Genomic DNA, 41,094 nt, shown 5'->3' with positions numbered 1-41,094 from the left:
GGGTTGGCTCGAGGTGGGGGTGGGGCGGGTCGGTGTTCGCGCTTTGCCTGCTCCCCCCCCCCCGCCTCCCCCCCCCCCCCCCCCCCCCCCCCCCCGCGCCCCCCCCCCCCCCCCCCCCCCCCCCCCCCCGCCGGGGAGGACCGCCCTCAGGCCTTCTTGGTCTCCCAGAAGATCTTGTCGATCTGGGCGATGTAGTCCAGCGCCTTCTGGCCCGTCGCCGGGTCCGTGGACGCCTTGGCGGCCGAGAGGGCCTTCAGGGTGTCGTTGACCAGCTGGTGCAGCTCCGGGTACTTCTCGAAGTGCGGGGCCTTGAAGTAGTCGCTCCACAGGACGGAGACGTGGTGCTTCGCCAGCTCGGCGCGCTGCTCCTTGATGACGGTGGCGCGCGCCTGGAAGTGCGGGTCGTCGTTGCCGGCCATCTTCTCCTGGACGGCCTTCACCGACTCCGCCTCGATGCGGGCCTGGGCCGGGTCGTACACACCGCAGGGCAGGTCGCAGTGCGCGCTGACCTTGACCTTGGGGGCAAACAGGCGGGAAAGCATGGAGCATTCCTTCCTCGTGATCGTCTTCTCAGGTGCGACATTACTCCTTGAGGGACCCGTTTTCCTGAGTGCCCCCCAGGGCTTAGGACAAAAGTCCAGGGTCAGACTGAGACTGGTGGAGGAACGGACCGGGGAGGTGCCGGTGATGCCGGAGCTGTCGCAGGAGACCGAGCGGGGGAGGGCCGGGGCGCCGTTCGGGCTGGCCGAGGTGACGGGCCCGTCCATGGTGCCCACCCTGCATCACGGGGACCGGCTGCTGCTGCAGTACGGCACCGCGATCAGGGCCGGGGACATCGTCGTCCTGCGTCATCCCTTCCAGCAGGACCTGCTGGTCGTCAAGCGTGCCGTGGAACGGCGCGAGGGCGGCTGGTGGGTGCTCGGGGACAATCCGTACGCGGGCGGGGACAGCACCGACTACGGGGTCGTGCCCGAGGAGCTGATCCTGGGCCGGGCGTGGTTCCGCTACCGGCCGCCCAGGGGCGGTCAGCGCTCGCCGCTGGCGCTCGCGCGCTGGGCGTTCTCGGCAGCCAGGCCGCTGCTGCCGGACCGGTCGGCCTCCAGGCGCTTGCGGGCCCGGTAGGCGGCCACGTTGGCGCGGGTCGCGCAGCGGTCCGAGCAGTACCGCCGGGAGCGGTTGGTGGACGTGTCGAGGTAGGCGTTGCGGCACGGAGCCGCCTGGCACAGGCCGAGCCGGTCGACGCCGTACTCGGTCAGGTGGAAGGCGAGGCCCATGGCCGCGATCGCCGCGTAGCCGGCGGTGGCGTTGGACGGGTGGTCGGCCAGGTGCATGTGCCACAGCGGGCGGCCGTCCTCGTCCCGGTGGTCGTGCCCGGAGATCTGGGGGCTGACGGGGAACTCCAGCAGCAGGGAGTTCAGCAGGTCCACGGCCAGTGTCTCGTCGCCCTTGTCGGCCGCCTCGAAGACCGAGCGCAGCCGGCCCCGGACCGAGCGGAAGCGGGTGACGTCGGCGTCGGTGGCCCGGCGGGCCGCGGACGCGTTGGCGCCGAAGAGGTCGCGGACGGCCTCGACCGAGGTCAGCGAGTCCTTGCCCCGGGCCGGTTCCTCGCTGTTGACGAGCCGTACGGCGTAATCCGAGTAATAGGCCAGTTCCACTTGTAGTCCTTACGGAGGCGCTCTATGGTCGTGTCTGCGGTCGGGGTAACAGCCGGTCGTGCTTCCAGGGTATTACGCGTACGTGAGGAGACGGGGCTTCCATGACGATCGGTACCGGGACCGACTGGGCCGCCTGGCAGGAGAGCTGGGACCGGCAGCAGGAGTGGTACATGCCGGACCGCGAGGAGCGGTTCCGGATCATGCTCGACATGGTCGAGGCGCTCGTGGGCCCGGCCCCGCGCGTGCTCGACCTCGCCTGCGGCACGGGCACCGTCACCGCCCGGCTGCTGGCGCGGTTCCCCGGGGCCACCAGCACCGGGGTCGACCTCGACCCGGCCCTGCTCGCCATAGCGCGCGGCACCTTCGAGGGCGACGACCGCGTCTCCTTGGTCACCGCCGACCTCAAGGACCCCGACTGGCCGGCGCGGCTGCCGTACGACTCCTACGACGCCGTCCTGACCGCCACGGCCCTGCACTGGCTGCACAGCGAACCACTCGCGGCCCTCTACGGTCGGGTCGCGGGGCTGGTCCGCGACGGTGGTGTCTTCATGAACGCGGACCACATGATCGACGAGAGCACGCCGCGGATCAATGCGGCCGAGCGCGCCCAGCGGCACGTCCGCATGGATCAGGCCAAGCGGGACGGGGCCCTGGACTGGGCCGAGTGGTGGCAGCTGGCGGCGCAGGACCCCGTCCTCGCCGAGCCCACCGCCCGCCGCTTCGAGATCTACGGCGAGCACGCCGACGGGGACATGCCGTCCGCGGCGTGGCACGCGCGCGTGCTGCGCGAGAGGGGGTTCGGCGAGGCCCGGGCGGTGTGGTGCTCGCCGTCGGACACGTTGCTCCTCGCCCTCAAGTAGGCCACGGCACCGGCACCGGAGGCGGTACGAGACATTCGTACCGCCTCTTCTGCGTCCCCGCGGGGGCCCCACCGCACTCATACGGGTGAGACGGTCCGTATCCGGTGGACCGGCGGAAAGGGGGAGGGATGACGCGGGGCGCGGAAGCGACTCTGCACGCCTTCGTCGAGGGCAGACGCACGGCGCTGTTCCGCAGCGCCTATCTGCTGTGCGGCAACCGCGACGAGGCCGAGGACCTCGTCCAGACGACCCTGGTGAAGGTCGTCCTCGGCGCGCGCAGGCACGGGCGGCTGGAGAACCTCGAGGCCTATGCGCGCAAGACGCTGGTCAACACCTTCATCTCGGCCCGCCGCCGGTTCTGGCGGCGCGAGCAGGCGTACGGCGAACTGCCGGACCTGGCCGGGCGGCAGGTGGACAACGACACCGGACTGATGGTGCGGGCCGCTCTCGCCCAGCTCGCGCCCGGACAGCGGGCGGTGCTGGTGCTGCGCTACTGGGAGGACCTCAGCGTGGCCGCCACCGCCGAGCTGCTCGGGATGCGGGAGAGCACGGTCAAGAGCCACACGGCGAGGGGACTGGCGGCGCTGAAGGCCGCTGTGCGGGAGGAATACGTATGAGCGAGAACGAAGTCGTGCGGGAGCTGCTCTGGAAGGCGGCCGCCGGCGTGCCGGTTCCGGAGGGCCGGGGCGGCGAGGCGGTGTTCGCCCGGGCCGCGCGGCTGCGCTGGCGCCGACGCGCGGCGGTGACGGGTGCGGTGGCGGCGGCGGTCGCGGCCGGGGTCGTCCTCGGGTCCGGCGTCCTGCCCGGCGGGGAAGGGCGGAGCATGGCCGCCTCGCCGACCGCCGGGGAGTTCGGCGGCGGTGCGGCGGGCTTCGCCGAGCTGCTGCCGCCGGGCGTGGGCAAGGTCCGGGAGGTGTCCCTGCTCCGGCTGATCAAGGGGGTGCCGAAGGCGCCGCTGCCCAAGGACGTGGGGCCGTACGACGGGGACTACGCGGTCGCCCGGGGCGGCGGGGTCGGCTACGTAACCGTTCGCGTGGTCTCCGCGAAGGCCGCGAGCGCCAAGGGCATGGAGAAGGACCCCTGCCACGTCGGCAACGTGACACCGCCGGTGCTGAAGTGCACCGACGAGAAGGTGCCCGGCGGCGGCCTGCTGTCCATCCGGCTGACACCCGCGCAGAAGGCCCAGCAGCCGTCGTACTACGGCACCGCGCTGGAAGCACGGCTGGTGCTGAAGGACGGCAGGATCCTGATCGTCCGGGACTGGACCGGCTTCCTGGGCAAGGGCTCGCAGGGCCCGGTGCTCAAGACGTTCCCGCTGACCCGGACGCAGCTGCGCGAACTGGCGCTGAAGCCGCAGCTGCTGCCGTAGCGGGGCACGCGAAAGGGGCGGTACGAGGATCCTCGTACCGCCCCTTCGGGCGTGTCCTAGAGCACCTTGGACAGGAAGGACTGCGTCCGCTCGTGCTGGGGGTTCGTCAGCACATCGCGGGGATGGCCGGATTCGACCACCACACCGCCGTCCATGAACACCAGGCTGTCGCCCACCTCGCGGGCGAAGCCCATCTCGTGGGTCACGACGACCATCGTCATGCCCGACTCGGCGAGGTCGCGCATGACGTCGAGGACGTCACCGACCAGCTCCGGGTCGAGGGCCGAGGTCGGCTCGTCGAAGAGCATCAGCTTCGGGTCCATCGCCAGGGCCCGGGCGATCGCCACGCGCTGCTGCTGGCCGCCGGAGAGCTGGGAGGGGTAGTTCCCGGCCTTGTCGGCCAGGCCCACCCGCTCCAGGAGCTGCATCGCGCGCTCCTTGGCCTGCGCCCTGCCCACTCCCTTGACCTGGACCGGCGCCTCGATGACGTTCTCGACGGCCGTCATGTGCGGGAACAGGTTGAAGCGCTGGAAGACCATGCCGATGTCCCGGCGCTTGAGCGCGACCTCGCTGTCCTTGAGCTCGTACAGCTTGTCGCCCTTCTGGCGGTAGCCGACCAGCTCGCCGTCGACGTACAGCCGGCCGGCGTTGACCTTCTCGAGGTGGTTGATGCACCTCAGGAAGGTGGACTTGCCGGAGCCGGAGGGGCCGATGAGGCAGAACACCTCGCCCGGCCGCACCTCGAGGTCGATGCCCTTGAGGACCTCGACGGGACCGAAGGACTTGTGCACGCCCTCGGCCTTGACCATCGGGACGGACGAGTGCTGGGGCACGGAGTCCGTCCTGCTCTCCTTGTCGGTCATGCCGTGACCTTCCTGCTCGAGAAGGTCGTCAGGTGCGCCTTGACCTTCTGCCACGGAGTGGGCGGCAGGCTGCGGCTGGAACCGCGGGCGTAGTACCGCTCGATGTAGTACTGGCCGACGCTGAGGATCGACGTCATGATCAGGTACCAGGCCGCGGCCAGGAAGTACATCTCCACCGGGGCGCCGGAGTTCTGGCCGATGTCCTGGGCGTAACGGAAGAGCTCCGGATACTGGACGGCCGCCACGAGCGAGGTCGTCTTCAGCATGTTGATCACTTCGTTGCCCGTCGGCGGCACGATCACCCGCATCGCCTGCGGGATGACGATCCGCCGCAGCGTCTTGCTGTGGCTCATGCCCAGCGCGTGCGAGGCCTCGGTCTGGCCCTCGTCGACCGCGAGCAGGCCGGCGCGGCAGATCTCCGCCATGTACGCGGCCTCGTTGAGGCCGAGGCCGAGCAGCGCCGTCAGCAGCGGCGTCATGAAGTCCGACCAGTAGTTCTTGTAGATCGGACCGAGGTTGATGTACTCGAAGACCAGGCCCAGGTTGAACCAGAGGAACAGCTGGACCAGGACCGGGGTGCCGCGGAAGAACCAGATGTAGAACCACGCGATCGACGAGGTCACCGGGTTCTTCGACAGGCGCATCACCGCGAGGCCGATGCCGCCGACGATGCCGATCAGCATCGACAGGACCGTCAGCAGGAGGGTCTTGCCGACGCCGGTCATGATCCGGTCGTCGAAGAAGTAGTCCGGAACCGCGTGCCAGTTGATCTTGCCCTGGCCGAACGCGTAGATGATCGCGACGAGGATCGCGATCGCGATGACGGCGGTGACGTACCGCCCGTAGTGCCGGACCGGGATGGCCCTGATGGCCTCGGGTCCGGCCGGGGGCGTGTCCCCCGGCCCGGCCGTCTTGTCGATGTCAGTCACGGGTGTTGCCTCTCAGTGGCCGCTCGGGTGCCGCGGGTCACTTGCCGCCGTTGATCGCGGACTCCTTGACGGCGCCGTCCTCGGCGCCCCACTTCTCGAGGATCTTCTGGTACTCGCCGCTCTTGACGATCGCGTTCATCGCGGCCTGGAGGGCGTCACGCAGCTGGGTGTCGCTCTTGGCCACGGCGATGCCGTACGGGGCCGCCTCGACCTGGTCGCCGACGATCTCGAAGTCCTTGCCGCCGCCGGAGGTCTTCACCGCGTACGCGGCGACCGGGAAGTCGGAGGAGGCCGCGTCCACGCCGCCCGAGCGCAGGCGGGTCTGGGACTGCTGGTCGTCGTCGAACGCCTCGATGGTGAGCTTCTTGCCGCTCGGGCACTTCTTGGCCTCCTGCTTGGCCAGGTCCTCCGAGACGGTGCCGCGCTCGACGGCGAGCTTCTTGCCGCACAGGTCCGACCAGGACGTGATGCCCGCGGTGTCGCCCTTGCGGGTGTAGATGGAGACACCGGCGGTCAGGTAGTCGACGAAGTCGACGCCCTCGCCGACCTTCTTGCCGGTGTCGGGGTCGACACCCTCCTGGCGGTTCTTGTTGTCCGTCATCGCCGACATCGCGATGTCGTAGCGGCCGGAGCGCAGGCCCGTGAGCAGGGCGTCGAAGGTGCCGTTCTCGAACGTGAGCTTCACGCCGAGCTGCTTGCCCATGGCCGCCGCGAGGTCGGGGTCGAGGCCGACGACCTTGCCGGAGGAGTCCTTGAACTCCACCGGGGCGTACGCGATGTCGGAACCGACCTTGATCTCGCCCTTGTCGCGGATGTCCTTGGGGAGCTTGTCGGCGAGCGGGGCCGTGCCGGCGGCCGTGCTGCCGGAGTCGTTGTTCTTGTCCTTGGTCTGGTCACCGCAGCCGGTGAGCAGCAGGGCTCCCGCGACCGCGATCGCACCGACCGCGGCCAGACGGGAGTGCGCGGCGGTCGTACGACGGGTGGAGCTTGCGGTCATCGTGGTTCCTCCGGCGGAAGGGAAGAGGTGCCGATGGGTCGACGGAAACACACACCATCGGGTGTCGCGACCTCGTGGGTTTACGGCATCTTGCCATTCGGACTACGCCATTCAGGGGCGTCACTATGTCAAAATCGGATAACGGGTGACCCCCGAACCGCGTCAGGTCCCGTCTGGACGGGACTTCAGGGCCGCAGATCTGCGGAAATCCATCACCGAGGCCGGAAAATCTTCAGGCCGTCTCATGATGCGGTCAGTCGTTGTGCGCGGTGCGCGAACAAGTTCGAGTTACCGCCCAGTCACATCGGTGTCGTGCTCGTGTCAGCCGCGTGTCATCCAGGTGTGGCGTTCTGGTCTCCAGATGTGACCTTGCACCTAATGGACTCGTCGTGAGCGCCGTCCGTCCGGTAAGAAGGTTCTTTACACCCCTCATCCGGGGCTCAGGGCGCGTGTGCGGCGCGCCCGTCGCGTATGTGCTCGTCGTATCAGCAATCGAGCCGTACGCGGTGCCCGCCCACCCCTCACCAGGAGTGGTCGACCCTCAAACCATGCATACCTAAGGGGTAAAACAAAGTGGCAGCGGAGATCGTCAATCCTCGCAGCGACAGCAGTACGGATCAGGAAGGGGCCGAGCCCCTCGATTCCTTCGATCCGGCGTTCGCGCTGCACCGCGGCGGCAAGATGGCCGTGCAGGCCACCGTGCCGGTCCGCGACAAGGACGACCTTTCCCTCGCGTACACGCCCGGCGTCGCGCGCGTGTGCACCGCGATCGCGGAGCAGCCGGAGCTGGTCAACGACTACACGTGGAAGTCCTCCGTGGTCGCCGTCGTGACCGACGGCACGGCCGTGCTCGGACTCGGGGACATCGGTCCCCAGGCCTCCCTCCCCGTGATGGAGGGCAAGGCGATCCTGTTCAAGCAGTTCGGCGGCGTCGACGCGGTGCCGATCGCGCTCGACTGCACCGGTGTGGACGAGATCGTGGAGACCGTGGTCCGGCTCGCTCCCTCCTTCGGCGGAGTGAACCTGGAGGACATCTCGGCACCCCGGTGCTTCGAGATCGAGAAGCAGCTCCAGGAGCGGCTCGACATCCCGGTCTTCCACGACGACCAGCACGGCACGGCCGTCGTGACCCTCGCGGCGCTGCGCAACGCGGCGCGGCTGAGCGGGCGTGAGATCGGGCAGCTGCGGGCCGTCATCTCGGGTGCCGGCGCGGCCGGTGTCGCCATCGCCAAGATGCTGGTCGAGGCCGGCATCGGGGACGTGGCGGTGGCGGACCGCAAGGGCGTCGTGTCGGCCGGCCGGGAGGACCTGACGCCGGTCAAGCGGGAGCTGGCCGGTTTCACCAACAAGGCCGGCATCACCGGCTCCCTCGAGGATGCCCTCGCCGGCGCCGACGTCTTCATCGGCGTCTCCGGCGGCACGGTCGCCGAGGAGGCCGTGGCCTCCATGGCGGAGGGTGCCTTCGTGTTCGCGATGGCCAACCCGAACCCGGAGGTGCACCCCGACGTGGCGCACAAGTACGCGGCGGTCGTCGCGACCGGGCGCTCGGACTTCCCGAACCAGATCAACAACGTGCTGGCCTTCCCCGGGATCTTCGCGGGCGCGCTGCAGGTGCGGGCCTCGCGGATCACCGAGGGCATGAAGATCGCCGCCGCGGAGGCGCTGGCCGCCGTCGTGGGCGACGACCTCGCCGCCGACTACGTCATTCCGTCGCCGTTCGACGAGCGGGTCGCTCCCGCGGTGACGGCGGCGGTCGCGGCTGCCGCTCGTGCCGAGGGTGTCGCCCGGCGCTGATGCCGGCTGAAATGGTCCCGCCCGTTGGGGCGGGGCCATTTTTTTTGCCCACCGCCCGCCCGGCCGGGCGATGACAAGGGCGCCTCGAGGGGCGTTGACGCCGCGCTGCGCCGCACGGGTGCCGTTGTGCAAGAGGGCATGTGTCACAGAGCCCGCTGGTTCCGCCGGCCGGGGCCGGAATCTATCGTCAAGGTCATGTTCGCTGCCTACGCCGCCCGAATCGACCGCGACCAGCCCCTCACCGGCCTGGAGTTGGGGGAGCGTCCGGCTCCCGAGGCCCGGCCCGGCTGGAGTACCGTCACCGTGCGGGCCGCCTCCCTCAACCACCACGATCTCTGGTCCCTGCGGGGCGTCGGACTCCCGGAGGAACGGCTGCCGATGATCCTCGGCTGTGACGCCGCCGGGATCGACGAGGACGGCAACGAGGTCGTCCTGCACTCCGTCATCGGCCAGACCGGCCACGGCGTCGGCCCGAACGAGCCGCGCTCCATCCTCACCGAGCGCTACCAGGGCACCTTCGCCGAGCAGGTCGCCGTGCCGACCTGGAACATCCTGCCCAAGCCGAAGGAGCTGTCCTTCGCGGAGGCCGCCTGCCTGCCGACGGCCTGGCTGACGGCGTACCGGATGCTGTTCACCAACGCCGGCGTACGACCCGGTGACTCCGTCCTCGTGCAGGGCGCCGGCGGCGGTGTCGCCACGGCCGCGATCGTGCTGGGCAAGGCGGCCGGGCTCCGGGTCTTCGCCACCAGCCGGGACGAGGCGAAGCGCAAGCGCGCCCTGGAGCTGGGGGCGGTCGAGGCGGTGGAGACGGGGGCCCGGCTGCCGCAGCGGGTGGACGCCGTCATCGAGACCGTCGGCGCCGCCACCTGGTCCCACTCGGTGAAGTCGCTGCGGCCCGGCGGCACGATCGTCATCTCCGGCGCCACCAGCGGTGACCGGCCCTCGCATGCCGAGCTGACCCGGATCTTCTTCCTGGAGCTGAAGGTCGTCGGCTCCACCATGGGCACCAAGGAGGAGCTGGAGGACCTGCTCTCCTTCTGCGCCGCCACCGGCGTACGGCCCGTCATCGACGAGGTGCTGCCGCTGGACCGGGCCCGTGAGGGCTTCGAACGGCTGGCGTCCGGCGAGCAGTTCGGGAAGATCGTGCTCACCAACTCCTGAACTCCCCGCGGAGGTTCACGGCTGGGCGGGTCCGGATGTCGGGCCCGCCTTTTCGTGCGCCCGCCATGTCAACCTTGGTTGACAACCGACGAGTGTCAACGTAGGTTGACATCATGACCGAGGCAACGGATCTCGCCCAGCGTGCCGGTGACCGCGATCCGCGGGTCGGGCTGCGGGCCGTGGCCGCGCTCCGCAGGCTGCTGGAGCAGCTGGAGGCGGTACAGGTGCGCAGTGCGCGCAATCAGGGCTGGTCGTGGCAGGAGATCGCCGCGGAGCTGGGCGTCAGCAGGCAGGCCGTGCACAAGAAGTACGGGAGGCATTGATGTTCGAACGCTTCACCAAGAACGCCCGAGACGTCGTGAGGGGCGCTGTCGAGCACTGCGAACGCGCCGGATCGCGGACCGTGGGCGCCGAGCATCTGCTGCTCGCCGTCCTCGACCGCGAAGCCACCCGCGCCTCCTTCGCGCTGGCCGCGCTCGGGCTCGCCGAGCGCAAGGCGTCCGTGGGGGAGGCGCTGGGCGAGGCGCGGCGGCGGGGAGGCATGTCCCGGGCCGAGGCGGACGCCCTCGCCGGACTCGGGATCGACGTCTCGGAGATCGTCGCCCGGGTCGAGGAGGTGCACGGCGCCGGGGCGCTGTCGGGCGACCGTGAGGACGGCGGCTGGTGGTCGGGTCGTCGCTCCTTCAGCCGGGGCGCCAAGGACGTCCTGGAAGGGGCGCTGCGCGTCGCCCTCGACCGCCGTGACCGCCACATCGGTGACGAGCACCTCCTCCTTGCCCTCACCTTGCGTCCGGGGGTGCCCGCCGAGGTCCTCGCCGACCACGGCGTGACCTTCGAGTCGCTGACGAGGGTGCTGTACGGCGACGGCGAGGCGAAGGCGGGCTGACGCCCGCCCCTGCCCCGTCCGGCGCTCAGACCTTCGGGCCGCGCAGCATCGCCCCGATGCGGGCCGCCGCCGTCGACAGGTCGCGGCGGGCGTCGCGGAGCTGGTCGGCGGTGACGCCGTGGTCGCGGGCCGTGTCACGGATGTCGTCGCGGAAGCGGTCGAGGAGCCGGTCGAGGTCGCGGGCCGGGTCGTCGGTGGCCTCCTCGTGCGCCCAGGCCGGCTCGTACTCGGCCGGGAAGTCCTCGGGGGTGGCCGAGTAGTCCGGACCCGGGGCGGGGGCGGACTTGCGGGGGCCGGTGCCAGGCTCGGCGGCGGTGCGGCCGAAGCCCCGGTCCTTGCCGAACTCCCTGCCGTACTCCTTGCCGAACTCGCCGAACTCCTTGGCGAGTTCGGTCAGACCCTCGCGCACGCCAGTCGGCCAGTCGCCGCGCGAGAAGTGGTCCTGCACGCGATCCTGGACCCGGCGGGCGATGCGCTGCATCTCCTCCTGGGCCTGGGCCCGCGCCCGCGCCTGGGCCTCCTGGGCCTGGTGGCGGGCCCGCTGAGCCTCCTCGCGGGCCCGGCGGCTCTCGTCCTTGGCGCGGCGGGCCTGCTCCTTCCACTCCTGCTTGACCCGGCGCATCTCCTCCTTGGCGGCCCGCCAGGCCTCCTTGTCGCCGAGGTCGCCGTGCTCCCCGAAGGGGCCCGCCTCGCCGCCGCCCGTCCCGCCACCGCGGCGGGCCTCGGAGGCGGCCGCGCGCACCTCGCGCCGCAGGTCCCCGGCGGCGCCCCGCACGTCGGCCCTTATCTCGGCGGCGAGTTCGGCGACCGACTCGCGGATCTCCAGCTCCAGGTCGGCCAGTTCGCCGCTGCGGTCGGCCAGTTCGGCGCGGCCGGCGTCCGTGATGGCGTACACCTTGCGGCCGCCCTCGGTGGTGTGCGTGACCAGGCCCTCGGCCTCCAGCTTGGACAGGCGGGGGTAGACCGTGCCCGCCGAGGGGGCGTACAGACCCTGGAAACGCTCTTCGAGGAGCCTGATCACCTCGTAGCCGTGGCGCGGGGCCTCGTCGAGCAGCTTGAGCAGGTAGAGGCGGAGGCGGCCGTGGGCGAAGACGGGAGGCATGTCAGAGCACCTTCTTGTCGGTCGTGCCGTCGGCCGGGGCACCGGTGGCGTCGGTGTCCTGGCCGGAGACGGAATTGTCCCCCGGGGCGGTTCCGGGTCCGGTCGCCGGGTGGGGTGCCGGGCCGGCGGGGGGCTCGGACTCCCAGGGGGCGGCGTCCTCCTCGTCCTCCCCCGGCGGGCGGCGCAGCAGGGCGATCGAGCCGGAGACGGTGGTGGCCCTGAGCTTGCCGTTGCCCGCGCCGAGGCGGCCGGTGATCTTGTGGGCGCCCCACTGGCCGTGCACCCGCAGGCCGTCGAAGGCGTTGGAGATCGTGCCGCTGGCGGTGTTGGCCTCCACCTCCGCGTCGGCCGGGTGCGGCAGCCGGATGGCGATCTCGCCGGAGACGCTGGTCAGCCGGACGTCGGTGGGGCCCTCCGGGTCAAGGTCGATGATCATGGAGCCGCTGACGGAGTCGGCGCGGACGGAGGGGCCCGAGCCCTCGACCACGGTCAGGTCGCCCGAGACCGAGTTGAACCGCAGGTCGCCCGTGACGGCCTGGGCCTCCAGGTTTCCCGAGACGGTGTCGGCGCGGACCGGGCCGGACAGGCCCACGAGGGTCGTGTCGCCGGTGACGCCCTTGACCACCGAGGGGCCGCTGATGCCGGAGACGACCGCGCCGGCGCCGACCACGCCGACCTCCACGCGGGTGTCGGCGGGGACCGCGAGGGAGACCACGGCGCTGCGCCGCCAGCCCTTGCGGTCGAGCCACTTCAAAAAGCCCTTCCAGGGCAGGTCGTCGTAGGCCACCGTGAGGGTGCCGCCCTCCTGCGTGACGATCAGGGGTGGGCCCTCGATGTCCGTGACCTCCAGGCGTGCGGAACCTTCGTCCGTGCCCACGACGTTCACCGTTCCGTTGACGAGGCGCACGTGCAGGTCGCTCACCGGAGTGTCGAACGTGAGCTTCCGGGGCTCGGCGACGGACCACTCGGACATGGGGAGCCTCCTCGGCATCGCAACACGCCATATCGCGTCTTCTGTCAAACACGATATATCGCGGCCCCGCAAAGTCAAGACACTTCCGCACTCCCGGCGCATGGGACGCCGCGACCCGTGTGCGAGCGGGTGCGCCGGCGTGGGTGGCTCGTGCGCGGGGCGGCGGAGCGGCATGTGCGCGAGGCGTGCGGGGAACCGCGCGGCCGGTGGTGTCCTCGGGAGGGCGCCCCGCGAAGCACCCCGCCCCGGCCGCATAGGCTGTCCCTGGACCATTCATCACCTGGGCGTACACGCAGGAGAGGCAGCCATGTACTTCACCGACCGCGGGATCGAGGAGTTGGAGAAGCGGCGCGGCGAGGAAGAGGTCACCTTCGAGTGGCTTGCCGAGCAGCTGCGCACGTTCGTGGATCTCAACCCGGACTTCGAGGTGCCCGTCGAGCGGCTCGCGACCTGGCTCGCCCGGCTCGACGACGAGGACGACGAGTAGTCCCGTCCACCCCCGGCCACAGGGGCGATCATCAGCCGTATCGTTCGTCCACCCCTCCCCCTCCCCTTTCTGCGGAGTTAGCCTTCTCCTCCCATTTCAGCGAACGGGGGCGTCATGGGTGCAGGAGTCGAACGCATACGGCTGGACGACGGAACCGTCGTCTGGGCCAGGATCGGCGCGGCCGACGAGGAGGCGCTGGACCAGAGCGGTTACTGGGACACCGGACTCGGTGACCGGGTCATCGACATGGCGGGCGGACTCGCCGGCACGGTCGGGGGCGTCGTGCGCTCCCTGCGCGCCGGTCTGGACACACCCGCCCCGGTCGAGGTGTCCGTCAGCTTCGGAATCGAACTGACGGCGCAGTCCGGCAAGATCGTGAGCGCCATCGCGGAGGGCGGCGGAACCTCCTCCCTGACGGTGTCCCTGACCTGGACCGAACCGGCGACCGCGGCGGACGGCACGGACCCCGCGGCGCCGGGCGCCACGGTCGTACCGCCCCGGTCCCCGGCCTCCGGCACCCTATGAGCGCCTTCGACGAGATGGTGCGCCCCTCCCTCGCACGCATCGGCGCATCGGGTGACGGGTATGCAACGGACCGTGACCCGTACTGGGGTTCGGGGTTCTTCATAGCCCCGGGCTGGCTGTTGACCTGCGCCCATGTCGTGGGGAAGGGGGGACCCGCGGTGTGCCGAGGGCAGAGCTCCATGGGCGTGACCTGGCAGGAGCGCACCGCCGCCGGCGCCTGGGAGGAACGCACGGGCACCGGGACCGCCGTACTGCTCGCACCGCGCCCCGAGTCCGCGCAGCCGTTCCGCGATCCCTGGCCGTTTCCCGACCTCGCGCTGGTCCGGGTCGCCGGTGCGGACGACGTGCGCTGCCTGTGGCTGAGCGACCGGGAGCCGGGTGCCCGCGCCCCGGTCGGTCTCTACGGCTGGTCCCTGCAGACCGGCGAGCTGGGCATCCGGCACGGCACCGGTGAACTCGCGGGCTCCGACGCGCGGGCGCTGCTGCTCGGCGGCAGCCTGCCCATCGGTGGGCTCTCCGGGGGGCCCGTGCTCGACCTGCGGCACGGTTCGGTCATCGGCGTGATCAAGGGGCGCCGGCGCGAGGAGGGCGTAGCGGTCCCGGTCACCGCGCTGCACGAGCTGCTGGACCCGCGCGACGGGGCGGACGTCCTGCGCGAGGTCCTGCGCGCGCACGACCTGCACCACCTCCGCCTCCTCGACGACCCGTCGCCGTACGCGAACTGGACCACGCTCCAGGCCGGGCTGCCCGCTCTCGCCGCTGCCGCCTCCGGGATCACCGCCGACCTCCGCGTCCGGCTCTACGGCCACCTCGCCGAGCTGCCGCCGCCCGCCGCGGCGGGCGAGATCGTGCACCTCGTGGAGGAGGTCAAGGAGCAGGTGCGCGGCGCACGGCTGCGCTCGCTCGTGCTGCAGAACGTGCGCACCTGGCGCGAGGGCGCCGGGCTGCTGTACGGGCTGCGCACGCTGGAACCGGGCGGTGGTGGCACGCTGGTCGACCTCGAGGCGGTCCTGCTGTACGCGGCCAAGGCGGTCCGCAGCGTCGTACGGGAGCACCCCGGGGAGGTGGATCCCGCGCGGCTGAGCGCGTTCACCGGCTGGCTCGCCGGACAGGCCGACGGCCACCGGAACTGGGCGGTGGGCGACGCGGTCCGGGCGCTGCTGGAGGGCGTCGACGTCCGGGGAGGCGACGGCGCCCGCCCCGGTGGCCCGCCGGCCGCCCCGTCCCCCGCACCGCCGCCCGGCGCCCGCACCGACGTGCTGGTCAAGGTCGGCGCGCCCATGTACGACGGGCGCTACCCGTGGAGCGTGCAGCTGATCTACGACGGCCTGGACGTGACCCCGGTCGACGCCGACGACCGGGGCGTGCGCGTGGAGGAACTCGCCGCGGTGCTGCGCGAACCGCTGGCCCGGGCGCTGAGCCAGGGCGACCACGGGGAGCATCTGGCCGCGATCGAGGTGTTCCTGCCCCGCAAGCTGTTCGACCTGCCGGTGGACGAGTGGCAGCTGCTGCCCGGCGCCTCCGTCCGGCCGGAAGCCCCGCGGGGCGACGGCTGGGAGGGCGACGAGGGCGACGAGGGCGACGAGGGCGACGAGGGCGACGAAGAGGACGACGACGACTTCGTGGACGAGCGCTCCATGCCGCTCGGGATGCGCCGAACCGTCGTCATCCGGGACGTGCGGCGCAACGGCCGGCCGCCCACCCCCGAGTGGCGCAGGCGCTGGCGCGGCGCGCTGCGCGGCCCCCTCGCGCACGAGCCGCTGCACGGCCGCCCCCCGGCCGACGGCCACCCCGCCGCGGCACGCGCGGTGGGCAGGTACCCGTACTACGGCGCCCTCACGGCCATGGACGACTCCTGTGTTCCGGTCTACTGCGGGCCGGTGGGCAGCGGGGAGGGGCAGGCGGCGATGAAGGACGCGCTCATGGCCGGCCACTCGGTGGTGCTGTGGCGCCGGGACCGGCACGACCACGACGAGTGCAAGGACTTCCACCAGCAGGCCGCCCACCTGCTGGGAACGGCCCGGCGGGCCGAAGGACTGCACGGGCCGGTGCGTGACCTGCGCATCCGTCTGTACGACCCGGAGTCGGCACGGGACCGGGGCCTGCGCGGGAAGCTCGCGGTGCTGTTCGACCCGCCGGACCGGCCGCCGTACGCAACCGAGACGATGCGACCGCCGCCGCTCGCCGCGCCCGGTGGCTGACCCGTCCGGTCCGCCCGCCGGACGCCCCGTCAACCCGCTTGCCCCGCAAGGCCGTTCGGCGGGCCGGAAGTGAACGCCGGACGCCGCGAACCTCGGCAGACACGGCCGCCTGACGGTAGCCTCGTACGTCGGACGGCCGGGTCCGCTGCATGATCACCAGAGCCGGGAGGAGCCCAAGGTGAACGACTGGCGGATCTACCGCGGAGTGGGCCAGCCGCACGACGGCATGCGGCGGTTGCCGGCGCCGCCGCCCTGGCGCGACTTCGCGGCCTTCCGGGAGGACACGGAGGACGGCCCGGAGGACCCCAGCAGCGCCCGCCGGCTCGGCGTCCGCCGCCGCATGGTCGAGAACTACGCGCCCCGCCCGGCCGAGGTCGACGCCGTCAACGCGGCCCTCTATCTGCGCCGGCCCCTGCTGGTGACCGGCAACCCGGGCACGGGCAAGTCGACCCTGGCCTACGCCCTCGCCCATGAACTCGGCCTGGGCAAGGTGCTGCGCTGGCCCATCGTCAGCCGTACCGCCCTCCAGGACGGCCTGTACCGGTACGACGCGATAGGCCGCCTCCAGGACGTCCAGCTGGAGCGTGCCCGCGGCGGCGAGGGCACGACGGCCGCCCCCGGCATCGGGTCGTACATCCGGCTCGGCCCGCTCGGCACCGCGCTGCTGCCCTCCCCGCAGCCCCGCGTGCTGCTCATCGACGAACTCGACAAGAGCGACCTCGATCTGCCCAACGACCTGCTCAACACGCTGGAGGAGGGCGAGTTCTCGATCCCCGAGCTGGAGCGGCTGGCCGACCGCGAACCCGTCGTCGAGGTGCTCACCCACGACGGCGACCGGGTCGCCGTGCACGGCGGACGGATCGCCTGCACCGCCTTCCCGGTGATCGTCCTGACCTCCAACGGCGAACGCGACTTCCCCGCACCGCTGCTCAGGCGCTGCGTCCAGCTGGAGCTGGACCCGCCCGGCGAGGAGCAGCTGACCGCCATGGTCGAGGCGCACCTCGGCGCCGACGGCGTGGCCGCCGGCGCGGATCTCATCCGCAGGTTCCTGGAGCGCGAACCCGGCGAGGTGCTCGCCGCCGACCAGCTCCTCAACGCCCTCTTCCTCACCCGGCACGACCCGCGCGCGCAGAGCCTCACCCGGGAGCGGATCGCCGAGATGCTCATGCAGCCGCTCGACCGTACGAGGTGAGGGACGGATGCCCGGGATGCGCCTGGACGAGCTGATCGGCAAGCTGCGCCAGGGCGGGCTCGACCTCACCGCCGAGGACGTGGCGGACGCGGTGTGGCTGGCCCGGCGGCTCGGCGCCGCCCCGCCGCGCGACGCGCCCGGACCGCCCGGCACCCCTCCCGCCGACCCGCTCGACGGCGGCTCGCAGGCGACAGGAGCCGCCTCCACCGCATCGCCAGTCCTCAACCCGCTCCGGCCCCGGACGGACGTCCCCGCCGCTCCGGTACCGCTGCTCACACCCGGCCCCACGATGCGCCCACCGGCCGACTCCGCGGCCCCGGCCGCCTTCCCGGTCCGCGCACCCGCCGCCGCTGCCCTGCCGGGACTGCTCGGCCTGGAGAAGGCGCTGCGCGCGCTCGGCCGCTACCGGGTCGCCCCGGTCCGCTCCGAGGACCAGCCGATCGACGAGGAGGCCACCGCCGACCGGGCCGCCGCCAGCGGCATCCTGCTCCCGGTCACCCGGCCCGGCCGCCGCCGGCGCTGCGACGTCCAGCTGCTCATGGACACCGGGCCCGCCATGGCCGTGTGGGGGCAACTGGTCGAGGAACTGCGCCAGGCCTGCCAGCAGTCCGGCGCGTTCGCGTCCGTCCGCGTCCACCACCTCTACGCCGACGACTCCGGCGCGCCCCTGATCGGTACGACCGCCGGCCCCGGCCGGCACACCCGGCTGCGCCCGGCCGACGAACTCCACGACCCCACCGGCCGCAGGGTCACCTTCGTCATCAGCGACTGCGTCGGCCCGCTGTGGCAGAACGGCAGCGCCCAGCGCCTGCTGCACCAGTGGCCGCGCACCGCCCCCCTGGCCGTCGTCCAGCCGCTGCCGCCCCGCCTGTGGGGCCGTACCGCCCTGCCCGCCGAGCCCGGCCTGCTGCTGCGCCCGGCCGAGGTGGGCGGCCGGCTCGGTTTCCTGCCCGACGACGAGCCCTGGGAGGAACCGGCGCCCGGAGCCCGGCCCGTTCCGGTGCTGCAGCCCACCCCGGAGGCCTTCGAGGCCTTCGCCCGGCTGCTCGGCGGCGCCGGACCCACCAGCGAACGCGCCTGGGCGGCCCTCACCGCCCCCGGTACGGCCCCGGCGCCCGCCCCCGCGGCCCCGGCGCCGGCACCGCGCAGCGACGACGACCTGCTGCGCGCCTTCCGCGCCGGAGCCTCACCCGGCGCCCTGCGCCTCGCCGTCTACCTCGCCGCGGCGCCCCTCACGCTGCCCGTGATGCAACTGGTCCAGCGGGCGATGCTGCCCGACACCGGCCCCATGGAACTGGCCGAGGTCCTGCTCGGCGGGCTGCTCAGGCAGCTCCCCGGCACGGAGGACCAGCCGTGCTTCGCCTACTCGGGCCGGGTGCAGGACCTGCTGCTGTCCTCCCTCGACCAGGACACGGCCGGGCTCGTGCTCAAACACTGCTCGGCCTACGTGGAACGGCACTTCGGCAGGGGCACCCGCAACTTCGCCGCTCTCGCCGCGGCCCGGCTCGCCGACCACGGCCCGGCGGCCGGCGCCGGGCCCCTGCCCGGGGACGCCGGCCCGCCGGAGGGCGGGAGCGTCGAGGCCGAGCTGTTCGCCCGTATCCCGGCCCGTGTCCTGCGCTTCTACCTCCCGGACCTCGTCACGCCCGACCCGCTGACCGAGGCCGAGCGCCTGCTCGACCAATGGCACCACCTGGCCGACCCGGAGGTGCTGCGCCGCGCCCGGGAACAGGCCCTCGCGGCGGCCGCGCCCGGCACCGGGACCGTCCCCGGCACCGGCCCACGGCCTCACCTGGTCCTCGGCCGGGTGCTGCGCGCCGAGGCCGGCACGGCGGCCGCGCGTACGACGGGCAGACGTGCCGAGCTGCTGCGCGAGGCCGCGACCGAACTCACCGCGGCCCACACGGCGGCCCCCGCCGACAGCCGGGAACGCGCTGAGGCGGCCCTCGAACTGGCCTCCTGCCGACGTGAGTTGTGGCAGCTGACGGCGGAGAGCGACCAGCTCACGCAGGCCCTGGGCGTCCTCGACCCCGGCCTGCCCCCCTGGCCCGTGCTGACCGAGCGGGCACGGGACTGGTCCCGCTCCCACCACCGGGACGACCGGGACGACCGGTACGACGCCGGCGAGCCCGGCGACGCCCGGGAGCGCGGGCGCGGGGAACCCGCCGCCCGGGCAGCCGAGCCGGAGGGCTCCGGGAGCGCCGCCCGCACCGGCTCGGCGCAGGAGACGTCCAGGCCGGTCCCGGAAGCCGTGTCCCCGCAGACCGGGAACGGCGCCCCCGCGGCGCCGGACGACACCCTGTGGGCCGTCACCACGCACCGCTCCCGGCTCCTGCTGCGCGGGCGGATCCTGCTCGATCTGCGGCACCCCGGCGCGGCCGTCGGCGAACTGCGGGAAGCCTGCGCGCTCCTGGACACCGAGCGGGCCGCCGACGCCGTACGCGGGCCCGCGCTGCTCGATCTGGCGCGGGCGCTGCGGGAGTCCGGCTCCGAGGACGGCGCCACGCGCCAGGTGCTGCTGCGGGCCCGGCAGGCCGCCGGGGACGACCCCGGTCTGCTGCTGCCCTGCCTGGCCGCGCTGGCCGCCTTCCACGACGCGGCGGGCGAGACCCGGGAGGCCGACGAGGCGTACGAGCGGGCCGCCCTGCTCGCGCCCGCCGACGGCGCCCTGCGCTGCCGGCTCCTCACCGCCTGGGGCGAGTCGCTGCTCAGGCGCGCCTCCGCGCGTGACGGCGCGGAAATCGTGGACCGGGCCGAGTACGTGCTGCGCGAGGCGCTGAAGTCGCTGCCCGCCCGGTCCGCGCAGCGCGGACGGCTCCAAGGGCTGGTCGGCAGCGCGCTCGCCCAGCGGTTCCGGCACCTCGGCTTCCTGCCCGACCTGTTCGAGAGCCGGCACCTGCTCGGCCAGGCGCTGCGCGCGGCCGCCGACGCGGCCGTACGGGCCGAGGTGTGGCTGCAGCTGGGGCGGGTGCGGCTGGAGGGCTGGTTCCACGCCGGTGCGCCGGTGCTGGTGGACGCGCTGCAGGCGTACGAGAACGCCGAGCGGGAGGCGGAGGCGGCACACGGGGCCGACCCCGGTTCGGTGACGGCCGCACGGGCCCGGCACGGCAGCGGGACGGTGCTCGCCCTGATGGGGCGGCCCGGGGCGGCCAGGGGTGCGTACCGGGCGGCCCGCGAGCAGTGGCAGCGGCTCGTCGGGGCGCTGCGGCAGGTGGACTGGGCGGATGTCGAGCTGGCCCGCAGGGCGCAGGAGGAGCCGGCCGCGGACGAGGGCCGGCGGATGCCGGAGGAACGGTGGCGCGAAGTGGCCCCGCCGTGGTGGCCTTGGACTCAGGAGTGGAACAACTCGACCGACCTTGACCGGAGTTGATCCCGGTCGGGTTTCTGCTTCCGGCCTGTCGGGAAGAACTGGGCAGCCGTCACGGCCGTGCGGGGCGGGCGTGGGGCAGGGAGGAGCCGAGGTGGGGGAGCAGAGGACACGGGCGGCCGGCCTCGGCCGGGACATCGGAGGGGGCCTGATCCCGCCCGACCTCACCGACGTCGACCTGCGGACCTTGCGCACCGCGGACGACCGGCAGCTCGTCGTGGCCGCCCTCCGGGTGCTGATGTCCGCACGTCGCCTCCGGGAGGTCTGGTACTCCGGCAGCGATCCCGACAACGCGGCCGGGCCGCCTGCCGGGCGTTCGTTTTCGGCCGCCTGCGCCGGGCCACGCGCGGGCGAGGAACGCCAGGGATGACCTCGGCCCCCCTGCCCGGGATCCTGACGGATCTCGCCGGCACCCGCCCGTCCGCCGACGGCACGGCGGCACTGCGTGCCGTGCTGCACGCCCGGCGGCTGCTGATGCTGAAGGCCCTCCTCCTGCGCTACGAGCGACAGCGCGGCGAGCTGCCCTCCGAAGCGTGCGCGCGCTTCGAGCGGGACTGGGCCCTGCTGGAGGAGGCCGAACGGACGGACGCCGAGGCCGTCCGCGAGGTGGTCGACTACCCCATGACCGGTGCGTGGCTGACCGAGGTACTGGCGGCACCGCCCGGCCCGCCCTTCGAACAGCACCTGGCACACCTCGGCGGACTGGCCGTCGTGGCGGCGGTCCGGGCCGGCCGCCCGTTCGCCGGGACCCGCACCGAGCCCTCCGGCACACTGCACCTGCCCGGCCTCGGCACTCTGAGCTGTCCCTCCGGGCGGCTCCGGCTCACCGCCCGCACCATGGCCGCGCACGTCACCGACCGCCCGGACGCGGGCGAGGCGGTCATGCCGGGCGGCCGTCCGCCGTCCGCCGACCCCGCCTGGGCGGCGCTGGTGCCGCTGGCGGGCGGCGCGGTCCTCGACGACCTGGACCCCTACCGGGTGCCGCCCGGCGGCATCGGCCCCGGCGCGCTGCGCGCCGCCGAGCGGTCCCGCGTCGACCACCACCACTGGAGCCGGCTCTGGCGCGAGGCGCACCTGCTGATCGCGGCCGCCCACCCGGAGCGGGCCGCCGAGACCGGGGCGACGGTGCGCGCCGTGATCCCGCTGGACCACCCCGGCCGCACCGGCGGCCCCCCGATCAGCGCGACACGCCGTGCCGCCCCGGGCGCGGTCCTCGCCGAGCGGCCCCACGACGCGGCGGGACTCGCCGACCTCCTGGTGCACGAGACGCACCACACCAAGCTGGCCGCACTGGGGGAGGCCGTACCCCTCCTGCGGCCGGGCGGGGACAGCCTGCACCGGGTGGGCTGGCGTCCCGACCCGCGGCCGGTGTCCGGGGTGCTCCAGGGCGCGTACGCGCATCTGGCGCTGCTGGACCTGTGGTGGCGGGCCCGGGCCGGACCGGCCGTACCCGGGCACTGGCGGCGGCACGCCCGAAGCCGGTTCGAGGCCCACCGGGACGAGGTCGCCGAGGCCTTGTCGATACTGCGTGAATCAAGTGAACTGACCTTTGCCGGAAGGGAGTTCGTCCGGGGCATGGACCGGCACCTGGCCCGGCTCGGCGCACTGACCCGGCATCCGGTATGACGCCGGGTACGGGGTCGGTTGCGTTACGTTATGCATGCGGTCGCCCAGCCCGGGACGGCGGCGGGAACAGGGAGCGGTCATGGCGGAACAGCGGCGGTCGGGCGGAGACGGCCCGGGGGCACCGGAGCACTTCCTGGTGGTCTTCCCGGGGTACCACCGTTCCTGGGCGGCATGGATCGCGCACTGCCTGGAACGCCAGGGCCACCGGACCACCCTGCAGCGCTGGGACCCGCCGCGCGAGGTTCCCCTGGAGGACTCCCTCGGCGATCTGCTGCTGTCCAGCGGACGCATCCTGCTCGTGCTCAACGACTGGTTCTTCGAACTGGGGCCCCGGCCCGCGGGCGAGTGGAACGACGCCCTGCGCGGCTTCGTCGCCGCCCATGCCGAACGCTTCGCCGCCGTCAACCTGACCAACCGGCCGCTGCTGCCGGCCACGGCGGTGCTCGAGCCCGCCAGCCTGTGGGGGCTGAGCGAGGAGGCCGCCGAGGAGCGGCTGCTCGGCCGGCTCGCCCTGGAGCGCCGGCGGGTCCCCAGGGCACTGCCCGGCCGGGTGCGCTACCCCGACAACCGCTGCGACATCTGGGGCGAGGTCCCGCGCCGCAACCCGCGCTTCACCGGGCGGGACGACCTGCTCAACGACATCCACCAGCGCCTCGCCGACGCCGAGCAGGGAGCCTCCTCCTGCACCCTGCTCGGCATGTCCGGCATCGGCAAGACCCAGCTGGCCGCCGAGTACGCGCACCGCTTCAGCACCGACTACGACCTGGTGTGGTGGGTCAACTCGGACGACCGCAACATCCAGCGCGACCGCCTCGGCGAACTCGCGGTGGAACTCGGCCTGCGCATCGGCGGTGAGCCCGGCGAACGCATCCGCGCCGTGCGGGACGCCCTGCGGCGCGGCGAGCCGTACGGCAACTGGCTGCTGGTCTTCGACGGCTGGGACGACACCGAAGGGGTCAACGCCCTGCTTCCGCAGGGCACCGGGCACGTGCTCGTCACCTCCCGCAACCGCGCCTGGAGCGAGCACACCGAAGTGGTGGAGGTGCCCACCTTCCTGCGCGCCGAGTCGACCGCCTACCTGATGCGCCGCGCCCCGCACATCACCGCCACGGAGGCCGACGAGGTCGCCGGCGAGTTCGGTGACGTACCGCTGCCCCTGGTGCAGGCCGCCTCCTGGCTCGGCGAGTCCGGCATGGAGGTGCCCGAGTACCTGCGCATGGTGCGCGAACGGCGGCTGTCCACCGTCGACGAACCGGCCACCGGCGAGGGCTTCCCGCAGTCCTCGATGACCTCCTGGTCGATACTGCTCAACCGGCTGCGCCGCGCCCAGCCGCAGGCCATCGACGTGCTCAGCCTGTGCACCTCGTTCGCGCCCGGGCGGATCCCGCTCGGCCTCATCCGGGCCTACCCGCGCGCCGAACTGCCCGAGGAACTGCGCTGGATGGCCACCGACCTGCCGGCCTGGACCCGGGCGCTGGACACCCTGGTCAACTACTCGGTGCTCACCCGGGAGACCCGCGGCCCGGCCGGCGCCGAGATGGGCCCGCACCAGGAGTCGGTGCACATGCACCGGCTCGTCCACGACATCGTCTCCAAGCTGACCAGCGAGGACAGCCGGATCCGGCACCGCCGGGCGGTGCGCACCCTGCTGGCCGAGGCCGATCCCGGCAACCCGGCGGACAGCCGGACGTGGCCCCGCTACGCCGAGCTGCTGCCGCACCTCGAACCCTCCGGTGCGCTCGACAGCAACCAGCCCCGGGTGCAGGAGCTGCTCCTGAACTGCCTGCGGTACTGCGTGCGCAGCGGCGAGTACAACAGCGGTCTGGAACTGGTCCGCAAGATCCGTGACGCCTGGTCGCAGTTCATGGAACCGCTGGCCCAGCCGATGCTGGACCTGACCACCCAGCAGGGCAACATGCTCCGGGCCAGCGGCAGATTCCGGGACGCCTACGACCTGGACCACGCCGTCCTGGAGAAACTCCGGGCGGCCGGACGCCCCAACACGCTCGGCGAACTGGTCACCAGGAGCGCCATGGCGGCCAGCCTGCGCCACCTGGGCCGCTACCGGGAGGCCTACGACCTCCAGCGGGAGGTCCTCGACGGCAACGAGCGGCTCCTCGGCGCGGACGAGCCCCCCACCCTGGTGGCCCGGCACAACCTGGGAGTCGGCCTGCGCCTGCTCGGCCGCTACGCGGAGGCGTACGAACTCGACCTGGAGACGCTCTCCCGGCGCGAGAGCGTCCTGCGCGCCCGGCACATCACCACCCTGAACTCGGGCAACGCCGTGACCCACGGCCTGCGCCTGCTGGGCCGCTACCGCGACGCGCTGGTCCGGCAGGAGCCCGTCGTCCGGCTCCATGTGCAGGTGCTCGGCCCGCAGCATCCGCAGACCCTGGAGGCCCGCGCCCAGCTGGCCATGTGCCGGCGCCGGGAGGGCAGCCAGGCGCAGGAGGTGGGGCCGTCGATGGCCACCCTGCTGGAACAGCTGGAGCAGCTGCACGGCCGCGAGCACTACCGCACCCTGTCCTTCATCACCAACTACGGCAACTTCCTGAGGGAGCACGGCGACCTCAGCCAGGCCCGGGACCTCATCGACGAGGCCGAGGCCGGCTACCGCTCCCTGCTCGGCCCCGCCCACCCGGTGGCCACCGGCATGCTCTCCAACACCGGTCTCGTGATGCAGGCCGCCGGCGAACGCGCCGAGGCGATGGCGATGTTCGAGTCGGCGCTGGCCGGGCTCAACGCCACGCTGGGCGCCGACCACCCCTGGGTGCTCGGCTGCGCGCTCAACGCGGCCAGCGCGCGGAACATCAACGGCCGGATCACCGACGCCGTCGAACTGAGCCGGGACACGCTGCGCAGGACCCGGCACACCCTGGGCGACCAGCACCCGCTCACCCTGTCCTGCCAGGTGGCGCTCGCCGCCGACCTGCGGGCGGCGCGCGAGCAGGAGGAGGCCGGAAAACTGGAGGAGGACGGCCTCCTCGGCCTCACCCGCACCCTCGGCGCCCAACACCCACACACCATCTCGGCCCGCCAACGCAACCGCCCCTACTGGGACTTCGAGGCCTACCTGGGCTGAATGCGCCCCCGAAGGGGCGCGGGGAACGGCGCGAACAACCACGACACCGCCGCAGCCGCGCACGCACAGAACCACCCCTGCGGCCAGGCGAAGGGCCCGGCACCGAGCGGAAACTCGGCACCGGGCCCTTGGCGAACAGCGGCCGAACCGCCGGAGGCCTACGCCTCGAACACCTCACGCACCAGCTGCTCCTGCTCGGCCTGGTGGCGCTTGGCGGAGCCCACCGCCGGGGACGAGCCGTGCGGACGCGAGATGCGCCGCAGCCGCTCGCCGGCCGGGATGTCCGCGCCGACCGCCAGGTCCAGGTGGTCGATCAGGTTGAGCGCGATGAACGGCCAGGCACCCTGGTTCGCCGGCTCCTCCTGCGCCCACAGGTACTTCTCGGCGTTCGGGTACTTGTTGACCTCCGCCTGGAGCTCGGCACCCGGCAGCGGGTACAGGCGCTCGATGCGGATGATCGCCGTGTCCGTGAGGCCGCGCTTGACCCGCTCGGCCTCCAGGTCGTAGTACAGCTTGCCGGCCACGAAGACGACCTTGCGGACCGCGGCCGGGTCAACGGTGGCGTCGCCGATGACGGGACGGAACTGACCCGACGTGAACTCCTCCGTCTTCGACGCGGCGGCCTTGAGGCGCAGCATCGACTTCGGGGTGAAGACCACCAGCGGCTTGTGGTGCGGGTTGTGCACCTGCCACCGCAGGAGGTGGAAGTAGTTCGACGGGAGGGTCGGCATGGCGACCGTCATGTTGTTCTGGGCGCAGAGCTGCAGGAAGCGCTCGACGCGGGCCGAGGAGTGGTCCGGGCCCTGGCCCTCGAAGCCGTGCGGGAGCAGGAGGGTGACGCCGGACGTCTGGCCCCACTTCTGCTCCGCCGCCGAGATGTACTCGTCGACCACCGTCTGCGCGCCGTTGACGAAGTCGCCGAACTGCGCCTCCCACATGACGAGCGCGTCGGGGCGGGCCAGCGAGTAGCCGTACTCGAAGCCCATGACCGCGTACTCGGACAGCAGGGAGTTGTAGACGTTGTACCGCGCCTGCTCCTCGGCGAGGTACATCAGCGGCGTGAACTCCTCACCCGTCTCGCGGTCGATGAGGACCGCGTGGCGCTGGCCGAAGGTGCCCCGCTGGGAGTCCTGGCCGGACAGCCGGACCGGGGTGCCCTCCAGCAGCAACGAGCCGACTGCCAGCGTCTCGCCCATGCCCCAGTCGATCGTGCCGTCCTCGACCATCGCCGCCCGGCGCTGCAGCTGCGGCAGCAGACGCGGGTGGACGTGGAAGGAGTCGGGGATGTTGACCTGGGACTCGGCGATCCGCTTCACGACCTCCGCGGAGATCGCGGTGTTCACGGCGACCGGGAAGTCCGCCTGGGGGTCCGACACCGGGCCCTCGGCCGGCTGGGAGGTGGCCTCGCGGACCTCCGTGAAGACCTTCTCCAGCTGGCCCTGGTAGTCCTGCAGGGCCTGCTCGGCCTCTTCCAGAGTGATGTCGCCGCGACCGATCAGGGACTCGGTGTAGAGCTTGCGCACCGAGCGCTTCTTGTCGATCAGGTCGTACATCAGCGGCTGGGTGAAGGCCGGGTTGTCCGACTCGTTGTGACCGCGGCGGCGGTAGCAGATGAGGTCGATCACCACGTCCTTGTTGAACGCCTGGCGGAACTCGAAGGCGAGCCGCGCCACGCGGACCACGGCCTCCGGGTCGTCGCCGTTCACGTGGAAGATCGGGGCCTCGATCATGCGGGCCACGTCCGTCGCGTACATGGAGGAACGCGAGGACTCGGGGGCCGCGGTGAAGCCGACCTGGTTGTTGATGACGATGTGGACCGTGCCGCCGGTGCGGTAGCCGCGCAGCTGCGACATGTTCAGGGTCTCGGCCACCACGCCCTGGCCCGCGAAGGCCGCGTCGCCGTGCAGCGCGACGGGCAGGACGGTGAAGTCCGTACCGCCCTTGTTGATGATGTCCTGCTTGGCGCGGGCGATGCCCTCGATGACCGGGTCGACCGTCTCCAGGTGGGACGGGTTGGCGGCCAGCGAGACCGTGATCTGCTCGCCGTCCAGGCCGGTGAAGGTGCCCTGGGCGCCCAGGTGGTACTTCACGTCGCCGGAGCCGTGCATCGACTTCGGGTCGAGGTTGCCCTCGAACTCGCGGAAGATCTGCGCGTACGACTTGCCGACGATGTTGGCGAGGACGTTCAGGCGGCCGCGGTGGGCCATGCCGATGACGACCTCGTCCAGGCGGGACTCGGCAGCGGAGTCGATCACCGCGTCGAGCAGCGGGATGACGGACTCGCCGCCCTCCAGCGAGAAGCGCTTCTGACCGACGTACTTCGTCTGCAGGAACGTCTCGAAGGCTTCCGCCGCGTTCAGCCGGCGCAGGATCCGCAGCTGCTCCTCGCGCTCCATCTTGGAGTGCGGGCGTTCCACGCGGTCCTGGATCCACTTGCGCTGCTTGGGGTCCTGGATGTGCATGAACTCGATGCCGGTGGTGCGGCAGTACGAGTCGCGCAGCACGCCGAGGATGTCGCGCAGCTTCATCATCGACTTGCCGGCGAAGCCGCCGACCGCGAAGTCGCGCTCCAGGTCCCACAGGGTGAGCCCGTGCTCGGTGATGTCCAGGTCGGGGTGCTTGCGCTGCTTGTACTCCAGCGGGTCGGTGTCGGCCATGACGTGGCCGCGCACCCGGTAGGAGTGGATCAGCTCGAAGACCCGGGCGGCCTTGGTGACGTCGTCGTCGTGCGAGGCGTCGATGTCCTTGAGCCAGCGGACCGGCTCGTAGGGGATGCGCAGCGCCTCGAAGATGCCGTCGTAGAAGCCGGTCTCGCCCAGCAGCAGGTTCGAGACCTGGCGCAGGAACTCGCCGGAGGCGGCGCCCTGGATCACCCGGTGGTCGTAGGTCGACGTGAGCGTCATGACCTTCGAGATGCCGAGCTTGTTCAGGGTGTCCTGGCTGGTGCCCTGGAACTCCGCCGGGTAGTCCATGGAGCCGACGCCCATGATCACGGACTGGCCGGGCATCAGACGCGGCACGGAGTGGACGGTGCCGAGGCCGCCGGGGTTGGTCAGGGAGACCGTGACGCCGGTGAAGTCGTCCATCGTCAGCTTGCCGTCGCGGGCGCGGCGGACGATGTCCTCGTAGGCCTGCCAGAACTCGAAGAAGTTCAGGGTCTCGGCCTTCTTGATGGCGGCCACGACGAGCTGGCGGTCGCCGTTCGGCTTGACCAGGTCGATGGCCAGGCCGAGGTTGACGTGCGCCGGCTTGACGAGGGTCGGCTTGCCGTCCTTCTCGCCGAACGACCAGTTCATCGACGGCATGGCCTTGATGGCCTGCACCATCGCGAAGCCGATCAGGTGCGTGAAGGAGATCTTCCCGCCCCGGGCGCGCTTCAGGTGGTTGTTGATGACGATCCGGTTGTCGAACAGCAGCTTCACCGGGACCGCGCGGACCGAGGTGGCGGTCGGCAGCTCCAGCGAGGCGTTCATGTTCTTCGCGACCGCGGCGGCCGGGCCGCGCAGCGTGATCAGCTCGGGGCCCTCGGGCGATCCGGCGGCGGGAGCGGCCTTGGCCTTCGGCTGAGCGGGCGCCTGTGCGGGCGTCGCCGGCTTGGCCGGGGCGGGGGCCGCGGCCTTCGCCGCGGGAGCGGGGGCCGGAGCCGGGGCCGCGGCGGGCTTCGGGGCGGCCACAGGGGCCGGCGCGGCCTGGGCCGGAGCCGCGGGCTGGGCCGGGGGAGCCGTGGTGGTGGTCTCTGCGGCCCCCGCGGCCGCAGTACCCGCCGGAGCCGAGGCGGCAGGCGCCCCCGGCTTGTAGTCGGCGAAGAAGTCCCACCAGGCGCGGTCTACCGAATTCGGGTCCTGGAGGTACTGCTGATAGATCTCGTCGACGAGCCACTCGTTGGGACCGAACGCAGCAGCGGGGTTCTTCCCGGCTTGGTCGTCGGTCGAGATGCTCGAGTTACTGGGGGACTGTGGCGACACGGCGGCAACCGCCCTCTTCCGCTTCACAAGGTGATGGACAGCGGGAAACAAGGCTACGCCTCCAAGACCGCTAAGGTCAGGTCGGGCCCGTTCATCGTCGCGTAAGTCACATCGAAAATCTTGTTTCAGGGCTTGATATGGCGGGAAACAAGCGTGGCTCCGCATGTGAGCGCGAGTGCGAGGGTGTGCCGACCCGGGGCCCGGGGCGCCAGCTGCGCGGGCCTGTGCCTGATCACACGTGTCCGGCTGAGCGGACGTCTGTGGATCTTGAGGTTCCGGTTCGGACTTTACGTCAACTTGGGGTGGAAGTCAGTCCCGGGAGAGTGACGATGATCCGGCACCCCCGGTCGGATTCGGCCACACCGATCCGGCCGCCGTGCAGATCCACCGCCCACCGGGCGATCGCCAGCCCGAGGCCCGTACCGCCGTCGCTGCCCGGGCCGTGCGGCCGGCTCACCGCGCCACGGTTGAAGCGCTCGAACACGCGGCGCCACTCCGACCTGGGGATACCGGGTCCCTCGTCCAGGACCTCCAGCTCCAGCGACTCCGGCTGCGGCCCGCGCCGCGCCTTCACGGTCACCCGGCCGTGCGCCGGGCTGTGCTTGACCGCGTTGTCGATCAGGTTGGCGACGACCTGGTGGATGCGCTCGGGGTCCGCGTGCGCGGTCAGCTCCGGCGGGGACACGTCCAGGTGCAGGTGCACGTCCGTGCGCGTGTGGCTGCCGGAGCCGGAGGCGATGCCCGCGCGCGCGGAGGCGACCATGTTGGCCTCCTTCAGTACGCCCGAGAGGTACGGCCACACCTCGAAGCGGCGCATCTTCAGCGGTACGACGCCGTTGTCGAGGCGGGACAGGTCCAGCAGGGTCTCCACGAGGCGGCCGAGACGCTCGGTCTGCTTCAGCGCCGTCCGCATGGTCTCCGGGTCGGCCTCGGTGACCCCGTCGACGATGTTCTCCAGCACCGCGCGCAGGCCCGCGATGGGGGTGCGCAGCTCGTGCGAGACGTTCGCCACCAGCTCCTTGCGCTGGCGGTCCTGGGCCTCCAGCTCGTCGGCCATGACGTTGATCGTCTGGGCCAGGTCGCCCAGCTCGTCACGGCGGTTCTCGCTCACCCGACGCGTGTAGTCGCCCTGCGAGATCGAGCGGGCCACTGTGTTCATCTCGTCCAGCGGCATGGTGAGTGAATGCGCCACGAACTGCGTTATCAGCAGTGTGGCGATCATCGAGAAGACCGTGATGAAGCGCAGCTCCGTCTTGGTGTGCACCGCGATCATCGACAGACCGGTGGTGATCAGCACCGAGATGACGACCAGAGCGCCCAGCTTGGTCTTGATCGAGAACGGGCGTACGCCGCCCCAGGGCTCCTCGGCCGAGGACCCGGGGCTCCTCCGTGCGGCCTCCCGCCCGCCGCTCATGGCGTCGGTGTCTCCAGCGCGTACCCGACACCGTGCACCGTGCGGATCCGCTCGGCGCCGATCTTCCGGCGCAGTGCCTTGATGTGGCTGTCCACCGTCCGGGTGCCGGAGGCGTCCGCCCAGTCCCACACCTCGGCCAGCAACTGCTCCCGGGAGAGCACCGCGCGCGGGGTGTTCGCCAGGCACACCAGCAGGTCGAACTCGGTCGGCGTGAGGTGGACGTCCTCGGACCTCACCCGCACGCGGCGCTGCGCGTGGTCGATCTCCAGCTCACCGAGCCGCAGGATGCCGCTGCGCGGGGTGCTGGCGGCCACCGCGGCCCGCTCCACCCGCCGCAGCAGGACGTGCACCCGCGCGGCAAGCTCCCGCATCGAGAACGGCTTGGTCATGTAGTCGTCGGCACCGACCCCGAGCCCGACCAGCATGTCGGTCTCGTCGTCCCGCGCGGTGAGCATCAGCACCGGCACCGGGCGCTGGGCCTGCACGCGCCGGCAGACCTCCAGGCCGTCGAAGCCGGGCAGCATGATGTCGAGGATCAGCAGATCGGGCTGCCAGGCCTCGGCCGTGTCGACCGCCGCCGGACCGTCGGACGCGGTCTGCACGAGGAATCCCTCGGCGCGGAGCCGGGCCGCGATGGCGTCGACGATCGTGGGGTCGTCCTCGACGACCAGCACCCGGCGCTGCGCGCCCGGGGTGGTCGTCGCCGCGCCGGTCTGGGAGGTGTGTGTCTGCTCCATCGCCCGCCCCTGTTGCTTTCCGGAATCCGTGGGGTGATCCCATGACTGCGATTGACGCTTGAATGATCGGCGTCAGGGCAGCACATTACGGGGACACACCGCGCCGTCGCTATCCAGGGCGGACGGCGAGGTGAACAGCGTCCGGAACGCCCCGGGCAACGGGCACCTCTTCGGTACGCACCTGACGGAACCCGGCATTCCACAAGGTTCCTTCAAATTCCGGAGAGGGTTCGGCCGACCATACAGCCAGCACCCCTCCAGGCTTCAACACCCTTGCACAGGCGACGAGTCCGGCCGGGGCGTACAGGCCGTCGTTGTCCTCGGTGACGGTCCAGCCAGGGCCGTTGTCGATGTCGAGACAAAGGGCGTCGAACGTGTCCGATGTCTCATTGACGTAGGTCACGAGGTCGGCTTCGACGATCTTGGTGCGCGGATCGGCGAGAGCGTCCGCGGAGAGCGTGGACAGCGGTCCCCCGCTGCGGTGCCAGGCGATGACGGCGGGCTCGCGCTCGACCACGTCGATCCGGCCCCAGCCGGGATTCGCCGCGGCATGTGCGAGCGAGAATCCCACACCCAGCCCGCCGATCAGCACGTCCGGCGCCGGGCGGCCGTCCAGCGCCTCGTAGGCGGCGTCGACCAGCAGACGCTCCGAGCGGCCGTCGGAGGTGTCCATCAGGAAGCAGCCGTTGGCGATGATCTGCAGCAGCTCGCCCTGTCTGCGCAGCACCACCTCGCCGTACGGGCCTTCGCGACGGTCCAGGACCACGGGGGAGTCGTGCATGGCTGTCATGCGCCCATCCTGCGCGAACGGGGCGTTGACTTCACGGGAATTGAAGGGGACGGGGCGGGGGCCGTGGACACGATGTACCCGTTCGTGCGACGCGCGGACGGGCTCGGTGGGCGCCGGGCCGGGGCGGACGCCCGCGAGCCCTCTGAGGTTGCTGTGAATCCGCTCTCGCGTGGCGTCGGTCATAGACAGCCGACTCGTGAGCACGAAGGGTGGGGCGCGACGGAAGGAGCGCCTCACCGTGGAACGGACCGTGACCGGCCCCGCGACGGCCGCGTCCCCGCCCCTGGGCGCGCCCCTTCCCGACGGGCCCGCGACCGTTCCGGACGTCGCCGGTCTCCTCGACGGGGTCCCACGGCAGCGGCCGGCGCCGACGGCCCCGGTCACCGGCCCGCGCCCGGCCGCGGCCCGCCCTCGCCTCCGGCCCTGGCGCCTGCTGCCCACTCCCACGGGCACGCCGTTCACGTTCGCCTACGCGGCCCTGCTCGCCCTCACCTCACTGCTGGCGGCCCGGTCCGACCCCGCGCTGGTGCACACGCTCCATCAGAACTCAAGCACCGACGTCGCCCACCTGATGCGGACTCCGGTCCTGGTGCTGCTGGCGAGCGCGCTGTGGATCGCGGGCGGGATCGTGTCGCCGTACGCGGCCGCCTTCGTGCTTGTGCTCGGCGCGCTGGAGCGGCGGATAGGCGGAGTCCGGGCGGCCTGCGTGTTCCTGGCCGGGCACGTCCTCGCCACCCTCGCCACGGAGGTCCCGGTGGGCCTCGCCGTGCTGGTGGGCCATCTGCCGGCCACCTCGCTGCACCGCCTCGACTACGGCATCAGCTTCGGCGTCGCGGCCAGCATCGGCGCCCTGACCGGCCTCCTCACCCCCTGGCTCCGCTGGCCGCTCCTCGCCCTGGTCGCGGGCACGCTCCTGGACGACCTGATCGCCTTCCAGGATCCGATGACCAACTGGGGCCATCTGATCGCCCTCACGATCGGCATAGCCGGCTGGCCACTGATCCGGCGCTGGCAGCACGCGCCGGAGCGTCACGTCCCGGAGGCCTCGGCAGCTTCCCTCTGACCGCCCGTGCGACGGAGGCGGCCAGGCTCGTGGCCGCGGCGCGGCGTGCGAGCCGCCCGTCCCGCCCTCCCGTGGGAGGAGCTGGACCGAGGCTGTGAAGACGCGGTGCCGGATCGGGGTGGACGGTTGCCGTCATGTGATCCGCATGGGTAGGAATGTTCGACTGCTTAATGGGCAGGCAAAGAAGGTTTAGCCATCGTAATCGCAAACGGGAGGGGCGTCAGGATGGCCTGGGAAGAGTGGGAGCAGCTCAAGTCCGAGGCTGTGCAGAAGCGATCGACGCAGATGCAGCTGAATCAGGTCCCGGCCGCGGGAGGCGGCGGCGGGAGCGCGGACCTCGTGGTCCATGACGACCAGCTGGGCAGGCTCGGCAACCTGGCATACGACCTGCACGAGAAGGTGCGGGTGGACGGTGACTTCGCGCGGCCGAGCACGTTCACGGCGTCCAACGACCTCTTCAACGACGGGCTGGACATGGGTTCCGCCCTGCTCGAGGTGCACGACGCGTGGAACACCCAGCTGCAGACGCTGAACGAGGCGTGCGCCCACATCTCCAACCACCTGGACTTCACGCGCGCCCAGCACGCGCAGGACGAGCACCACGTCGTGACCGGCATGCGCAACGCGTCCGGTGACCTCATGACCGTCTCGCGCATCAACGACTACTTCCGGTGATCTTCGCCCGCCACCGTACGACGGCCGGTGCGGCGACGGCGGGCGGCATCGACACGACCGGAAACGACGGGGACAACGGGAACAACGGGGATAACGGGGACTGATATCACGCATGACGGACAAGTTGACCGTGCAAGAGCTCACCGACCTGCGTCTGGGCACACTCAAAACCGCCGTGGACGACTGGAAGACCATGGCCGGCCGACTGGAGAAGCTCGCCACCGGCGGCGGTGGTGACCTCGCCGCGTCGGACCTGGAGAAGAAGGCGAACGCCGCGGACTGGAAGGGCGCCAACGCCACGGTGTCCCGTGAGTTCGTCACCAAGACGGCGCAGCAGTTCGCGGACGCCGCCGCCGAGGCGAAAAGCGTCATGGGCCTGCTGCGCGACGCGCACGCGGACTTCACCAAGCACAAGGAGCATCTGCGTACCGCCATCGACGACCTGGCGAAGCAGAACATCTACGTCAGCGGCAACGGTGCGGTTTCCTCCGCCGCCCCTCCCGGCGCGGCTGCCGGAAACAGCAAGGACATCCACTATCCGACGGACGATGAACTCGACGCGGCCCGGAGCCGGATCACCCGGATCCTGTGGGAGGCGACCGAGACCGACCGGGTCGTCGCGCGGGCCCTGCGCGGTCTGACGAAGAACAAGTACGACTTCACCGACCGCGGGCCGGACGGCGTCAAGGAAGCCGACCGCGAGCAGGGCAAGGCGGACGCCGCGTACTGGCAGAAGGAGATCGCCAAGGGCGACGTCAAGGAGTGGAGCAAGGCGAAGCTGGCCCGCTTCGACGAGATGCTGGAGAACCAGCGGGACAACCCGGGCTTCACCGAGACGTTCGCCACCGGCTTGGGCGCGGACGGCACGCTCCAGTTCTGGCGCGACCTGGCCGCTCCGCCCGGAGGCGCGGTGGAGGGCGACAGGGCCGAGTTGCTGGCGCATGTCCAGGACAACCTCGGCATGTCCCTCGCCAACGCCTCCCACGGCGACAGCCCCGCGATGGAGGCGTGGAAGAAGGACGTGATCGCCGCCGGCGGCAAGCCGTTCCCGGTCGACCCGTCCATGCCCATGGGCCCCAACGGGTTCCAGGTCATGAGCAGTCTGATGCACAAGGGGCGGTTCGACTCGGGCTTCCTGCACGACTACGGCGACGCGATGCTGAAGTACGAGCGCACGTACCCGGGCGACCCGAAGGTGGCCTGGCGCGACACCACCAACCTGGAGTACCCGCCCACCGGCGACCTCAACGACCCCGTCGCCGGCTTCATGGACGCTCTCGGTCACAACCCGGAAGCCTCTCTCGACTTCTTCGAGGGATCGAGCGGCGAGGGCGACAAGAAGATCGACAACTTCGACTACCTCGCCGGCCATGAGAAAGGCGCCCGGCAGTGGCCCGTGGGCGACGACGGGAAGCCGGTCGGGTACGACAACCTGGGTCATGCTCTGGAGTCCGCCACGCTGGGATACGCGTACGACGACAAGGATCCCGGCATTCCGCCGCTGAAGACCGCGGCGCAGATCGAGGCGCGCGAGGAGCGGACGGATCTGATGGCGCGCGTCATGAACAACTACAACGCGGCGGATGTGATCGAGAAGCAGCCCGGCATCAGCGACAGCCTGGCCAACATGGCGGCGGGCCACATCGACAGCCTGAACTACTCCGCCGCCGACTTCGGCGGCAGCGGAGAGGTGAACGGGCGCGATGCCCGGTTCGGTGCGGACAGACATCATCTCGCCGATTTCGGGGCGACCAGCACCACGAACTTCCTCCGCGCCGTCGCCGGTGACGAGGACGCGTACAACACGGTGTCCGCGGCGCAGCAGACCTACGGCTCCAGTCTGATGGCCGCCCAGGGCGGCGACGCGGGCGATGTGAAACGGGTGGCCCTGCACAGCGTCATGATGCACGGGATGCTCGACCAGGCCCGGTTCGAGAGCATCGGCCATGAATTCGCCGACCAGAAGGAAGCCGCCAACCGGGAGTTGGAGAAGCAGGGCGCCTGGCGTGACTTCGCCGCGGGTGCCGTGATCGGCACCACGGTCGGGGTGGCGTCGGAGGTGGTGGTCCCCACCCGTGCGGCCGCGGCGATCGCCGTACCTCTTGCCTTCGAGGCGGTCGGTGGAGCGGCGGAGACGCACATGGGGAACCAGACGGTCGACTGGCTCAAGGAGAACGAGTTCGACAACACCGACCAGGCGCTCCAGGGAATCGACAAGGCCCGGGAAACCGGCCAGCACAACGCCATGACACCTCTGTTGAACTACGCACAGCAACAAGGAATGTCCGACGACCAGATATGGGATCTGTCGGACGATGCGGAAGACGCCTACAACAAGGGGCGCGCCCGCAGCGACACCAAGGATGTCCGAGGATTTTGATGAAGAGAGTTCCCGCCGCCTCCTTGGCCCTGGCCGCCCTGGCCCTGGCGGCCACGTCCTGCACCGCGGGGAAAGAACAACCGGATTCGGTGTCCGGCGGCTGCGAAGAGGTCTTGGGCGACTCCGGCGTCACCTGGCTCGATCAGCATGCGCACACGGATGGCCAAGATCGTGTCGACTGGGGTGGGGAAAGCCTGAAGAGCGCGAAGGAGCAGTACTACAAGCAGGTGGAATCCGGGGATTCCGACGGATATCACTGGGCATCCGACGTGTGCACCGCAACCGCGTTCTCGTCGGGCGGGAACAAGGAGCTGCGGATACGGTTCGGGCCTTCTTCCCTTCCCTTCGACTTCCGGCCGGACGGCAAGGGGAAGGGAGGGATCCTGACCCAGGTGAACGCCGCTGTGAAACTGCATCGGGTGAAGGATGCCAAGGGGGTCACCCAGTACGGCGTGTACGTCAAGTGCAGGATCCCGGGCACCAGGCCGGGGCAGGAGGCGAGGACGCCGCTGGCCGGCGTGCTGTCCGACACTCTCACCAGCGGGACGTCGGCCCGCGACCACGAGAAGTACCTCTTGCGGTCCGCCAGAGCGGTGGTCCGTGCTCTCGGGTGTGTCAACAGGCCCACGGTTCCCGCGCAGCCGCCCGCTCCTTGATGCCCGTGCTCCCGGGGTGGGCGGGACGGCGGGCGGCAGGACCCGCCACGGGTGATCGCTGAGAGCGAACAGCGCCGGGGGAACAATCATGGGCTCATGAGCATTGAGTCGGCATAGCTCAAGTTGACTGCCCAAGGGGAGATCATGGCTGCTGAGTCCACGGCGTTCACGCTCGTGTTGCCCGTGCTGCCGCTCGACGACGAGGTCGTGCTGCCCGGGATGGTGGTTCCGCTGGACCTGAGCGACTCCGAGGTGCGGGCCGCGGTGGAGGCCGCACAGGCCGCCGCCCGGTCGGAGCCCGGGAAGCCCAGGGTGCTGCTGGTGCCGCGCATCGACGGCACGTACGCCAAGACCGGTGTGCTGGGCACGGTCGAGCAGGTCGGCCGGCTGGCCGACGGCGACCCGGGGGCCCTCATCCGCGGCCGTGGCCGGGTGCGGATCGGCGCCGGTACGACCGGCCCGGGTGCGGCGCTGTGGGTCGAGGGCGCGCGCATCGACGAGAGCGTGCCCGATCCGCTGCCCGGTCAGGTGGCGGAGCTCGTCAAGGAGTACAAGGCGCTCGCCACCAACTGGCTGAAGAAGCGCGGTGCCTGGCAGGTCGTGGACCGCGTCCAGGCCATCGACGGCGTCTCCGCGCTCGCCGACAACTCCGGGTACTCGCCCTTCCTCACCACCGAGCAGAAGGTCGAACTGCTCGAGACCGCCGACCCGGTGGACCGCCTCAGGCTCGCCGCGCAGCAGCTCCGCGACCACCTCGCCGAGCAGGACGTGGCCGAGACCATCGCCAAGGACGTCCAGGAGGGCGTCGACAAGCAGCAGCGCGAGTTCCTGCTGCGGCGTCAGCTGGAAGCCGTCCGCAAGGAGCTGCGCGAGCTGAACGGCGAGGAGGACGGCGAGGAGTCCGACGACTACCGTGCCCGCGTGGAGGCCGCCGATCTGCCGGAGAAGGTCCGCGAGGCCGCCCTCAAGGAGGTCGACAAGCTGGAGCGCGCCTCCGACCAGTCGCCGGAGGGGTCCTGGATCCGCACCTGGCTGGACACGGTCCTGGAGATGCCGTGGAACGAGCGGACCGACGACAGCGCTTCCGCGTACGACATCCAGGGAGCCAAGGCGATCCTGGACGCCGAACACGCCGGCCTGGAGGACGTGAAGGAGCGCATCACCGAGTACCTGGCGGTGCGCAAGCGGCGCGGTGAGCGCGGCCTGGGCGTCATCGGCGGGCGGCGCGGCGGTGCCGTGCTCGCGCTCGTCGGCCCGCCCGGTGTCGGCAAGACCAGCCTCGGTGAGTCCGTCGCGCACGCCATGGGACGGAAGTTCGTCCGGGTCGCCCTCGGCGGCGTCCGGGACGAGGCGGAGATCCGCGGCCACCGGCGTACGTACGTCGGCGCGCTGCCCGGCCGTGTCGTCCGCGCCATCAAGGAGGCCGGGTCCATGAACCCGGTCGTCCTGCTGGACGAGATCGACAAGGTGGGCTCCGACTTCCGCGGCGATCCTGCGGCGGCACTGCTGGAGGTGTTGGACCCGGCGCAGAACCACACCTTCCGGGACCACTACCTGGAGGTCGAACTGGACCTGTCCGACGTGGTCTTCCTCGCCACCGCCAACGTCCTGGAGGCCATCCCGGAGGCGCTCGCCGACCGTATGGAGATCGTCCGCCTGGACGGCTACACCGAGGACGAGAAGGTCGTCATCGCCCGTGACCACCTGCTCCCGCGCCAGCTGGAGCGGGCAGGGCTGGCCGCGGACGAGGTCACGATCGAGGAGGGCGCGCTGCGCAAGCTCGCCGGCGAGTACACCCGCGAGGCGGGCGTGCGCACCCTGGAGCGGTCCATCGCGCGGCTGCTGCGCAAGGTCGCGGCCCAGCACGAACTCGGCGAGCGGCAGCTGCCGTTCACCGTCCGTGACGAGGACCTGCGCGGTCTGATCGGGCGCCCGCACCACGTGCCCGAGTCCGCCCAGGACCCGGCCGAGCGCCGTACGTCCGTGCCGGGCGTGGCGACCGGTCTCGCGGTCACCGGAGCCGGTGGCGACGTCCTCTTCGTCGAGGCGTCCCTGGCCGACCCGGAGACGGGCGCGGCCGGCCTGACCCTGACCGGTCAGCTGGGCGACGTGATGAAGGAGTCGGCGCAGATCGCGCTGAGCTTCCTGCGCAGCCACGGCGCCGAACTGGAGCTGCCGGTGGCCGACCTGAAGGACCGGGGCGTGCACATCCACTTCCCGGCGGGCGCGGTCCCGAAGGACGGGCCGAGCGCGGGCATCACGATGACCACGGCACTCGCGTCGCTGCTCTCCGGCCGGCTGGTCCGCACGGACGTGGCGATGACCGGCGAGGTCTCGCTGACCGGCCGGGTGCTGCCCATCGGCGGCGTGAAGCAGAAGCTGCTCGCCGCCCACCGCGCCGGGGTGACCACCGTGATCATCCCCAAGCGCAACGAGCCCGACCTGGACGACGTCCCGGCCGAGGTGCTGGACAAGCTGGACGTCCACGCCGTGACGGACGTCCGCCAGGTCCTGGAGCTGGCGCTCGCGCCCGCCACGAACGGCGCGGCACCGGAGGTTCCGGTGGCGGCGTGACGGACGCCACCGGACAGGCAGGGCCCGGGTCCCCTGAGGGAGGCCCGGGCCCTCGCCGTGCCGCGAACGGGCAGCCGCACCGACAAGCGCGGGTACGGATCAACTCGATAGAATTCAGGCGTGAGTGGGCAGGTGGTGCAACCCTCCGGCCCGATCGGGACGGAGATCGCCGGCTACCGGGTGGAGCGCGAGCTGGGCCGCGGCGGCATGGCCGTCGTGTACTGCGCCACGGACCTGCGTCTCGGCCGCACGGTCGCCCTCAAACTGCTCGCGCCCGAATACACCCGAAACGACGCCTTCCGCCGCCGCTTCCACCAGGAGTCACGGGTCGCCGCCGCCATCGACCACCCCCACATCGTCCCCGTCTTCGAGGCCGGCGAGACCGACGGGATCCTGTACATCGCGATGTGCTACGTCCACGGGCTGGACCTGCGCGCCGTACTCGACCGCGACGGCCAGCTCCCCCTGCCGGCCGCGCTGCGCATCGCCGGCCAGCTGGCGTCCGCGCTCGACGCGGCCCACGAGCGAGACCTGGTGCACCGGGACGTCAAGCCCGGGAACGTGCTGGTCGCCAAGGGCGTCGACAGCGACCATCCCGAGCACGTCTACCTCACCGACTTCGGGCTGGCGAAGAAGTCCCTGTCGCTCACCGGCTTCACCACCGCGGGCGAGTTCGTCGGCACCCTCGACTACGTGGCGCCGGAGCGGGTCGCGGGCCGTCCCGTGGACGGCCGTTCCGACCTCTACAGTCTGGCCTGTGTCGTCTACGAGACCCTCGCGGGCGCCCCGCCCTTCCGGCGGGAGGACGACCTCGAACTGCTGTGGGCGCACCAGTACGACCCGCCGCCGGTGCTGAGCGAGGAACGGCCCGGCATCCCGCAGGCCGCCGACGACGTCCTGCGCAAGGCGCTGGCCAAGGCCCCGGACGACCGTTACGGCTCCTGTCTGGAGTTCGTCGCGGCCCTGCGTGCCGCCCTCGCCGAGTCCCTCGCCGATTCCGGCCTCCGCGGCCGTACGCCGACGCTGGTGGACGTCCGGGTGGCGGGCGCCCTCCCCGTCGTCGGCCCGGTGCCCGACCCGCCGGCCTGGGCCGCCCCGATTCTCGGGGGACCCGCGTAATACCGGGTGATTTTCTCCTCGTCAAGTCCCGAGTCCTCGGAACGTGACCGCGTTCCGGTATTCCCGCCTACTTGAAGCACGGGCCGCACCGGAGACACCGGAAAGCGAAAAGGGCCCCGGACACCGAGTAGGAGAAATCAAATGCAGCGCAACAACGAGAACCACGAGGAAATCCGTACCAAGCGCGGTTTCCGTCTCTCGACGATCGTCGCCTCGGCGGTGGTCGTCGCCGGCGGAATCATCCTTCCGGCCACTGCGGCCTCGGCGGGCACGATGCCGGACTCTGCGGCCGTGTCGATGGTGACCACCCACCATGACAAGCAGGAGCACCACAAGGACCACCACCACAAGGACCACCACAACAAGGACCACCACAAGAAGGGGCACGAAGGCACCGGCGGCAAGGGCGGTGACGGCGGAACCGGCGGCAAGACCGGCGGTAAGGGCGGTGACGGCGGGACCGGTGGCAAGACCGGTGGTGACGGCGGCAAGGGCGGCACGGGTGGCGACACCGGCGGCAAGGGCGGAACCGGCGGAACCGGTGGTGACACCGGGGGTAAGGGCGGTGACGGCGGGACCGGTGGCAAGACCGGTGGTGACGGCGGCAAGGGCGGCACGGGTGGCGACACCGGCGGCAAGGGCGGAACCGGCG

The 41,094-nt window shown here is 71.7% G+C and carries 34 protein-coding genes; 23 read left to right on the top strand and 11 right to left on the bottom strand.

Annotated elements, in window-relative coordinates:
* Nucleotides 1-146 precede the first annotated feature (146 nt).
* Nucleotides 147-542 carry a superoxide dismutase, Ni gene (gene sodN / locus AC07CM_RS11765; protein WP_014674929.1) on the bottom strand — a complete coding sequence of 132 codons (396 nt, stop codon included), beginning with the start codon at nt 540-542 and terminating at the stop codon, nt 147-149.
* 145 nt (nt 543-687) lie between these two features.
* On the opposite strand from sodN, the gene sodX reads away from it, so the two are divergent.
* On the top strand, nt 688-1,122 hold the full coding sequence (gene sodX / locus AC07CM_RS11760) for a nickel-type superoxide dismutase maturation protease (protein ID WP_478876439.1): 435 nt from the start codon (nt 688-690) through the stop codon (nt 1,120-1,122).
* Here the strand turns inward: sodX and AC07CM_RS11755 are convergent.
* A complete protein-coding gene (locus AC07CM_RS11755) occupies nt 1,026-1,655 on the bottom strand; it encodes a CGNR zinc finger domain-containing protein (protein ID WP_478876199.1) in 630 nt (209 codons plus the stop codon). The two genes, sodX and AC07CM_RS11755, sit on opposite strands and share 97 nt — an antisense overlap.
* A 101-nt stretch (nt 1,656-1,756) precedes the next feature.
* Between AC07CM_RS11755 and AC07CM_RS11750 the strand changes: the two genes are divergently transcribed.
* The 3 genes from AC07CM_RS11750 (at nt 1,757) to AC07CM_RS11740 (ending at nt 3,884) form a co-directional block, all read left to right on the top strand.
* Nucleotides 1,757-2,515 carry a class I SAM-dependent methyltransferase gene (locus AC07CM_RS11750; protein WP_478876198.1) on the top strand — a complete coding sequence of 253 codons (759 nt, stop codon included), beginning with the start codon at nt 1,757-1,759 and terminating at the stop codon, nt 2,513-2,515.
* A gap of 128 nt (nt 2,516-2,643) precedes the next feature.
* Nucleotides 2,644-3,132, top strand: a complete 489-nt coding sequence (locus AC07CM_RS11745) for a SigE family RNA polymerase sigma factor (RefSeq protein WP_478876197.1) — start codon at nt 2,644-2,646, stop codon at nt 3,130-3,132.
* Nucleotides 3,129-3,884, top strand: coding sequence for a hypothetical protein (locus AC07CM_RS11740; RefSeq protein ID WP_478876196.1), 756 nt, complete (start codon nt 3,129-3,131; stop codon nt 3,882-3,884). Before AC07CM_RS11745 ends, AC07CM_RS11740 begins: the two co-directional genes overlap by 4 nt.
* Nucleotides 3,885-3,940: 56 nt before the next feature.
* On the opposite strand, the gene AC07CM_RS11735 is transcribed toward AC07CM_RS11740, so the two are convergent.
* The 3 genes from AC07CM_RS11735 to AC07CM_RS11725 are packed head-to-tail and all read right to left on the bottom strand — an operon-like array spanning nt 3,941 to nt 6,673.
* Entirely contained in the window at nt 3,941-4,693 is a 753-nt protein-coding gene (locus tag AC07CM_RS11735; protein ID WP_478876438.1) for an amino acid ABC transporter ATP-binding protein, read from the bottom strand.
* A 50-nt stretch (nt 4,694-4,743) separates the two neighbouring features.
* Nucleotides 4,744-5,676 (bottom strand): amino acid ABC transporter permease, encoded by a 933-nt coding sequence (locus AC07CM_RS11730; protein WP_478876195.1) that lies wholly within the window; start codon nt 5,674-5,676, stop codon nt 4,744-4,746.
* Nucleotides 5,677-5,713: 37 nt separating this feature from the next.
* A complete protein-coding gene (locus AC07CM_RS11725) occupies nt 5,714-6,673 on the bottom strand; it encodes an ABC transporter substrate-binding protein (RefSeq protein WP_478876194.1) in 960 nt (319 codons plus the stop codon).
* 573 nt (nt 6,674-7,246) lie between these two features.
* On the opposite strand from AC07CM_RS11725, the gene AC07CM_RS11720 reads away from it, so the two are divergent.
* The 4 genes from AC07CM_RS11720 (at nt 7,247) to AC07CM_RS11705 (ending at nt 10,514) form a co-directional block, all read left to right on the top strand.
* Complete coding sequence (locus AC07CM_RS11720; protein ID WP_478876193.1) at nt 7,247-8,467, top strand: NAD(P)-dependent malic enzyme; 1,221 nt, start codon at nt 7,247-7,249, stop codon at nt 8,465-8,467.
* A 195-nt stretch (nt 8,468-8,662) separates the two neighbouring features.
* Nucleotides 8,663-9,628, top strand: coding sequence for a zinc-binding dehydrogenase (locus tag AC07CM_RS11715; RefSeq protein WP_478876192.1), 966 nt, complete (start codon nt 8,663-8,665; stop codon nt 9,626-9,628).
* A gap of 113 nt (nt 9,629-9,741) precedes the next feature.
* Nucleotides 9,742-9,951, top strand: coding sequence for a helix-turn-helix domain-containing protein (locus AC07CM_RS11710; RefSeq protein WP_478876191.1), 210 nt, complete (start codon nt 9,742-9,744; stop codon nt 9,949-9,951).
* Nucleotides 9,951-10,514: a Clp protease N-terminal domain-containing protein gene (locus tag AC07CM_RS11705; protein ID WP_478876190.1), complete on the top strand. Its 564-nt coding sequence runs from the start codon at nt 9,951-9,953 to the stop codon at nt 10,512-10,514. The genes AC07CM_RS11710 and AC07CM_RS11705 overlap by 1 nt, the downstream gene beginning before the upstream one ends.
* Nucleotides 10,515-10,539: 25 nt before the next feature.
* Here AC07CM_RS11705 and AC07CM_RS11700 read toward each other — a convergent pair whose 3' ends face one another.
* Nucleotides 10,540-11,616, bottom strand: a complete 1,077-nt coding sequence (locus AC07CM_RS11700; RefSeq protein WP_478876189.1) for a PadR family transcriptional regulator — start codon at nt 11,614-11,616, stop codon at nt 10,540-10,542.
* Between the two features lies 1 nt (nt 11,617).
* On the bottom strand, nt 11,618-12,589 hold the full coding sequence (locus AC07CM_RS11695; protein WP_478876188.1) for a DUF4097 family beta strand repeat-containing protein: 972 nt from the start codon (nt 12,587-12,589) through the stop codon (nt 11,618-11,620).
* Between the two features lie 307 nt (nt 12,590-12,896).
* Here AC07CM_RS11695 and AC07CM_RS11690 point away from each other — a divergent pair, with 307 nt between their 5' ends.
* The 8 genes from AC07CM_RS11690 to fxsT all read left to right on the top strand — a co-directional run bounded on the left by AC07CM_RS11690 (nt 12,897) and on the right by fxsT (nt 25,069).
* On the top strand, nt 12,897-13,076 hold the full coding sequence (locus AC07CM_RS11690) for a DUF6104 family protein (RefSeq protein WP_003992906.1): 180 nt from the start codon (nt 12,897-12,899) through the stop codon (nt 13,074-13,076).
* A 114-nt stretch (nt 13,077-13,190) separates the two neighbouring features.
* On the top strand, nt 13,191-13,601 hold the full coding sequence (locus tag AC07CM_RS11685; RefSeq protein WP_478876187.1) for a CU044_2847 family protein: 411 nt from the start codon (nt 13,191-13,193) through the stop codon (nt 13,599-13,601).
* The gene (locus AC07CM_RS11680) at nt 13,598-15,802 is read left to right on the top strand and encodes a VMAP-C domain-containing protein (protein ID WP_478876186.1); all 2,205 of its coding nucleotides are present in this window, start codon (nt 13,598-13,600) and stop codon (nt 15,800-15,802) included. Before AC07CM_RS11685 ends, AC07CM_RS11680 begins: the two co-directional genes overlap by 4 nt.
* 178 nt (nt 15,803-15,980) lie before the next feature.
* Nucleotides 15,981-16,994: an AAA family ATPase gene (locus AC07CM_RS11675; RefSeq protein WP_478876185.1), complete on the top strand. Its 1,014-nt coding sequence runs from the start codon at nt 15,981-15,983 to the stop codon at nt 16,992-16,994.
* A 7-nt stretch (nt 16,995-17,001) separates the two neighbouring features.
* Nucleotides 17,002-20,364: an SAV_2336 N-terminal domain-related protein gene (locus AC07CM_RS11670; protein ID WP_478876184.1), complete on the top strand. Its 3,363-nt coding sequence runs from the start codon at nt 17,002-17,004 to the stop codon at nt 20,362-20,364.
* Between the two features lie 91 nt (nt 20,365-20,455).
* The gene (locus AC07CM_RS11665; RefSeq protein WP_478876183.1) at nt 20,456-20,731 is read left to right on the top strand and encodes a hypothetical protein; all 276 of its coding nucleotides are present in this window, start codon (nt 20,456-20,458) and stop codon (nt 20,729-20,731) included.
* Nucleotides 20,728-21,987, top strand: coding sequence for an aKG-HExxH-type peptide beta-hydroxylase (locus AC07CM_RS11660; RefSeq protein WP_478876182.1), 1,260 nt, complete (start codon nt 20,728-20,730; stop codon nt 21,985-21,987). Before AC07CM_RS11665 ends, AC07CM_RS11660 begins: the two co-directional genes overlap by 4 nt.
* A 79-nt stretch (nt 21,988-22,066) precedes the next feature.
* The gene (gene fxsT, locus AC07CM_RS11655) at nt 22,067-25,069 is read left to right on the top strand and encodes an FxSxx-COOH system tetratricopeptide repeat protein (RefSeq protein ID WP_478876181.1); all 3,003 of its coding nucleotides are present in this window, start codon (nt 22,067-22,069) and stop codon (nt 25,067-25,069) included.
* Between the two features lie 158 nt (nt 25,070-25,227).
* Here fxsT and AC07CM_RS11650 read toward each other — a convergent pair whose 3' ends face one another.
* From AC07CM_RS11650 to AC07CM_RS11635, 4 genes are all read right to left on the bottom strand, one after another.
* Nucleotides 25,228-29,034, bottom strand: coding sequence for a multifunctional oxoglutarate decarboxylase/oxoglutarate dehydrogenase thiamine pyrophosphate-binding subunit/dihydrolipoyllysine-residue succinyltransferase subunit (locus tag AC07CM_RS11650; protein ID WP_478876180.1), 3,807 nt, complete (start codon nt 29,032-29,034; stop codon nt 25,228-25,230).
* Between the two features lie 292 nt (nt 29,035-29,326).
* On the bottom strand, nt 29,327-30,448 hold the full coding sequence (locus tag AC07CM_RS11645) for a HAMP domain-containing sensor histidine kinase (protein WP_478876179.1): 1,122 nt from the start codon (nt 30,446-30,448) through the stop codon (nt 29,327-29,329).
* On the bottom strand, nt 30,445-31,185 hold the full coding sequence (locus AC07CM_RS11640; protein ID WP_478876178.1) for a response regulator transcription factor: 741 nt from the start codon (nt 31,183-31,185) through the stop codon (nt 30,445-30,447). Before AC07CM_RS11640 ends, AC07CM_RS11645 begins: the two co-directional genes overlap by 4 nt.
* Nucleotides 31,186-31,294: 109 nt before the next feature.
* Nucleotides 31,295-31,975, bottom strand: a complete 681-nt coding sequence (locus AC07CM_RS11635; protein WP_478876177.1) for a spermine/spermidine synthase domain-containing protein — start codon at nt 31,973-31,975, stop codon at nt 31,295-31,297.
* 238 nt (nt 31,976-32,213) lie between these two features.
* Here AC07CM_RS11635 and AC07CM_RS11630 point away from each other — a divergent pair, with 238 nt between their 5' ends.
* The 7 genes from AC07CM_RS11630 to AC07CM_RS11600 form a co-directional block, all read left to right on the top strand.
* Nucleotides 32,214-33,038, top strand: coding sequence for a rhomboid-like protein (locus AC07CM_RS11630; protein ID WP_478876176.1), 825 nt, complete (start codon nt 32,214-32,216; stop codon nt 33,036-33,038).
* A gap of 225 nt (nt 33,039-33,263) precedes the next feature.
* Entirely contained in the window at nt 33,264-33,713 is a 450-nt protein-coding gene (locus AC07CM_RS11625; RefSeq protein WP_478876175.1) for a hypothetical protein, read from the top strand.
* A gap of 112 nt (nt 33,714-33,825) precedes the next feature.
* Nucleotides 33,826-36,093 carry a hypothetical protein gene (locus AC07CM_RS11620; RefSeq protein ID WP_478876174.1) on the top strand — a complete coding sequence of 756 codons (2,268 nt, stop codon included), beginning with the start codon at nt 33,826-33,828 and terminating at the stop codon, nt 36,091-36,093.
* 23 nt (nt 36,094-36,116) lie between these two features.
* On the top strand, nt 36,117-36,749 hold the full coding sequence (locus AC07CM_RS11615) for a hypothetical protein (RefSeq protein ID WP_478876173.1): 633 nt from the start codon (nt 36,117-36,119) through the stop codon (nt 36,747-36,749).
* Between the two features lie 144 nt (nt 36,750-36,893).
* Nucleotides 36,894-39,323, top strand: coding sequence for an endopeptidase La (gene lon, locus AC07CM_RS11610; RefSeq protein ID WP_478876172.1), 2,430 nt, complete (start codon nt 36,894-36,896; stop codon nt 39,321-39,323).
* 120 nt (nt 39,324-39,443) lie between these two features.
* Complete coding sequence (locus AC07CM_RS11605) at nt 39,444-40,442, top strand: serine/threonine-protein kinase (protein ID WP_478876171.1); 999 nt, start codon at nt 39,444-39,446, stop codon at nt 40,440-40,442.
* A gap of 141 nt (nt 40,443-40,583) precedes the next feature.
* The coding region (locus tag AC07CM_RS11600; RefSeq protein WP_478876170.1) for a hypothetical protein at nt 40,584-41,094 on the top strand (511 nt) is incomplete at its 3' end.

This window comes from Streptomyces sp. NPDC044061 (assembly GCF_056434305.1).
This window is presented reverse-complemented; position numbering and strand designations above follow the sequence as displayed.

Coding starts and splice junctions, on each gene's coding strand:
- fxsT (WP_478876181.1), top strand. CDS start 22,067: ATGGCGGAACAGCGGCGGTCGGGCGGAGACGGCCCGGGGGCACCGGAG.
- AC07CM_RS11745 (WP_478876197.1), top strand. CDS start 2,644: ATGACGCGGGGCGCGGAAGCGACTCTGCACGCCTTCGTCGAGGGCAGA.
- AC07CM_RS11705 (WP_478876190.1), top strand. CDS start 9,951: ATGTTCGAACGCTTCACCAAGAACGCCCGAGACGTCGTGAGGGGCGCT.
- AC07CM_RS11690 (WP_003992906.1), top strand. CDS start 12,897: ATGTACTTCACCGACCGCGGGATCGAGGAGTTGGAGAAGCGGCGCGGC.
- AC07CM_RS11715 (WP_478876192.1), top strand. CDS start 8,663: ATGTTCGCTGCCTACGCCGCCCGAATCGACCGCGACCAGCCCCTCACC.
- AC07CM_RS11710 (WP_478876191.1), top strand. CDS start 9,742: ATGACCGAGGCAACGGATCTCGCCCAGCGTGCCGGTGACCGCGATCCG.
- AC07CM_RS11625 (WP_478876175.1), top strand. CDS start 33,264: ATGGCCTGGGAAGAGTGGGAGCAGCTCAAGTCCGAGGCTGTGCAGAAG.
- AC07CM_RS11640 (WP_478876178.1), bottom strand. CDS start 31,185: ATGGAGCAGACACACACCTCCCAGACCGGCGCGGCGACGACCACCCCG.
- AC07CM_RS11670 (WP_478876184.1), top strand. CDS start 17,002: ATGCCCGGGATGCGCCTGGACGAGCTGATCGGCAAGCTGCGCCAGGGC.
- sodX (WP_478876439.1), top strand. CDS start 688: ATGCCGGAGCTGTCGCAGGAGACCGAGCGGGGGAGGGCCGGGGCGCCG.
- AC07CM_RS11735 (WP_478876438.1), bottom strand. CDS start 4,693: ATGGTCAAGGCCGAGGGCGTGCACAAGTCCTTCGGTCCCGTCGAGGTC.
- sodN (WP_014674929.1), bottom strand. CDS start 542: ATGCTTTCCCGCCTGTTTGCCCCCAAGGTCAAGGTCAGCGCGCACTGC.
- AC07CM_RS11725 (WP_478876194.1), bottom strand. CDS start 6,673: ATGACCGCAAGCTCCACCCGTCGTACGACCGCCGCGCACTCCCGTCTG.
- AC07CM_RS11680 (WP_478876186.1), top strand. CDS start 13,598: ATGAGCGCCTTCGACGAGATGGTGCGCCCCTCCCTCGCACGCATCGGC.
- AC07CM_RS11635 (WP_478876177.1), bottom strand. CDS start 31,975: ATGACAGCCATGCACGACTCCCCCGTGGTCCTGGACCGTCGCGAAGGC.
- AC07CM_RS11685 (WP_478876187.1), top strand. CDS start 13,191: ATGGGTGCAGGAGTCGAACGCATACGGCTGGACGACGGAACCGTCGTC.
- AC07CM_RS11695 (WP_478876188.1), bottom strand. CDS start 12,589: ATGTCCGAGTGGTCCGTCGCCGAGCCCCGGAAGCTCACGTTCGACACT.
- AC07CM_RS11620 (WP_478876174.1), top strand. CDS start 33,826: ATGACGGACAAGTTGACCGTGCAAGAGCTCACCGACCTGCGTCTGGGC.
- AC07CM_RS11750 (WP_478876198.1), top strand. CDS start 1,757: ATGACGATCGGTACCGGGACCGACTGGGCCGCCTGGCAGGAGAGCTGG.
- AC07CM_RS11660 (WP_478876182.1), top strand. CDS start 20,728: ATGACCTCGGCCCCCCTGCCCGGGATCCTGACGGATCTCGCCGGCACC.
- AC07CM_RS11645 (WP_478876179.1), bottom strand. CDS start 30,448: ATGAGCGGCGGGCGGGAGGCCGCACGGAGGAGCCCCGGGTCCTCGGCC.
- AC07CM_RS11740 (WP_478876196.1), top strand. CDS start 3,129: ATGAGCGAGAACGAAGTCGTGCGGGAGCTGCTCTGGAAGGCGGCCGCC.
- lon (WP_478876172.1), top strand. CDS start 36,894: ATGGCTGCTGAGTCCACGGCGTTCACGCTCGTGTTGCCCGTGCTGCCG.
- AC07CM_RS11700 (WP_478876189.1), bottom strand. CDS start 11,616: ATGCCTCCCGTCTTCGCCCACGGCCGCCTCCGCCTCTACCTGCTCAAG.